General features: G+C 68.6%; 54 protein-coding genes (2 of these 54 only partly in view). 23 read left to right on the top strand and 31 right to left on the bottom strand.

Going from position 1 to position 57,200, the window contains the following annotated elements:
• The 9 genes from K3769_RS03360 to K3769_RS03320 all read right to left on the bottom strand — a co-directional run.
• Window positions 1–936: the 5' portion of a DNA primase family protein gene (locus tag K3769_RS03360; RefSeq protein ID WP_267024943.1), read on the bottom strand. It extends 609 nt beyond the left edge of the window; only the first 936 of its 1,545 coding nucleotides appear in the window; the start codon lies at window positions 934–936; its stop codon lies off the left edge, out of view.
• On the bottom strand, window positions 933–2,045 hold the full coding sequence (locus tag K3769_RS03355; RefSeq protein WP_267024942.1) for a bifunctional DNA primase/polymerase: 1,113 nt from the start codon (window positions 2,043–2,045) through the stop codon (window positions 933–935). Before K3769_RS03355 ends, K3769_RS03360 begins: the two co-directional genes overlap by 4 nt.
• Before the next feature lie 607 nt (window positions 2,046–2,652).
• Window positions 2,653–3,420, bottom strand: a complete 768-nt coding sequence (locus K3769_RS03350; protein WP_267024941.1) for a hypothetical protein — start codon at window positions 3,418–3,420, stop codon at window positions 2,653–2,655.
• A gap of 731 nt (window positions 3,421–4,151) precedes the next feature.
• On the bottom strand, window positions 4,152–4,331 hold the full coding sequence (locus K3769_RS03345; protein ID WP_267024940.1) for a hypothetical protein: 180 nt from the start codon (window positions 4,329–4,331) through the stop codon (window positions 4,152–4,154).
• Between the two features lie 107 nt (window positions 4,332–4,438).
• Window positions 4,439–5,101, bottom strand: coding sequence for a hypothetical protein (locus K3769_RS03340; RefSeq protein ID WP_267031229.1), 663 nt, complete (start codon window positions 5,099–5,101; stop codon window positions 4,439–4,441).
• A 2-nt stretch (window positions 5,102–5,103) separates the two neighbouring features.
• The gene (locus K3769_RS03335) at window positions 5,104–5,706 is read right to left on the bottom strand and encodes a sigma-70 family RNA polymerase sigma factor (protein ID WP_267024939.1); all 603 of its coding nucleotides are present in this window, start codon (window positions 5,704–5,706) and stop codon (window positions 5,104–5,106) included.
• A 618-nt stretch (window positions 5,707–6,324) separates the two neighbouring features.
• The gene (locus K3769_RS03330) at window positions 6,325–6,990 is read right to left on the bottom strand and encodes an HNH endonuclease family protein (protein WP_267024938.1); all 666 of its coding nucleotides are present in this window, start codon (window positions 6,988–6,990) and stop codon (window positions 6,325–6,327) included.
• Between the two features lie 423 nt (window positions 6,991–7,413).
• Window positions 7,414–9,624 carry a trypsin-like serine protease gene (locus K3769_RS03325; RefSeq protein ID WP_267024937.1) on the bottom strand — a complete coding sequence of 737 codons (2,211 nt, stop codon included), beginning with the start codon at window positions 9,622–9,624 and terminating at the stop codon, window positions 7,414–7,416.
• Between the two features lie 91 nt (window positions 9,625–9,715).
• Entirely contained in the window at window positions 9,716–10,165 is a 450-nt protein-coding gene (locus K3769_RS03320) for a hypothetical protein (RefSeq protein WP_267024936.1), read from the bottom strand.
• A 535-nt stretch (window positions 10,166–10,700) separates the two neighbouring features.
• On the opposite strand from K3769_RS03320, the gene K3769_RS03315 reads away from it, so the two are divergent.
• The 9 genes from K3769_RS03315 (at window position 10,701) to K3769_RS03275 (ending at window position 21,646) form a co-directional block, all read left to right on the top strand.
• Window positions 10,701–14,081: an ALF repeat-containing protein gene (locus K3769_RS03315; RefSeq protein WP_267024935.1), complete on the top strand. Its 3,381-nt coding sequence runs from the start codon at window positions 10,701–10,703 to the stop codon at window positions 14,079–14,081.
• A 57-nt stretch (window positions 14,082–14,138) separates the two neighbouring features.
• Window positions 14,139–15,530, top strand: coding sequence for a NucA/NucB deoxyribonuclease domain-containing protein (locus tag K3769_RS03310; protein ID WP_267024934.1), 1,392 nt, complete (start codon window positions 14,139–14,141; stop codon window positions 15,528–15,530).
• Between the two features lie 89 nt (window positions 15,531–15,619).
• A complete protein-coding gene (locus K3769_RS03305; protein ID WP_267024933.1) occupies window positions 15,620–16,255 on the top strand; it encodes a DUF6461 domain-containing protein in 636 nt (211 codons plus the stop codon).
• A 689-nt stretch (window positions 16,256–16,944) separates the two neighbouring features.
• A complete protein-coding gene (locus K3769_RS03300) occupies window positions 16,945–17,523 on the top strand; it encodes a hypothetical protein (RefSeq protein ID WP_267024932.1) in 579 nt (192 codons plus the stop codon).
• An 894-nt stretch (window positions 17,524–18,417) separates the two neighbouring features.
• Window positions 18,418–18,666, top strand: coding sequence for an antitoxin MazE7 (locus K3769_RS03295; protein ID WP_267024931.1), 249 nt, complete (start codon window positions 18,418–18,420; stop codon window positions 18,664–18,666).
• 3 nt (window positions 18,667–18,669) lie between these two features.
• Window positions 18,670–19,053 (top strand): toxin Doc, encoded by a 384-nt coding sequence (locus K3769_RS03290; RefSeq protein ID WP_267024930.1) that lies wholly within the window; start codon window positions 18,670–18,672, stop codon window positions 19,051–19,053.
• 163 nt (window positions 19,054–19,216) lie between these two features.
• Window positions 19,217–20,239 carry an LLM class flavin-dependent oxidoreductase gene (locus K3769_RS03285; RefSeq protein ID WP_267024929.1) on the top strand — a complete coding sequence of 341 codons (1,023 nt, stop codon included), beginning with the start codon at window positions 19,217–19,219 and terminating at the stop codon, window positions 20,237–20,239.
• Window positions 20,240–20,553: 314 nt separating this feature from the next.
• Window positions 20,554–21,090, top strand: a complete 537-nt coding sequence (locus K3769_RS03280; protein ID WP_267024928.1) for a hypothetical protein — start codon at window positions 20,554–20,556, stop codon at window positions 21,088–21,090.
• A gap of 352 nt (window positions 21,091–21,442) precedes the next feature.
• Window positions 21,443–21,646, top strand: coding sequence for a DUF397 domain-containing protein (locus K3769_RS03275; protein ID WP_267024927.1), 204 nt, complete (start codon window positions 21,443–21,445; stop codon window positions 21,644–21,646).
• A 77-nt stretch (window positions 21,647–21,723) separates the two neighbouring features.
• On the opposite strand, the gene K3769_RS03270 is transcribed toward K3769_RS03275, so the two are convergent.
• Window positions 21,724–21,948 (bottom strand): hypothetical protein, encoded by a 225-nt coding sequence (locus K3769_RS03270; RefSeq protein ID WP_267024926.1) that lies wholly within the window; start codon window positions 21,946–21,948, stop codon window positions 21,724–21,726.
• A gap of 584 nt (window positions 21,949–22,532) precedes the next feature.
• The gene (locus tag K3769_RS03265; RefSeq protein ID WP_267024925.1) at window positions 22,533–23,441 is read right to left on the bottom strand and encodes a helix-turn-helix domain-containing protein; all 909 of its coding nucleotides are present in this window, start codon (window positions 23,439–23,441) and stop codon (window positions 22,533–22,535) included.
• Window positions 23,442–24,235: 794 nt separating this feature from the next.
• Here K3769_RS03265 and K3769_RS40855 point away from each other — a divergent pair.
• Window positions 24,236–24,898 (top strand): pentapeptide repeat-containing protein, encoded by a 663-nt coding sequence (locus tag K3769_RS40855; protein WP_308216463.1) that lies wholly within the window; start codon window positions 24,236–24,238, stop codon window positions 24,896–24,898.
• Window positions 24,899–25,033: 135 nt separating this feature from the next.
• Here K3769_RS40855 and K3769_RS03255 read toward each other — a convergent pair whose 3' ends face one another.
• From K3769_RS03255 to K3769_RS03240, 4 genes are all read right to left on the bottom strand, one after another.
• Window positions 25,034–25,381: a hypothetical protein gene (locus tag K3769_RS03255; RefSeq protein ID WP_267024924.1), complete on the bottom strand. Its 348-nt coding sequence runs from the start codon at window positions 25,379–25,381 to the stop codon at window positions 25,034–25,036.
• A 166-nt stretch (window positions 25,382–25,547) separates the two neighbouring features.
• Complete coding sequence (locus K3769_RS03250; RefSeq protein ID WP_267024923.1) at window positions 25,548–25,991, bottom strand: hypothetical protein; 444 nt, start codon at window positions 25,989–25,991, stop codon at window positions 25,548–25,550.
• A 378-nt stretch (window positions 25,992–26,369) separates the two neighbouring features.
• A complete protein-coding gene (locus K3769_RS03245; protein ID WP_267024922.1) occupies window positions 26,370–27,506 on the bottom strand; it encodes a site-specific integrase in 1,137 nt (378 codons plus the stop codon).
• A gap of 58 nt (window positions 27,507–27,564) precedes the next feature.
• A complete protein-coding gene (locus K3769_RS03240; protein WP_267024921.1) occupies window positions 27,565–28,455 on the bottom strand; it encodes a hypothetical protein in 891 nt (296 codons plus the stop codon).
• Between K3769_RS03240 and K3769_RS03235 the strand changes: the two genes are divergently transcribed.
• Window positions 28,442–28,597 (top strand): hypothetical protein, encoded by a 156-nt coding sequence (locus K3769_RS03235; protein ID WP_267024920.1) that lies wholly within the window; start codon window positions 28,442–28,444, stop codon window positions 28,595–28,597. The genes K3769_RS03240 and K3769_RS03235 overlap by 14 nt on opposite strands.
• 296 nt (window positions 28,598–28,893) lie before the next feature.
• On the opposite strand, the gene K3769_RS03230 is transcribed toward K3769_RS03235, so the two are convergent.
• The gene (locus K3769_RS03230) at window positions 28,894–29,925 is read right to left on the bottom strand and encodes an acyl carrier protein (protein WP_267024919.1); all 1,032 of its coding nucleotides are present in this window, start codon (window positions 29,923–29,925) and stop codon (window positions 28,894–28,896) included.
• 107 nt (window positions 29,926–30,032) lie between these two features.
• Here K3769_RS03230 and K3769_RS03225 point away from each other — a divergent pair, with 107 nt between their 5' ends.
• Window positions 30,033–30,281, top strand: coding sequence for a hypothetical protein (locus tag K3769_RS03225; RefSeq protein WP_267024918.1), 249 nt, complete (start codon window positions 30,033–30,035; stop codon window positions 30,279–30,281).
• 104 nt (window positions 30,282–30,385) lie between these two features.
• Here K3769_RS03225 and K3769_RS03220 read toward each other — a convergent pair whose 3' ends face one another.
• Window positions 30,386–31,090, bottom strand: coding sequence for a hypothetical protein (locus tag K3769_RS03220; protein WP_267024917.1), 705 nt, complete (start codon window positions 31,088–31,090; stop codon window positions 30,386–30,388).
• A 445-nt stretch (window positions 31,091–31,535) separates the two neighbouring features.
• Between K3769_RS03220 and K3769_RS03215 the strand changes: the two genes are divergently transcribed.
• The 7 genes from K3769_RS03215 to K3769_RS03185 all read left to right on the top strand — a co-directional run bounded on the left by K3769_RS03215 (window position 31,536) and on the right by K3769_RS03185 (window position 37,583).
• Window positions 31,536–32,324: a hypothetical protein gene (locus tag K3769_RS03215; protein WP_267024916.1), complete on the top strand. Its 789-nt coding sequence runs from the start codon at window positions 31,536–31,538 to the stop codon at window positions 32,322–32,324.
• A gap of 386 nt (window positions 32,325–32,710) precedes the next feature.
• Entirely contained in the window at window positions 32,711–33,232 is a 522-nt protein-coding gene (locus K3769_RS03210) for a hypothetical protein (protein WP_267024915.1), read from the top strand.
• Between the two features lie 1,011 nt (window positions 33,233–34,243).
• Window positions 34,244–35,482, top strand: a complete 1,239-nt coding sequence (locus K3769_RS03205) for a DUF6884 domain-containing protein (RefSeq protein WP_267024914.1) — start codon at window positions 34,244–34,246, stop codon at window positions 35,480–35,482.
• Between the two features lie 32 nt (window positions 35,483–35,514).
• Window positions 35,515–36,066 carry a hypothetical protein gene (locus K3769_RS03200; protein ID WP_267024913.1) on the top strand — a complete coding sequence of 184 codons (552 nt, stop codon included), beginning with the start codon at window positions 35,515–35,517 and terminating at the stop codon, window positions 36,064–36,066.
• A 104-nt stretch (window positions 36,067–36,170) separates the two neighbouring features.
• Entirely contained in the window at window positions 36,171–36,503 is a 333-nt protein-coding gene (locus K3769_RS03195) for a hypothetical protein (RefSeq protein ID WP_267024912.1), read from the top strand.
• A 31-nt stretch (window positions 36,504–36,534) separates the two neighbouring features.
• Window positions 36,535–36,975 carry a hypothetical protein gene (locus K3769_RS03190; protein WP_267024911.1) on the top strand — a complete coding sequence of 147 codons (441 nt, stop codon included), beginning with the start codon at window positions 36,535–36,537 and terminating at the stop codon, window positions 36,973–36,975.
• Window positions 36,972–37,583: an NUDIX hydrolase gene (locus K3769_RS03185; RefSeq protein ID WP_282566099.1), complete on the top strand. Its 612-nt coding sequence runs from the start codon at window positions 36,972–36,974 to the stop codon at window positions 37,581–37,583. Before K3769_RS03190 ends, K3769_RS03185 begins: the two co-directional genes overlap by 4 nt.
• Window positions 37,584–37,890: 307 nt before the next feature.
• Here the strand turns inward: K3769_RS03185 and K3769_RS03180 are convergent, their stop codons facing one another.
• The gene (locus tag K3769_RS03180; RefSeq protein ID WP_267024910.1) at window positions 37,891–38,730 is read right to left on the bottom strand and encodes a hypothetical protein; all 840 of its coding nucleotides are present in this window, start codon (window positions 38,728–38,730) and stop codon (window positions 37,891–37,893) included.
• Window positions 38,731–38,925: 195 nt separating this feature from the next.
• On the bottom strand, window positions 38,926–39,234 hold the full coding sequence (locus K3769_RS03175) for a hypothetical protein (protein WP_267024909.1): 309 nt from the start codon (window positions 39,232–39,234) through the stop codon (window positions 38,926–38,928).
• Between the two features lie 234 nt (window positions 39,235–39,468).
• Here K3769_RS03175 and K3769_RS03170 point away from each other — a divergent pair, with 234 nt between their 5' ends.
• Window positions 39,469–40,140, top strand: a complete 672-nt coding sequence (locus tag K3769_RS03170) for a helix-turn-helix domain-containing protein (RefSeq protein ID WP_267024908.1) — start codon at window positions 39,469–39,471, stop codon at window positions 40,138–40,140.
• A 177-nt stretch (window positions 40,141–40,317) separates the two neighbouring features.
• Here K3769_RS03170 and K3769_RS03165 read toward each other — a convergent pair whose 3' ends face one another.
• The 7 genes from K3769_RS03165 to K3769_RS03135 all read right to left on the bottom strand — a co-directional run bounded on the left by K3769_RS03165 (window position 40,318) and on the right by K3769_RS03135 (window position 48,174).
• On the bottom strand, window positions 40,318–40,482 hold the full coding sequence (locus K3769_RS03165; protein WP_267024907.1) for a hypothetical protein: 165 nt from the start codon (window positions 40,480–40,482) through the stop codon (window positions 40,318–40,320).
• A gap of 60 nt (window positions 40,483–40,542) precedes the next feature.
• Window positions 40,543–40,719 (bottom strand): hypothetical protein, encoded by a 177-nt coding sequence (locus K3769_RS03160; protein ID WP_267024906.1) that lies wholly within the window; start codon window positions 40,717–40,719, stop codon window positions 40,543–40,545.
• A 185-nt stretch (window positions 40,720–40,904) separates the two neighbouring features.
• Window positions 40,905–41,270 (bottom strand): hypothetical protein, encoded by a 366-nt coding sequence (locus tag K3769_RS03155; protein ID WP_267024905.1) that lies wholly within the window; start codon window positions 41,268–41,270, stop codon window positions 40,905–40,907.
• Window positions 41,271–41,319: 49 nt separating this feature from the next.
• Window positions 41,320–41,583 carry a hypothetical protein gene (locus K3769_RS03150; protein ID WP_267024904.1) on the bottom strand — a complete coding sequence of 88 codons (264 nt, stop codon included), beginning with the start codon at window positions 41,581–41,583 and terminating at the stop codon, window positions 41,320–41,322.
• A gap of 120 nt (window positions 41,584–41,703) precedes the next feature.
• Window positions 41,704–46,569 carry an RICIN domain-containing protein gene (locus K3769_RS03145; RefSeq protein ID WP_267024903.1) on the bottom strand — a complete coding sequence of 1,622 codons (4,866 nt, stop codon included), beginning with the start codon at window positions 46,567–46,569 and terminating at the stop codon, window positions 41,704–41,706.
• Between the two features lie 843 nt (window positions 46,570–47,412).
• Window positions 47,413–47,748, bottom strand: a complete 336-nt coding sequence (locus K3769_RS03140) for a hypothetical protein (RefSeq protein ID WP_267024902.1) — start codon at window positions 47,746–47,748, stop codon at window positions 47,413–47,415.
• Window positions 47,749–47,889: 141 nt separating this feature from the next.
• Window positions 47,890–48,174, bottom strand: coding sequence for a hypothetical protein (locus K3769_RS03135; protein ID WP_267024901.1), 285 nt, complete (start codon window positions 48,172–48,174; stop codon window positions 47,890–47,892).
• Between the two features lie 104 nt (window positions 48,175–48,278).
• On the opposite strand from K3769_RS03135, the gene K3769_RS03130 reads away from it, so the two are divergent.
• On the top strand, window positions 48,279–48,551 hold the full coding sequence (locus K3769_RS03130) for a hypothetical protein (RefSeq protein WP_267024900.1): 273 nt from the start codon (window positions 48,279–48,281) through the stop codon (window positions 48,549–48,551).
• Window positions 48,552–48,720: 169 nt separating this feature from the next.
• On the opposite strand, the gene K3769_RS03125 is transcribed toward K3769_RS03130, so the two are convergent.
• The 3 genes from K3769_RS03125 to K3769_RS03115 all read right to left on the bottom strand — a co-directional run bounded on the left by K3769_RS03125 (window position 48,721) and on the right by K3769_RS03115 (window position 53,392).
• The gene (locus K3769_RS03125) at window positions 48,721–50,403 is read right to left on the bottom strand and encodes a hypothetical protein (RefSeq protein ID WP_267024899.1); all 1,683 of its coding nucleotides are present in this window, start codon (window positions 50,401–50,403) and stop codon (window positions 48,721–48,723) included.
• Window positions 50,404–50,486: 83 nt separating this feature from the next.
• Window positions 50,487–50,963 carry a DciA family protein gene (locus K3769_RS03120; RefSeq protein ID WP_267024898.1) on the bottom strand — a complete coding sequence of 159 codons (477 nt, stop codon included), beginning with the start codon at window positions 50,961–50,963 and terminating at the stop codon, window positions 50,487–50,489.
• A complete protein-coding gene (locus tag K3769_RS03115) occupies window positions 50,960–53,392 on the bottom strand; it encodes a hypothetical protein (RefSeq protein ID WP_267024897.1) in 2,433 nt (810 codons plus the stop codon). The genes K3769_RS03120 and K3769_RS03115 overlap by 4 nt, the downstream gene beginning before the upstream one ends.
• Before the next feature lie 1,163 nt (window positions 53,393–54,555).
• On the opposite strand from K3769_RS03115, the gene K3769_RS03110 reads away from it, so the two are divergent.
• Complete coding sequence (locus tag K3769_RS03110; protein ID WP_267024896.1) at window positions 54,556–55,203, top strand: HAD family hydrolase; 648 nt, start codon at window positions 54,556–54,558, stop codon at window positions 55,201–55,203.
• Window positions 55,204–55,207: 4 nt separating this feature from the next.
• Complete coding sequence (locus tag K3769_RS03105; RefSeq protein ID WP_267024895.1) at window positions 55,208–56,047, top strand: NAD(P)-dependent oxidoreductase; 840 nt, start codon at window positions 55,208–55,210, stop codon at window positions 56,045–56,047.
• A 7-nt stretch (window positions 56,048–56,054) separates the two neighbouring features.
• Here K3769_RS03105 and K3769_RS03100 read toward each other — a convergent pair whose 3' ends face one another.
• Both K3769_RS03100 and K3769_RS03095 read right to left on the bottom strand, forming a co-directional pair.
• Window positions 56,055–56,624 carry a phosphotransferase-like protein gene (locus K3769_RS03100; protein WP_267024894.1) on the bottom strand — a complete coding sequence of 190 codons (570 nt, stop codon included), beginning with the start codon at window positions 56,622–56,624 and terminating at the stop codon, window positions 56,055–56,057.
• Window positions 56,621–57,200, bottom strand: partial view of a P-loop nucleotide/nucleoside kinase family protein gene (locus tag K3769_RS03095; RefSeq protein ID WP_267024893.1) — the 3' portion only. It continues 455 nt past the right edge of the window; only the last 580 of its 1,035 coding nucleotides appear in the window; its start codon lies beyond the right edge, outside the window; it ends in the stop codon at window positions 56,621–56,623. Before K3769_RS03095 ends, K3769_RS03100 begins: the two co-directional genes overlap by 4 nt.

Raw genomic sequence — 57,200 nt, 5'->3', positions numbered from 1 at the left:
GAACTTGTCGCCCGGCTTGACCTCGGAGCAGACGATGACGCGTCGGCCGTGGAGTTCGGCGAGGTCGGTGGGGTGGCCTTCGTAGGGGCGTGCCATGAGGAATCCGGGAGGGGCCGCGTCGGCGTAGTCGCCCAGGAGCTTCATGAGGACGTCCAGGAGGACGGACTTGCCGTTCTTGCCGGAGCCGAAGAGGAAGGGCAGGACTTGGCCGCCGACGTCGCCGGTGACGGAGTAGCCGAGGAGCAGCTGCAGGTAGGCGATCATGTGCCGGTCTTCGGTGTCGGCGCCGAAGGTGTCGGTCAGGAAGCGTTCCCAGCGGGGGGTGGGAGTCGGCTGCGGTCCGACGGCGGTGGAACGGGAGTGGAAGTCCTTGTTGGGGTCGGGGGTTTTGACCAGGCCGGTACGCAGGTCGACGATGCCGTCCGGGGTGCACAGGGCGTAGGGGTCGGCGTCCAGGCGGGCGGCGTTGAGGACCATGCCGGGGGCGGATTTGGCCTGGGTGAGCATGGCGTTCATGCCGGTGGTGGACAGTGCGCGGCGGCGGTGTTTGTGCAGGGCGTGGGTGGTGAACATGCCGCGCGGGTCGTGGGTGGCGATGGCTTCGGCGAGGTCGCCGGCTGCCCACAGGACGGTGTCGTCCTCGTCGACCTGCCAGCGGGTGGTGTCCCATCGGTACCAGCCCATGCCGGGGACGTGGCGGTAGTCGTTGGCGTAGAGCTTGACGAAGAGTTTGGCGTTGCCGCGGTCGGTGAGGGTGTCCGGCAGGAGCCCGGCGGCGGTTGCTTCGCCGGCGGCTGTGCGGGAGGTGTCGCTTTGAGCGGGCAGCGCGACGGTGGTCGTTGGGGCGGGGCGGGTCTGGCTGCGGATCTGGGCAGCGACGAGTTCGGGGTCGAACTCGAAGAGGGCTTCGGTCTCGTTGCCGGATGAGGAGGTCATCGGGGGCCCCTTCGCGTATGGAGGGGGTGCTGGCGGCCGGCGGCCAGGCCGCTGCGGATGATCTGGGCGGCGCGGCGTTCCTGGCCGGGACGGGCAGCGGCCGCAGCTTGGGTGAGTGCCCGTTCGGCTTCTTCCTCGGTGAGGCGGCCTGCGGCCACCAAGCCTCCGAGGGTGTAGGCGGCACGGTTGAGGGTGTCGGAGAATCCGGCGCCTTCGGTGACCTGACCGCAGGCTTCGACGGGGGCGAGGATTGTTGCAAGCATGCGCTCGGTTCGGTCGCGGCCGCCGCCCGCGGCCAGAACGGCCTGCTGAGCGCGGGGCGGGACCGGACGGGGCGCGGGAACGCTGGGAGCCGGCAGGTGGCCGGTGCGTTCGAGTTCCTGTGCCAGCCAGACAGGCAACGAGGCAGGTTCGCGGACATCGTCGAGGGGGGTGTACGTGCCGTGCCTGGTGATGGTGCCAGGGGCGATGATGTAACCGCCGTGGGCACGGACATCGACTTGCCAGGCCAGGGCTGCGCCCTGGCTGGAGCCGGAGGAGCAGCGCCAGCGGCGGTTGTCCGTGGCCCGGTACCAGACGTGCAGGCCGCCCGAAGGGGTGCGTACGCGCAGGGTCGTGTCGTCATCTGCGGGATTTCGCTGGCTTCTAAGGGCGGCGAGGATGCCGACGGTGTGGAAGCCGTTGGCGAGGCCGGTGAGGTCGATGTGGTCGCCGATGGGAATGCCGGGCAGGATCCGGTCCCGGGTCGGTGGCTGGGTGGCATGGGCGTCGATGTCGATGACGATCAGGCCTGCGGGTCCGCAGGCGATGCCGACGCCGAATTCCGGATGGGCTCCCCACCAGTTGCTGATGCGGCGCTGGTCCAACGTGGCGGCGTGGAAGCCATGGCACCAGCGTCCTGCGGGCAGGCACGGGCACTCGCCGGGCGAGTGTGGAGTTGCGCGGCACTGGCTGCAGTTTGCGGCCGGCGTCTTGCGGCCTGCAGCGAGGGGGTGCACGGGCCAGCCGCGGCGCGCACACCAGCTGGCGGTCGCCAGGGAGACAGCGACCGAAGACTCTAGGGCGGGCTGCCGTGCGTCGTTGCTAGAAAAGTGCAGCTCAGCAGGCATTCACACCCCCAATCAGCGACCGAAGCGACTCAACGACGGACACAGCGTAGCGAACGTGGTGCGTGAAGTTGTGGAACACGTGCGAAAGAACCCTGCTCCTGTGTCGATGACGCGGTCGAGAGGTACCGGGAGCGACCCAGCTGATGCGGCAGCGACCGAGACTCGTTCAGTCGCTCTCGCTGGTTTCACGCAAATCTGCAGGTCAAAGCATGCACACCACCCAAAGCAGCGACTGAAGCGACTGAAGCTCCCTATATGTAACGCACACGCGCACATAGGTTCGACTTCATATACTCCGGCCTTCGGTCGCTTCAGTCGCTAACTACACGCCACCCTCGCTGTGACCTGCGTATTCCAAATGTCTGGGCGCAGCGACCGAACGGCGGCTGAGTCGCTGCGCTTCCAGTCGCTGCGACCGTGTGTTCCAGCAGCGACCCCAGCGACTGGAGCGACTGATCACCAAACAACTAGGCCGCAAGCAGGTTCTGGCCAAGGCGAGTTCCAGCAAGAATCGCTTCAGCTGTCCGGAGCGCGCGGACGACCGTACAGCCCGCTGTGGCGTTGATCCCTTTTGTGAAGCGTGGGTGCTTCTGGTAACGGGACTTGGTCATTGGCGTGGCTGGGTCCCGGGGCGCAGTTCGACCCGGATGCTTTCGTCGTCGTCGATGACGTAGGTGGGATCCGTGTTGTGGTTCCAGCCCAGCGGCAGCAGGTAGTAGCGGTGATCGCGCTCGACCAGCAGTCGCAGGCCGCTGTAGCGGTACCGGTAGTGAAAGCCTTCGCCCAGGTCTTCCGCTTTCAGTCCGGCAGGTCCGGTGATGCTCAGCTGCTCGGTGCTGTGGATGAGGACGGCGACGCGCTGCTCGATCCGTTCAGCGTCTCGCTCCGCGTCCTGACGGCCGAGCTGACCGGCTGCCAGGGCCACCACCCACATCAGGAACAGCGCCGCTCCGGCCACCGGCAGCACACGTGTCCACGGACGACCGCGTCTGGTCGGTGCGGGCGCTGCGGCGCTGGTCTGCCCAAGGACCAGCCCGCACGCCACGAGCAGGGGAGCGGTCCAGACGAAGGGATGGATGTAGCGCCACAGCAACATCAGAACGATGCCGGCGGCGACGAAGGCGAGATACGCCCGTGCTACCGCCCGTCCGGCGCGAAGGATGTGATGAATGAGGTGGGCGGGGACACCGAGCATGGGAAGCAGTTCGGGAAGGCGGGGCAGGACGACCGCCAGGGCCAGGGTGATGAGGACGGGAAATGTGACGAGTCGCAGGCTGCGCAGTGCCAGCTCGACGGAGTCGAAGCCGATGGCGGAGCTCTCCAGGTGGAAATATCCGTAGTAGACACTGCTGTGGACGAAGCCGGCGAAGAGCATCAGTGCCACGATGAACGAGCCGGCGCCAAAAGCCGAGTTGGCCAGCTCAACTGGACTGCCGCCCCACACGGCCACCGGCGCCCGGGGGCTTGACCCGGAGAGTCTGCGGGCCCCATGACGCACTCTGCGGGGTGCCGCAGCACGCGCGGCCGTCCTATGTCGCACCGCACGGCGTCGACTGCGGGACGACGGTTCCGGAGAGCCGCCCGCGGGAGCCGGTGTTCCTGCGGAGACCATCGGCTGCGGCCTCAGGATCCATCCGGTTCAGGCAGTGGTCCGGAGCCGTCCATTGAGGGCGCTGGACATGACATTGAGAAGGTCGGATTGGGCAGGTCGCTGCACGACGGCGAAGACTGAGTCGGGTCGTCGCTCGGAATCGGCGGCTGGTCTGTTGAGAAAGTGTCAGTTAGCGGAGGAGAAGGGAGAGGCACATCGTCACCTCCGCCAGAACTGCCGCTGGTTGCTGCCGAACCAGTGAAGGCAGAAGACCCGCTGTTCCCGCCGCTTTCAGGACCAGGGCCGGTGTCCCCAGGGGGAGCTGCAGTGCCTCCGCACGCGACAGCACCCCAGCACAGCGCGGTCGCCGCGACGGTAACCCCGCACCTGGTCACTACTCGCCGGATCAACATGAATCCCCCATGCGCCAACGCGGGCGCTGTCCTCAGCTTCCCACCAGGAGGCGGCCCGGCCCATGCCCTCAACGAGGACCTATGAGGAAGCCGGCCGTCGCTTTACAGGCGGCTCTGCACCCAGAACGTGGCGAGGCCGGCTGCGCCGGAGCCCAGGCCGTAGCAGGCGCCGCGCAGCAGGAGGCCGACGGCGGCCCGCCGCCGCGGGCGGGCCCATCGCACGAAGCGGTGAAGGATCGTCGGGTCCTTGCGTGCGGGGCGGCTCTCGGGGCTATCGTGCATAGCAGGTGTTCCTTTCATCGGGTGCATCGTTGCGAGGAGCCCTTTTCGACCGTGGCCTAGGAACCGTGGGGTCGGAGCGGGGCTCCTTTGCTTTGTGCCTGGGCTGGTCAGCGGTTGGTGAAGTCGTGCAGCCGGTCGGCCAGGCGCCGGTCGGGGCGGCTGACGATGATGCAGGAGCCCGTGCCGAGCGTGGCCAGGCGGTCGACTTCCATCTCCAGGCCGCCGGTCGGGCCGCTGGCTGCGGAGCCGTTCTTGCGGACGTAGTGCGCCACCACTTCCAGGCAGGCCAGGAAGTGTTCGTCGGGGGCCTCGGTGTCGAGGACGGTGTGGGTGACTTCGTGGAGCCAGTGCCGGGCTTCCCGGCGCTCGCCCAGCGCGAGGTGGTGCAGGTGGAGGCAGTACGCGGCTGCCCGGTTGCCAGCTCCGGCGGCCAGCTGCCACCAGAACTGGGCGCTTTCCGGGTGATCGGTCAGATACAGCAGGCAGGCGAAGACCAGGGCGCCGTCGACGTCCAGGTGGTCATCGGGTGTGTGCCTGGGATCCTGGGCGAGACGGTCGACGTGATCAGCGGCATCGGGTGTGTTCAACACCCAGCGGCAGATGACGGACAGGCGCTGGCCGGCCTGCGCCGCCCGGGCGATGTCCGGGGCCGGGGCGGCCAGCGCCGCGTCGGCGGCGAGGCGGCGCAGCGCGGCGCCGACGTCGAATCCGTCTGGTGGGGAGGTGGGCAGACGGGCGTCGGCCAGGAGTTCGTCGATGGTGGTGCTCACGGTCACGACCCCTTCTTGGTCTTGCGCTTGCTGGGCGCGGCGGGCAGCTTCAGCTGCACACGGAGGCGTTCCTTGCCCTTGCGGCCGTGGTAGTCGACGGTGCGCACGTCCAGGCCCATGTAGCGGGCGATCTGGCTGGTCTTGTAGCCGAGCAGGTGGCGCAGGACGACGACGGTGAACTGCCGGGAGGGCAGTTCGAGGATCGCCTCGTACAGTCCGCCGGTGCTGCCGGTGAGCTCCAGCTGGTTCCTGACGGCGTGCAGGTTCTTGGCTATCGGCCCGTTGATGACGAAGGCCGGAGGCCGGCCGTCGCGCCGCAGCCGGTCGAAGACGCGCCGGTGCAGCACGGCCAGGGTCTGCTGTTCAAGGTCGCCTTCCTGCAGCAGCTGGTTCCAGCCGCCGAGGATCTCCAGGAGCACTTCGTGGACCACCTGCTCGGCCACCCGGCGGCTGCCGAGGTGGATCTCCGCGAAGCCGTGGAAGAACTCCTGGTGCCCCAGGTAGAAGGCCTCGTAGTCCAGGGGCAGGTCCGGCGGTTCGTGCACGATCTCGCCGTGTCCGCCGTCCTGGGGCGATACGTCTGTGTCGACGTCGCCATCGCTCACTCGGGCCTCCGGTGCTGTGATCACCGGGTCCTCGCCCTTGAGGCCGGTGATGATCGAATGCGGACAACTCGCCCGCACCAGGCCCGTGTTGGACCCTCACCACCACCCTGTCGATTTCCGGGACCCCACACTCACGCACCCCTCAGAAAAATGACTCAGCGATCATGGGAGGTCGACGGAACGTGAGTGTCGTCGTGGTTCAGGTGTTCCATGTACCTCCATGAACAGGCGTTATGTCCCGCACGCGGGCCCTCAGAAGACGAATGCCGCCCACGCAGTGGCATATGTCACACAAGGGCCGATCAGCGTCGGGCGTTTGTCGAACAACGCCCGCCACCACTGGCCCACCCCCGCCGCAAAAGTGGTCGCATCACTCGTCTGGATGAGCTGCCGCACCGAACGGGCAGGCCACGTCGGACAGGAGAGCCCGCTTCTGCCCGGCCTTCTACTCAGGGGAGCTGGAGAACCCGGGGACCGGGCACTGTCCGTCCCAGCCGGTTCTCCGGCCGAAGCCCCGCCGAACCTTCCGCGGCGAAACGGCTGTGGTCCGTACGCCACCGCCCACGGCCCCGGCCAGCCCTCGCCTCAGCCGGCACTTCGCACTCTGCGCGCCGGACGCTACCCGGCGGGCTCGTACGCCACGGACTCCAGCGGACAGCCGCCGGCGACGTCCCGCAGGGCCGCGAGTTCACCGTCGTCGACGGTGAGATTCCAGCGCAGCTTCGTACCCACCCACTGTGCGGCGTACGTGCAACGCACCGCGGCGTCGGGGGCGGGCGGCATCCAGTCGGCCGGGTCCTTGTCGCTCTTGCTGCGGTTGGATCTGCCAGTGACGGCCACCAGGGACGTCTCCGCGCCCTGGTCGTTCGCGTAGGCCTCGCGGCGCTGCGCCGTCCAGGCGGAGGCACCCGAGTCCCAGGCTTCCGCCAGGGGCACCATGTGGTCGATGTCCAGGCCGGACGCGGAGGTCACCCAGGTCGCGTCGTAATAGGACCACCAGCGGCCGCCCGTCAGCCGGCAGGCGGGGCCGATCTCAGGGGCGTCGACGGCCTCGGAGATCAGCACCTCGCTGCGGGTACTGCAGCCGTCGGAAGGATTCCGGCCGGCGTTCCAGTGCTTGAAGGACGTGCGCTGATATCCCTCCCGCGACTCGGTGCCTACAGTCAGGCGCTCGACGGCCGCGGCGAGCGGAACGCTCTGCGCGGCGTGGGCCGGCGGGGCGGCCGCGTACGGCAGGACGATGAGGGCGGCGGCCGCGAGGCCCCGCAGAGCAGACTTGATCAAATGCTGTTGATAGCGACCCACCGACCACTCTGTGCGGTAACTGCCCTGCAGGTCACCCGTGTGAGGAGAACAGTCGTACCGGAGAAACGAACCTGCGCGGAAAGCGGGGTGGTGCCGGGCTCTCGCGGGGTGCATCGCAGTCCGGGTAGAGCACCTCGGATGCGCCGTGCTCCCCCGCCGCCCATGGTCGGCGGTCAGATATGCCAGGAGCGGATCCGGCCGGCCGCGTCGTACCCGTCGGCGTGGCCGGGCGTCGATGTCGCGGGCAAGATCGATCAGTGCACCCGATGGCTGCCGGACGCGTCGTCGACATGGACGACCTCTTCCTCATTCCACCTGTGGCTTTTCGGGAGCCTTGGCCGGTCCCGGCCGACCAGTCGGCCACCAGGAGTGAGTAGCTGGTGGCCGATGGCTGTGTTGGCTTCAGCGCGCGGCGTAGCCGAACGCGGTTCCCGTCGTGGGTAGGCCGCCGGCTCCGGGTTGGTAGGTGGTCACCGTTCCGTCGGTGCCGCCGGGAATGACATTGCCGATCGGCAGGGCATGCAGGGCGCCGTAGGCGCTGGGCCCGTAAGGCATGCCGGCGTACAGGCGAGTGCCGGTGAAGTGGATGCTCTGGCCCACGCGCTGGCCGGCTTTGGGAGTGCCGGGAATGCCGTCGCCGTCTCCGGCTTCGAGCCACAGGTCGCTGTCGCCCGCCGCGCCCAGCATCGAGAAGCTGTGGATCGCCCCGGCCGCGGCCTCCGTACCGATGGCCTCACCAGGGGTTCCGACGGCGAGGAGCAGGGTGGTAGCGGTGGCTACTTCGCGCGGCGCAGTGTTGATCGCTGTCAGGCTCTCTCCCATCCGGTCACCGGTCTCCGAGGTGCCCACGACTGTGTCGTCCGCTTCGCCCTGGCGGAGTTCACGCAGGTAGCTCCAGGTGCTGTCGGCGTTGACCCGTACCAGGATGGCGCGGCCTGCTTCCCCTGCGTCGGCACCGCCAGCGGTGGTGGTCTCGCCCGGTGAACCGATCGCCAGCATGGAGGTGTTGCTACCGGTCGTGGTGGAGGAGCGGTAGGCGGTCATGGCCAGGGCGGCCCCGAACTCGTCGCCCGCCTCGGCGGCACCGGTGACTGCGCTGTTGTCCTGGTCTAGACCGCCGATGGAGGTGGGCCGGCCGTCCGCGTCCAGGGTGTGGCTGAACAGGGCCACCGTGCCGGATTCGGTCGCGGTGCCAATGGCTTCGCCGGGCGCGCCGATGGCGAAGAAGTTTCCGTCGCCCGCGACGGCGGCACCGAACTTGTCGCCGGCCTCGGCCACCCCCGGCACTGAGGTGGGAAGGTCCTGGTGGAGGGTGCGGCTGGTGTCGCCGTAGACGTAGAAGACCATGCCGGCCCCGGCCTCGGTGCCGACGGACTCGCCCGGTACACCGATGAGGATCCACGGGCGGCCTGCGGCTGTGGTGCCGGCCGTGAGGGCCTGGCCCATGCGGTCACCGGCCTCGGAGGTCGAGGCGAGGATCGCGCCGGTGCCCGCGCCCTGCTCCAGGTTCTTGCTCTTGACCGCTCCGGTTCCCAGTCCGCTGGGGCCGCCGAAGAGTACGTGGACCATGCCCGCGTTCGGGACGTCGGCCAGTGCCTCTCCCGGGCTGGCGACCACCAGGTCGGTGTATCCGTCCTGGTTGTAATCGACGGTGGCCAGCGCCTCGCCGAAGCCGTCGTTCGCCTCGGCTCCGCCGGACACCCAGTCCAGGTCCTGGTCGATCTGAGCGGTGCCCTTGCCGCCGTACACGACCCGTACCAGGCCGGCGCCGGCATCCCCGCCGACGCTCGCCTTCGGATCGGCGATGGCGATGTCTTCGACGCCGTCACCGTTGAAGTCGGTGATCGCTGTGGCGCGGACCTTAGTGTCGATCCAGGACTTCAGGTCGTCGACACGGGCGGTGATACCTGCGGTACTGGTCTGAGTGGCGTCGGTGCCGAGACAACCGCCCTGGAATGACTGGCTGTTGAGGGCGATCAGCTGAGCCGTGGAGCCGGTACCGCGAAGGACGGGGCCGCCGGAGTCGCCCAGGCATGCGGCGGCGTCCTTGCCGGTGACGGCCGCCGTGGTAGCGGCGGCCGAGTTGACGGTGTAGGTGCCGGTGTGCAGGCTCAGCGGCGCCCACTCATCAGCGGTACGGCCGTAGCCCGCGAACTTCAGTTCCTCGCCGGCGGTGGGTGCGGTGCTGGCCAGGGTGGCCGGCGCGACGTTGGTGACTGGCTGGTTCAGGCGGGCCAGGACCACATCGCGGTCGGTGCGCGGCACCAGCTCGACTACCTGGCGTACGGCGCCGGAGCTGCTGCTCAGATTGGTGCGGCCGATGGTGGCGGTGACCGGCTTCTTGGGCGCGCCGGCGTCGACGGCAAGGCTGGTCGCCGGGTCCGCGGCGAAACAGCTGGCGGCGGTGAGTAGCCATTCGGTGTCGACCAGAACGCCGGAGCAGCCCTGGTCGTGACTGCCGATGGTCAGCTGTGCGGTGTAGGCGTGGGTGGTGTCGGCGGCGGCGGAAGCCGGGCCGGTTACGGCGGCGGCCGGAACAGCGCTCAGCATGAGCGGTGCGGCGGCCATGGACGCGGCGAGCGCGACGCTGCGGGATCGTCTGGTGAGTCTCATGGGTGTGCGAGGTTCCTTGCTGGACGCGGACTTGGACGATAGGCATGCGGTGCTGAACAGGGCAGTTGCGGGAATCTGCACCCGCACGCGGCTACTTCGTCGTCCGGATCTCCACGAGCATGTGCTCCCGGCCTTCTGTGTCCGCGGCCTCACCCACAGGTGTCCAGGTGTTCTTGTCGATCTCGTAGGTCTTCTCCTCGGCGCCGACGGTCATGTCGACGGTGGTGGAGTAGTCGTTGCCTTTCACCGAGTAGACGGAAGGGATCTCCAGGGTCAGCCAGCCCTCGTTGCCGACGACCTTGAAGCAGATCTTGCTGGTGTTGTTGCGTGCCAGGAGCTCCAGCTGCCCCGTGCCGGCCGCGCAGTCAGCGAGGGTGATGTGTCCGTCGCCGCGCTTGAGGACGAGGTTCTTCTCCGCCAGGATTTTGTCGGCCTGCGGGTAGTTGTAGTCCTCGACGGCGTAGCCGGGAGTGCCGTCCGCGACAAGCCCGGGTGATGCCGATGTCTCATGGGCGGGCGAGCCGAGGAGGCCGGTGGTCATCGCGAGGATTGTGAGAGCGCCGGTTGCCACAGTGCCGAAAATTCTTGCCGCAAGTCCAATTCTTCGCTGTCGCGGTGTCATTGTGCTGCGCTTCCTCATTGCATTCCTCAGCTCGAATAAAATCACAGGCATACAGGACAGGATTGAGTGTTCAAAGGCTCTTATCGTCGTCCTGAAGCGCCCCGCCCGGCCACCCTGGGGACAGGCTTGACGACGCGTCATCACCGTGGGTTCCGTCATGGCAACACGAAGTAGACCCTTGGTCTACCGCTTTTACCTGCCCAAACGGGGCATTGAATACATGCTTGGTGTGACCTTCGCCATCTCGCGAAAAGGTTGTATGGATGATTGTGAGGGTCATGTAAAGGCATGCATTGTGGCCGAGTTGCCCTGCCCGGCCCACAACGCTGGTTTTAAGGCTGCGAGTTGATAGGGTCACTGCAATTCAGTGATGCCCCCGCACGTATTTCCGTGGCTTGCCCTGTCGGCGCGATTGCGGCGGGCCTCACTCCGCTGCCTCGATAAGGAATTTCCCATGCAGACAACGTTCTGGAGCAGACGCCGCGTACTCGGCTCTCTCGCGGCCGCTGCCGCCGTAGCGGCCACACCCTCGGCCCTGATACCGGCCACCGCCGCTGCCACCGAAAGCGCCGTGCCCGAACCGGTGCCGCTGCCGGACACCGAGCGCGCCAAGGTTGTCAGGGCGTGGCTGACCGGAGGCAAGGGCGTCAAAGCCGCCGCCGCCCAGGCCCTCTACGGGACAGATGCCGACATCCAGACGTTCCTCGTTGAGACGCTGCCCAAGCAGACCGTGGAAGACAACCGGGTCGCGATCGTTCGCAGCTTGGACCGTGCGGGCAAGGGCCTGCGCCGGGAGGCCGTCGCCGCCCTCGAGAACGGCGACACCGCGATCGCCGCGTTCCTGAAAGACGGCTTCAAACCCGCCATCATCGAAGACCTCCAGGTCGCCACCACCGTCGTCTCGGCCACCGGCGACAAGGCGGTGGTGCGCGACGCCAACACCGCCCTCGACACCGGCACCGCGCCGACACTCACCGCCTTCCTCACCGACAAGCAGTACGACGCACGCCTGGAGGACACCCAGGTCCAGATCAGCGCCATGCTGCTGACCGCCGGCGCGGAGGTGCGGAAGTACGCGAACCGTGCGCTCAGCGGCACCGCGACCGATGTGGAGTGGTTCATCGAGACCGGTCAGCACATCGCGCGTGCCCGCGACCAGGAGTCGGCGACCATCGAGGAACTGGTGGCCGTCGTCGAGCGCGAGGGCAAGCGCGCCGAACGCGAGACCAACCTGGCCGTGGAGGCCTCCGCACGCGCCGAAACCGCCGCCGGAAAAGCCAAGGAGGCCGCCCAGAAAGCCGCCGCCGAGGCATCCGCCGCCCAGAGCGATGTGCAGAAGTCAGCGGCCGCGGCCCGCAAAGCGTCGAGCGCGGCAAAGGGCGCGGCAGACGCCGCACGCAACGCCATCAACGCCTCCAACGCCGCGGTGAAGGCATCCCGCCGCGCCTCCTGGGCAGCCGCCGGCGCCGCACAGGCCGCCTCGAAGGCAGGCAGCGCCGCAGCCTACGCCTACAGCGCAGCGATAGCCGCCTCCAAGGACGCGAACAAGACACAGATCGCCAAGGACGCTGCGGTCGCCGCGAAGAACGCCGCCGACAAGGCCCGTACCGCTGCCAAGGCCGCCGACAAGGCGGCCATCGCCGGCGACCAGGCGGCGACCGCCGGCAAGGCGGCCGCCTCCGCCGCACGCAACTCGGCCGCCGCCGCCACCGCCGCCGCACAGGCCGCCGCCTCGGCGGGTGCCGCCAAGGCCGAGGCCGACGAGGCGAAGCGCCAGGCCGCCATCGCCACCAGCGCCGCCAACCGCGCTACCAACGCAGCCTCCGCCGCCCAGTCCCTGGCGTCCGCCGCCGCGGCGGCGGCACGCACCGCGCGCGACGCCGCCAACTCCGCAGCCGACCACGCCGACAAGGCGGCAGCCGCCGCCGAGGAGGCCGTGAAGTACGCAGGCCAGGCCATCGACTACGCCAACAAGTCGACCGCACACTCCGATCAGGCCGTGAAAGCCGCGAACGTTGCCACCCAGGCCGTGTCCGACGCCATCGAGGTGGAGAAGAACGCGCGCGCCGCCGAGGCCCAGACCCTGGAGCAGGACAAGCAGCAGGCGATCGAGGAGGCACAGCTACTCGCCTCCATCGAGACGACCGAACTGGCCGACGTCCGCGACAAGCGGCTCCTTGCGGACCGCACCACGCAGGAGACCAAGGACCGGATCGCCCAGGCCGAGCAGGCCCTGTACTCCGGTGATCTGGGTCTCGCTGCGCCCCTGGGGCGCAAGGCCGCTATCGCCCTGCTTGATGCCAGGGGCGCCTGGACCCGGCAGGCCGCCCAGCACGCGCTCGCCGGCTCCGACGACGACGTCTACGCCTGGATCGACATCGACCGGAGCGTCGCCCAGAGCCAGGACGACCGTGAGACCGCACTCCACGTGGCGACCATCGCCGCACCGAAGGTCGCCGAGGCCGCCGCGCTCGCCCTGGAGAGCTCTGACATCGCGGCCGTCGGCGACTTCCTCACCAGCGGGATGAAGAGAGCCTCGGACGAGGAACTGCGGGTGGCAATCAACAAGATCATCGCCGATGAGGGCGCGGGCAAGGCCGTCAAGGCCGCCGGCAACAAGGCGCTCGACATCAACACCACCGAATCGCTCAACTACTTCTTCGACCACGACTACCCGCTGGCGGTCTACGAGGACGACCGGGTCCGCGCCAACGAGCTCCTCACCACCGGCGGCGCCTTCACCAAGGCGTACGCGGAGGTCGCCCTCGAGGGCCCGGCGTGGATGCTCCGCAACTTCATCACCCTGGTCCAGTTCCGTACGGCCCAGTTCGACCACGACACCGCCACCCACGTCGCCGCGATCCGCGGCGCCATCGCGGCAGCAGCGAAGATCGCCGAGAAGGCGCAGGAGGACGCCGCGCTGGCGACCAAGGCCTCCTACGACGCCCGTAACGACGCCGCCAAGGCCCAGGAATGGGCGGACAAGGCGATCGCCTCCGCCGCCAAGGCCGAAAACTTCGCCGACGAGGCGCGCCGGAACGCGGACGCCGCCGACAAGTCGGCCGCCGATGCCCAGGCCTCCGCCAACACCGCGAAGTCGGCCGCCGCGACCGCCCGCGGCGCGGCCCGCTCAGCGAACTACTCCGCCAACAAGGCGATGGACTCGGCGCGCGCCGCTCTCAAGTCCTCCGCCGCGGCCCAGACGTCGGCTGCCGCAGCCCGTGCCGCCAAACTTGCCGCGCAGGCGGACGCCACAGCGGCCGCCGCCGCCTACTCCGAGGCCCAGCGGATCACCGCCGAGAAGCACGCCGCCGAGGTGATCGCCAAAGCCAGGGAGGCCGCAGCCAAGGCCAAGGCCGACCGTGACGCCAAACTCGACCCGGCCGGCAACGGCAAGAACGACCAGGTCAACCCCAACGGCACCAAGGACCCCGCCAACTCCGACGAATGGTGGAACGACGCCCAGTTCTACGCCGACGCGGCCAACGCGGTCAGCATCGGCGCCGCTTTCCTCGCAGCCGGCTGCACCCTCGCCGCCTTCGTCTTCCCGCCGGCCCTCGCCGCAGCCGGCTTCTTCGCCACCCTCGCCACCGGCGCGGGCGCCCTCGGCTCCCTCTTCACCGGCATCGAACACGGCTTCACCAGCGGCGAGTTCTTCACCTCCGCCGCCGGCACCGGCCTGAGCCTGGTCACCTTCGGCCAGTCCAAGTGGCTGGGCGCAGCCGACAAAGCCGCTGGCGGCAAGCTCATCAAGCCCGTCGTAGACAAGATCACGGACGTCGCCGAGGACAAGGTCTCCAGCATCACTAAGAGCCTCGTCGACCTGGTCGCCTGATACGCCCCCCACCCCCATCCCCATGAACAACGTGAAGCTCGAAGCAGGAGACACACTGTGAGAAAACCATCCAGACCGGCGCTGCTGATGGCAGCCCTCCTCGCCGTCACCGCGACCGGCACCACCGGAGCCGGCATCAGCCAGGCCACACCGGCCGCCACCACCATCGCCACACCGGCGGCCACCACCGCGGCGACAACCTCCGCCGAAACACTCACACAGAGCGCCGCCTTTACCGCAGACACAACCTGTACCACGATCCCCACCGAGAACCGCACGGACGCGGGCGGCGCGGTCAAAGCGTGCACACGTGTACAGCCCGTATCCGCTGAGAAGAGCGGCGCCACGAGCCGTCAGCCTGCCGCACCCTCCCCGCCCGCCGCCGGCATCACCGCCGCTGCCGCCGACGACCCGTCCGGTGACGGCACCACCTCGGAGTTCGAGCCGGACGCCGATGATCCGGAGCCGCCCGAGCCCTCCTGCGCAGTCGCCAACGAGGGCCAGTGGACCTGGAGCCGCACCGGCGGCATGTGCCTGCGTGGCGTCATCGTCAAGTACACGCTCTACAACGCGCAAAGCGTCCCCATCGGCACCGGCGACATCGAGGTGAACTCCACCCTCGCCACCTCCTACAAGACCCTCGACCTCAAAGAAACGATCACCGCCAAACTGATCAACGTCTCCGGTGACGTGAAGAGCCTCACGGTGCGCATGAAGGTCAGCTGCGGAGCCGGCTGCAAGACCGTCACCCAGCAGCCCTGGTTCGCCACCACCCTGGTGCCGCAACAGCAGGTCTCGGGTTCCACCAAGTACAGCGGCGACTCCTTCGCCACCGACACGACCCGCTCCTCCTTCCGCACCAGCTACGCGATGTACGTGACGATGCCCGGCGCCACCCCGATCGACGAGAACGCCTCCTGGTCCAGCCCCGCAGACGGCGAGATCCGCTGCGACAAGGAACAGCCCCGGCTACGCGGCTGCGTCATCCCCACCGACGACCTTCCGGTACTGAGCTACTCCCGCTCCCACGAGAAGTACGGGATCGTCGTCCCCATCTACGAAGAGATCATGCAGCGGCGGGGCACCAACATCCTGCACGCCGTCGACCAGGACCAGGCGAACACCAACCGCGCCGCGACCTGCACGCCCTTCACCAACATCCACCCGAACACGAGCGGCGCGGACAGCTGCGACGAGTTCCCGATGGCCAGCACCAAGGAGGGCGGCCAGGACGGAAGCCTGTGCGCCGAACTGACCCCGCAGGTCGTGAACAACGTCTGGTCCGCCCCGGCAACCTGGCCGGACCGTCCGACCACAGGCACCGAAACCTGCCTGCGGCTGCACATCAGCCAGCGGGCCAACAGCTCGGCGGGCGGTGTCCTCGGCTCACTCCGCAAGTACCAGCGCCTGGTGAACAACGACCCCTTCCGTATCGAGTTCACGGCCTGAACAGGCATCATGATCTGGTCTCCGCACCGCCCGTGACGGGCGGTGCGGAGACCAGCGGCACGCAGCGGCACGAATCACGGAGGCGGAACATGCCAGCAAACGATGACGCACCCTCGCTCGACTGGGCGACAGCCTGGATGTGCGTCACCTTTACCCGGGACCTGACCGCCGAGGAGGTGTTCACCCGGTACGGGGCCGACCCGTCCCGCTCCCGTCTCCTCGACGCGGACCAGGCGTCGGAACTGCCCACCGGCCAACTTGCCGACGGAGCGGTCTCACTGCTGCGGTCCGGCAGCCTCGGCGACTGGACCTTCTGCATCGAGGAGGACGGCGTCATCGGCTCCTGGGCCGAACCGCTCGCAGCCCTGTCCCGGGGCACCGAGACGTACAGCGTGCTGACCACCGAAGGCCTTGACGTCTTCCAGCACTGGCGCGACGGCGAATGCGTCGAGAACTTCGAGCCGGGCATGCCAGGCACCGGGCCCACCGGCCCCTGGCGGGACCGTGTCGAGACGGCACTCGCCGCACACGAGGGCGAAAGCGCCGGAATGGCACCAGTGGTGGCTCTCGTACTTGACCACCTCGGCATCAGCCTGGACGACGACGCCGTCGCCGGCCCCTGGCTCAGTCTGACCCTCTCTGAAGACGACGCACCGTCGGCCCCGCGCGGCCACACCTACGCGGGTGAGGGCCCCGTCCCACCCCAGTCTCCAACCGGGAACTGAGCACGATGCAGGCCGCATACAACTGTGTCTCGGAACTCGTATTTGAACCCCTCTCACGGGGCTGCTGAAGCTTGAGGACGAGCATCGGGTGCGCAGTGTGGCCCACATGGCTCCCTACGTGCGCCAACGCATGGCTGACCGTATTGCCGCAGAGACCGACGTTCACTGACACCCGCAGGTCATGAGCGACCTTGGTCCGGTACGGACTCCAGTCAGAACGGGCGGTGGGGCCCGAAGGCAGCCGGGGCCGTTCTTCGCATCGCCGCTCATTCCATAGCCCCTGGGCGGTGAGGATCGTGCGAAGCGCGCGTGGTGTACCTCGCGTCCTGCTGCGTGCGCCACACCTCGCCTACTGCGTCGTTGGAATGGTGCTGGCCAGGTGACCCGAACTGCGGCGCCCGCCGGACCGGGCCCCAGCGCGAGGCGGCACGGCGCGGCTGGGTGACGGTGCCCGACACGCACCAAGTCGGCCAGAGCGAAGGCACTCCTTAGTAGCAGCTCGCGCTGCCTGTCTACAGGTGGGGCCAACCGTGCGGTTCGGAGGTCCTCCTGAAGTCAGGCTGCTTCGGCGCGGGCGTTTCCCAGACGTTGTCCGCGTACTCCGTTGGTTATACGGGCCAGTTGGGCAGACTGCTGAACGGACAGAGCCGTCTCGTACGCCAGACATCTGGCACGGAAGCGGGGAAAACGTGATCGTCAGGCGCTTCGCGGACAAGGACGATGAACTGGCGCGGCACCTTGTCCGGCGCCTCAACGCACCGCTCGACTGGCCGGAGGGCGCAGGACTGAACACCGGACAGGTTGCGGAGATCGCCTCTGCGGCAGCCTGCGACGTCTCCTACAACCAGGCGGCCAACGGCCATCTGGCTAACCTCTTCGCCGCACTTCCCCTGCCAGGTACGCCCGAGGGCCGCGATTTCTGGCATGCCCTGGGACAGGCGGGAGGGGATGCCGCTCTCTACATCGACCCCGCCAACGCGGGTGGTCCATTCTTCGACCGCCTGATCGAAGGCAACGAAGCGGGCATCACCGACCGCGTACTCAGCTTCCTGGGAGAACTCTCCGACCAGCAACGCGAGGCTGTAGCCGACGTGATCGGGAGCGCACTGGCGCGTGGCACGTTCACCCAAGCCAGCCCTCGGTACATCGGGCGGTTGTGGCTGCGCGATGCAGAGACCACCGCCTGGCATGTCCTGCTCGCCAGTCGCCTGACCTACGAGACAGACGACGACCGCCAGCAGTTCCTCGAAGCGTGGGGCAACGCCTGAGCGCACTGATCGTCCTGGGCGCTGCGGGTGCGCCAGTCCAGGACCTGCGCGCGGGTCAGGCCCTCGAGGACCAGCCCCCGGTCGTTGCCGAGGTCGGCGACCTCCTGCTCCGAAGCAGGAACGCCGGCGGCCGTGCGCGGTGAGGGCAGCACGACCGCAGCCGCTGGCGCGGTCACTACATCGTCAGCCGGCTGCGCGGCTGCGGCTTCGACTCGGGCCTGAGCTGCGGCGGCCTGGCGGGCCCGGACCTGCTCCCACTCGTACGCCTTCGCTCACGCCCTGGTGCAGCTGCTTCTCGGTGGCCGCGCGGCGCTCTTCCTGCTTCTCCATGCAGCGCGTGCAATCCTGCCCCGGAGTCGAGCAGCACCCGGTCGTCGCACCACACGTCGCCACACCGCTGACGCTGGGGCAGGGCCAGGCCCATCAGCCACCCCACCGCGGGGCCTTCACAGTTCTCGCTGATCGACGACCGGGACTTCTTCGGCTGTTCCCCGCAAAGCGGGCCGTCCTCGCCGTCGATCAGACGCAGCCTGTCGACAGCAACAGTGTCCACGGCCTGGCCCCCGCACTCACGCGCGGTCCAGCAGACTACCGGACCCACTACGGCTTTCGCGCGTCTCAGCGTCCAACGGCTCACCGCACTCACCGCACTCACCGCACTCACCGCACTCACCGCACTCACCAGAGCAACGAGTTCGAGGCGCGCGGGCGTTACAAGTGCTATTCGACGTAAAGCTCAGCGACCTCCGGCAGGCGAGAGAGGACGCCGGGGGCTGGCTGAGGGAGTTCGACCGTCAGGCGTCAAGGGACGCATGGTGCCGGTGCCAGAACGCCGCTGGTCATGGCCATCCCCACAGGTATTCGTAAAGGTAGTCACATGCGTATACTTGCAGCATGGCTGATACCACCGTGAAGATCGACACAGAGACCCGGGACCGGTTCGCCGCGATCGCCGCCGCCCGCAAGACGAGTGTGCGCGCCCTGCTCGCGGATCTGGCCGTTGAACAGGAGAACCAGCTCAAGCTGGGGGTCGCGACGGACGCGTTCCGTGAAGCCATCTCCCAGCCGGGCCTGGCCGAGGCGTTCGACCGTGACTTCGGCGGTCTGCCGCAGGCCTCGCGTACCACGCACCGGGCGGCCTGACCCGTGGACCTGTACATCGACATCCGCTGGCTCCTGGACCGACAGGAAGAACTGCTCGGCAAGGAGCTCGCCGTCCTGGACTACTCCGCGCTCGTGGCCGCTGTGGCCCGACACCGGGTCAACACCCCCCAACTGACGGAAGGTTCCCCGGACGCGTACTGGCGGGCAGCCGCACTCATGGAACAGCTCGTGCTGCTGCGCCCCCTGCCGGCCCGCAACGAGTTCTTCGCCTACGGCGTGGCCGTCGCCTATCTCAAAGCATCCGGGGAAACGGTGGACACGGCCGCCTACGAGCCCTGGCGCGACCTGATCGCCGACATCCGCGCACTGCGCCTGACCGTGTACGACATCGCCGACCGGCTGCGCTCCCTGAGACCGCCCGCCTGAGCGTCAACCGGTACCTTTCGCCGGCGTCAGCGAAAATCCGGCCTCACGACCCTGGGATCCGCCCCCAGCTAGATCGACAGCAACCCGTGGCCACGCCCTTACGTGCAGGCGCCTCCAACTGGGTTCTGAGGAATGAAACCGATCGCCGATTGTTGAATGTGGCATGAAAAAGATCGGGTTCCTTTCCTTCGGACACTGGACGCCATCGCCGCACTCTCAGACGCGCTCAGCGGCGGACTCCCTGCTCCAAGCGATCGACCTCGCCGTCGCCGCGGAGGAACTGGGCGCCGACGGCGCCTACTTCCGGGTGCACCACTTCGCCCGGCAGCACGCCTCACCGTTCCCACTGCTCGCGGCCATCGGAGCGCGCACCAGCCGGATCGAGATCGGCACCGGTGTGATCGACATGCGCTACGAGAACCCGCTCTACATGGCCGAGGACGCAGGCGCGGCCGACCTCATCTCCGGCGGCCGACTCCAGCTCGGCCTCAGCCGGGGATCCCCGGAGCAGGTCATCGACGGCTGGCGGCACTTCGGCCACACGCCCCCTCAGGACGGGACCGACGCCGACATGGCACGCGAGCACACCGAGCGGCTGCTCGAGGTCCTCACCGGCGAGGGCTTCGCACAGCCCAACCCCAGACCGATGTTCGCCAACCCGCCGGGACTGCTGCGCATCGAGCCGCACTCCGAAGGACTGCGGGAGCGTATCTGGTGGGGATCCGGCTCGAACGCCACCGCAGTCTGGGCAGCCGGACTCGGGATGAACCTGCAGAGCTCCACCCTCAAGGACGACGAGAGCGGCGAGCCCCTTCACGTCCAGCAGCGCAAGCAGATCGAGGCATACCGCGAGGCGTGGCGGGCCGCGGGCCACACCCGTGAGCCGAGGGTCTCGGTCAGTCGCAGCATCTTTGCGCTCACCGACGACCGGGACCGCGCCTACTTCGGCCGGGAGGGCAATTCCAAGGACCAGATCGGCTACATCGACGCCCAGACACGCAGCATCTTCGGCCGTTCCTACGCCGCCGAACCCGATGTCCTCGTCAAACAACTCGTCGAGGACGAGGCCGTCGCCGCCGCCGACACTCTGCTGCTCACCGTGCCCAACCAGCTGGGCGTCGAGTACAACGCACATGTCATCGAAAGCATTCTGACCCATGTCGCTCCCGAACTCGGGTGGCGCTGACAGCGCGGCCTTGAAATGCACCCTTCCTGCGGTGCGACTGGTCGCGACGATAGGCGGTGCTGCAGGCCGATCCAGCCGACGAGATGCACGTCGTCCGACCGTCCCCATTCCGGTGAGCAAGTCCCGTCTCTGACTGCGCAGATCGCACGGGCGAGAACCGGGTGGCGGGACAGCGATATGGGTGCGTAACCGGTTGGACGGGCTGTGGTACGACGACGACTTCGCCGACGGGAAGGTCTCGGCGCGAAGCGCCTCTCGCACGGTGCCTGGATTCGCCTCTTGCCGCTGCTGCGGATCACCGGGAGTGTGGGGGTGTGATCATTCCCTTTGCCCATGATGGTGCGGCGGGAGCCGTAACGGTGGCCGTTGACCTCGTTGATGATCCAAAAATGGTTGGCAAGCTGCCGGGGACGCGTGGGTTCCCCTGCTGCAGCGCCAGTGTCGAGCATCCGGTCCAGGGTTACCGTGCAATGTTCGGCTGGGTCCAGCTGGTCCGGTCAACAGACAGCCCCTCGAACGGGAGGTCCTTCGAGATGGACCCGTTCTTCCTGTTCGAGGACACGTCTTCCCCTTATGCCTTCTTCGGCGTCAAGCCCATGCTGTTCGACGCACCATCACGGGTTGAGCGTAAGCCGCTGGCGTGGCTCGCCCACAGCTTCCTGGCCCGGACTCCATTTGAGGAGACCGAACGGCATGTCGTGCCGTTGACCGGCTTCTCCTGGGGCTTCGACATCGACGACACCGGCCGGATCACCCCACGGGCCGTGCGCGCATTGGCACCCGGCGACTGGGACACGCACCGTCCTCTCCTGCACAAGTGTCATCCCGACTGGTTCTTCGATCGGTGGTAGCCGACCAGGGTCACCGAACGCTGTCCAGCCGGATGCGGTGCACGTACCAGCAGCGGATCAGTGTCTACCGGGCGAGTGGCGGGATCACGAACGCTGGGCCGTCACAGCCGAGGCTGCACCGCCAATCGGCGACCTTTTTTGTCAAGGACCCCGTCAGGACCCTGTGCCTCCCACTAAAGTGGCGCGCCTGCGCGAAGTGTTCCAGGCACCGGAGCTACACACGCTTCGCCTGCTGTGGTCGTGTGTCATTGCAGCCCGGCGAACATGTAAACTTCCCCCCAAAGGGGACATTGCTCTTCTTGTGGACATAGGTGTATGCCCGCCTCGTGCGGGTTCTAGGGATGGGCGCGTAATGAACGGCTCGTGGTCGTGGCAGAGGTCGTCGTTCAGCGACGCCTCAGGCAACCAATGCGTGGAGGTCGCTCGCACTTCACTCGGCGTCATGGTACGTGACTCCAAAGACATCGCCGCGGGTCGACTTGCCTTCGGTGCCGCCGCGTGGAGCCACTTCACTGCCTTGGCCGACGTCTCGGACAACACGCCCACGAGCGGATGACCTCCGCCTGAAACGCTTGTGCAATGCGCCGCGCCCTCACCTTTTTGACCAACAGGTGAGGGCGCGGCGCATTGTGTTCAGTGACCGGGTGTCCCCAGTCGACCGGCGAGAGCCAGCCCTGCTGTGGCGATGGCTCCGGCCGCCGCCTTGCCGGCGTCGTCAGGGACCAGAATCAGTATGAAGATGGCTGCAGCCAGTGACGCGACCGCCACGATCACGGCGACCACAGCATTAGCGCGTGGCAGAACGGGAATGCTTCGCTTCGGTTCTTCCGCCGCAGCGCGTTTGACGTCCTTTGGCATGGTGTACTCCAGATGGCCCGGGGCTTGAAACGTGCTTGGCGCGGTTCGCTTGCAGACGAACGGCCCTTCCGAGATGGCGATTCCCGCGGCTCCGCGTGATCACTCATTGGCCCCTGACCTTCAAAGTCCATGCTCTGTGCAGTCGTTGAGATCTCCAATGCATCGGATCGACATCACACAGTTTGCGATCCGGCCAGACGCTAGCTAGCAGATTGATGGTTTATCCGGACGCCCTGGTGAGCACACCCTGGGTAAGAGCGATTGAATCCGGGCAGTTCTGCATCGCTTCACCAGCGACGATTGCGAACTCGGCTTGGATGCGCAACCGTTCTCCATACGCTGGTGTCCGGTGGCCCGGGCGATCAGCATGGGGCGCATCCCGTTGCAGCGGGCTCGCCCCGCTGTGGCTTCGCCTGTGCGGAGCCACAGTCATGTTTGCGGCAATGTGACTCCGTGCGCCCCACCGTGCTTCTGTGCGCCCCCGCTGGCAGTCAGCCACGAGGGACGGTGCTCAGCCCTTTCCTGCCATGCGCAGCAGAAGCCGGGCGGGCCGACCGCGCTGTGTGAAGAGGCAGCGCCACAGCTCAGTCCTCGGAGGGCGGATCGATGCGGAAGTCGTGAGGTTGCGTCTCAAGGTGTTCAGCTATCTGCAGCAGCATCCGGGGGATCTGCTCGCCCTTGATCGCTCTCTCCTCCAGGCCCCAGAAGAGCTCCAGGTAGCCGACGAAGCTCTCCGTCTCCGTGCTCACGGTGGCCGTGCCTCGAAGATTCTCGAGATACACGAACGGCGGCATCTCCTCTTCCTCGAACTCGAAGAGGGTGAAGGGGCCCTGCGATGCAGCATGCGCGCCACTGCTGAACGGAAAGATCATGATTTTGCGGCGAGGATGGGCAGCCAGCTCGGCAAGTCTGCGCAGCTGCCCCTTCATGGTCCCCGGACCGCCGACCTGCCGGCGGATCACCGACTCGTCCAGAATGAAATACGCCTCCGCCTCGTCCCGTTCGAGCGCTTCCTGGCGCAGCATCCGCGCCTCGAGCATGCGCTGCCGCTGTGGTTCGGAGAAGCGCGTCGGGGTGTAGGCGCGGATGATGGCCATCGCGTACTCCTCCGTCTGGAGGAGCCCGGGCATGACCAGGGGCTGGAAGCTGCGGGTCACGAAAGCAGAGGACTCCATCGCGAGAAAGCCGAGGAAGTCCTTGTCGTAGATGTCCCGATACTCGGTGAAGGGCATCTTCCGGCTCCCCCGAGCCAGGTTCAGCAGCTCCTCCACGGTGTCATCATCTCTCACCCCGAAGAGAGCCAGCAGAGGTCGCAGGTCATTGACGGAGATTCCGACCTCGCCGGCTTCTATGCGCAGCAGCTTGCTCGGGGACCACTCCATGCGCTCCGCAACCTGACGTTGCGTCAGATTTGCAGCAATTCGCAGTTTCCGCAACCACGTGCGAAGCCGCAGCCGCTGTATCGCGGGGCTTCCGCTGCTCGGCGTCGCCATACGTCCCCCAATCTGCAATACAGCCGATTGTCGCATCACCACCTGGCATTAAGCAGACCTGAACAGCGCATAAAGCAAGCCGTCTTTATGCACGTCGCCAACCCGGACCGTAGCGTTTCAGCTGCCCCGCCTTCACCACAGACCTCCTGCGGCTCGCAATCCATCCGCAGGTGTTGGCGGAACCGATGAGAAGGCCGCCCGGGAACCGCCCCGTGATCGAACCCGGAAACCGAGAAACGGCTCACTTCGGACATCATCGTGGGTGGCGTCTGTGCTAGTCGATTGCGCTCGGTTGCGGCGAGGACCGGTGCACTGGAAGGAGAGTCTCCGTAGTTGCTGTGTTTCCGATAGCGATAGGTATACGTCGATCAACAGCCCCGACTGCGATCTCGGCGGCGCTTGGCACATACGAGCTCGCAGCACGATCTTGTTGAAGCGTCCTGGCGGCTCGGCGGACGCCGGCCATGCGCCGCCTGGCATGAAAGGAAGCGACATTAGATGGCGCGCGCGGTGGCAGCCGAAGAATCACAGTTCCCAGTTCTGCGGGGTTTCACATGCGGAACCGGCGATACAACTGTCCCCGCTGCGCGCCGGTTGCACACTGCCTGTTGAGGGGCAACCCCCGCTCGGCTTCGGACGACGACAGGAGAACCTGTGCTGGTACACCCCCCACCGATCGACAGGTTCCTCAGGTCCCTGCTCTCGGCGTCCGAAAGCTGCGGATTTCTCGGTGCCGTAGCACTGCTCGCACGCGCGTCCGAAGCTGAGTCACAGCACCGTAAGTTGACCGACGACTGGACAAGCCTGCACGACATCACCGGCCCAGCGCTGGCACTCCTCTGCCCAGTGCCGACCGACGCGCTGCCCCGAGGCGTGCGCAACCCCAAGGACGCCGGCCGGGGTGTGGTGGCGGAGGGGATGGCGCTCGACGTTCCCTCCGCACAGCATTTGTTCGAAGAGAAGTTCTGGAACGGTCTCCCCTACCGACTCGGGCCCGACGCGTTCGTGATGCCGGAGCGGCCGGCTCCCGCCGAGGTGCACTCGAGCGGCTGGACCCGGACCGTCACTGCCGCAGCGGCGTTCTTCGGACTCCAGGGCGCACACTTCCCCTGCCTCGTCGTACTGAGCATGAGGGAGAAGCGCGGCACGGTGATCCCTGTCGACGAGTCATTCGACGTCTCCGAGTTCCTCAAGGTGCTCACAGACCGCATGGGACTTGCGCCCGCGACCTTGGGGCAACGGCTCGACGAACGCGAACAACTCCGCTGTTTGATCGGCCAGTACCAGACGGGCTTGGAGCCCGCCCAGACGCAGGCCCTGAGCCGGAACTCGCGGGGGCCGACTTGTCCAGGGCGGATCTCGCGGGGGCCAACCTGGTCGAGGCGGATCTCACAGAGGTCGCCCTGGTGGGGACGGATCTCACGGAGGCCCGCCTGTCCTGGGTGGATCTTATTTAGGTTCTCTGGTCAGAGCGGACCTGGTGGCCGTCCGACTATGGGGCCCAGATGCGGGATCGATTGGTACCTCTGGCACGTTGAGCGGCCAGCCAAGGCGCACGCCCTACGGCAGCGGTACCACCCCATCTGGTGCAATTAAGCTCGTTTGAGACAGGTCTGCGGGACCTGCCCGCCGCGGACGACCCGCCACACGTGCCCATCCCTGCCGCATGCCCGGTAGGCCGGGCCGGACGCAGTCCGCCCGATGGCCACCACGCAGGACCGCACGCGGTCGCCCCGGTGGAGATAGTGGTCGACCCGGGTGTGCATCGTCGCCACCGGCCCCTCGGTCGGGGCGGGGCGCCGGACTGCCACCTTCCTGCCCGTCACCTTCCACCAGGTCGAGCACGGCTTTGCAGACACCGGGGCGGCCGGCGAGGCCGCCACGAGCGTGGAGCCTACGAGGGACAGGTCGAGAGCCGTCGTCGTGATCAGTCGCTTCATGCTCCGGCCAACTGACAGCCGCAGGCCGGGTATCGGCCCCGCCGCAAAGATCACCCGCCCGTGAGGAATTCAACCGTCGGCGGACGCCGGTCCGCGGACCGGCGAGACACTGGAACGCCCAGCGGTGTGCCCGCGTCCGGCCCGATGCTGCCGCCGCCGGGCACCGTCAGCGGCTGGCCTGCTCACGCAGAAAGTGCCGCTCCTTGTACCGGCGCACCAGCTGCCACCGCTTCGTGGCATACGACAAGTCCTCCCGGCAGGCGTCGAGGAACACCGCCTGCGCTGCGACCACCGCGTCAGCCCGTTGCTGGAAGCGGGCACTGTCCTTCTCGACCAGCTCCAGGTCGCTGACCGCGGTGACCAGGTTCTCCGCCGCGGCGATGACCGGCACCGTGCCGCACAGCCGCACGCCGTGCAGCGCACCGATGAGTTCGTCACTGACCTCCCAGGCCTGCGGGATCTGGCCCAGCAGCAGCTTGTTCGCCGCCCGGCCCGCCTCACGTTGCAGGTGGGAGAACTGGAACGCGTAGTTGAACACGCGGGTGGAGGCATCGAGCAGCCGCCGGTACGCCGCCTGTCCGGCGTCGTCGTCACCAGCCGGGTCGAGCACGGCCTGCTGCTCGCCAAGACGGTCGCCGCCCGCGCCCGCCGGGTGCTCCGGGCCAAGGTCCGCGAGCTGGAGAAGTCGGACGCGCCTGCCCTCCGGCGAATGGAAGACGGACTCAGGATCATCCCCGTCTGCCCGGCGGGCGATCGAGGAGATCAGGTTCGCCCAGGCCGTCAGGGCGGAGGAGGCGGCAAATACCGCGGCCGGGTTCCTTGCTTCCTACGAGCAGAGGTAGTTCCTGAAGCGGATGGATCGCGCGGCGGACGACACCCCCTGACGTGCGTACCCACGGCGTAGGCCTCCGGGACGTTCCAGGCAGGCCGGTAGGCACGGCTTTCACCGGTGGCGTCCCCTCGTACAGCGTGCCGCCCAGTTCCCTCTTCACAGGCCGATCCCCTCGGTCGCGGCGTCCTCGAACGCCTCGCCTTCGTCCACGTACTCCCAGAACACGGGCGAGTTGGCCGACCAGCCGCCCTGATGGCGCAGCTTCTCGACGCGCTTGCCCTTCTTGCGGCCGGTGGTGACCAGGCCGCGCCGTGCGGAGTGGCCGGTGATTCGGCGTCCGGTCAGGCCCGCGTACTGCGCGCAGCGGGCGAGCGCGCGGCCGACCGCGTCCGGCGACAGGCGCACGGTGCCTTGGTTGCCCCACTGGTCGACGGGCAGGAACGCCGGGCCGCCCGGTGTGGCGCCGGCCGTGAGCTTGGCTTGCAGGTACGCACGCCAGCAGCGCACCGGGCAGGTGTCGATGTCCTCGCCGTAGGTGACGGGCACGGGGCGGGGCGGGCGTCCTTTCACCGAGGGCACGTGCACCATCAGGCCCTCGTCCACGGCCTCGATGTCCGGGTCGTCCAGCACGGACATCTCCTCGTTGCGGCCCGCGACCGCGAACTTGAGGGAGTGGAGCGCCTTGTCCCGCAGCCGGGTCAGCTCCGGGACCACGATGGTGTGCTGCCGCCGGGCGTCCGGCCGCGGGCCGCGCTCGCGCGGCGCGTTGGCCATCTTGCGCAGGTCGGCCGGGGTGATGGCGGACGCTTTGCCGCGGCCTCGCTGCTGGCGCCGCTTGTCCAGGCGCAGCGGCTTCAACGCGCGCCGGGCCGCCTCGGTGGCCTCCTTGGGCACGGTGTGACCGCGTCTGCGGGCCTCCGAGGTGACGCCGGTGATCCGGCGCTCGATCGTGTTCGGTGGCGCCTGGATTACCTGGTCCAGGTACGTCACGAACGACACGAAGGTGCCCACGGTGACCTTGCTGAGCGGCAGCAGGGCGCCGGTCCGCGCGGCGAGCCAGTCGTGGAACTCCCCCCAGATCTGCCAGTCCCGCGCGTAGCCGTCCTTCGTCTTCTTCGGCCGGATGTCGTTCAGGTGCTCCTCGGCGTCCGCGTCCAGGGCCTTGAGGACGGCGTCCACCGGGTCGTGCACGGCCACCTCGCCGACGCCGGGGACGTGATCGTCCTCGACCAGCTCGGCGTCGACCACCTCCACCGGCTCCAGCTCGCTTCCGCACTCCTGGGCGGTCGTCACTTGGCGGCCTCCACCTCGTCGGCGAGCTTGCCGCCCCGGGCGGTGGCGTCGGACCTACTCATCGTCCGTCACTTCCCGTCCGCGGTGAGCCAGCGCAGCAAGAGGGTGGTGTCGCTCTGCACGGCCTTCTCCTCGCCGGTGCGGATGTGCTCCAGCAGCGCGAGGCCCGGGGTGGGCTCGCGGTAGACCAGGACCACGGTGTCGTCCTCGTCGTCCGGCAGGATGTCGGGCAGCGTGCGCCACGACCAGTCCCGTCGGGCACCCGCCCGTGCGGCGCGGACCTCGCCGACACGTACGGCAAGGGGCCGGTAGCCGATGCGGTGCAGCAGGGCGAGCCCGGGGTCCTCGTCCTGCTCGCAGTCGGCGGGGCACGGCGGGCTCGTTCCGCGTTGCAGCGGCGTGCCACCTCGCGGACCAGCTCTGCGAGCTGCATCACGTCCGCCTTCGGAGCGTCGCCCACGGCGACGGTGCGGGCCAGCTCCAGCGTCTGGCGCACCAAATGCTCGGGCGTCAGCTCGGTGGCGTTCTCCCGCTGCAGGTACTCCAGCGCCTCGTCGGTCGTGACCATCGGCACGGACCCGCGCGCCGGGCCCATCCACGTCGGGAGGTTGTCGGCACCGTCCAGGTCCGAGAGGCGGTGGGCCTGGAGCCGGACGGTGCCCCGGCTCGTCTCGCCCGCGAAGGCCTCGCCGGCGGTCTCGGTCGGGTACGGCTTGCGGCCGGTACGGATCAGGCGTTCGATCTCCGTCCGCACGCCCTCCGGGGTCCGGCCGGGGAACAGCCCGGACTCCCGGAACAGGTCGGCGGCCTCGTCGAGCCGCAGCACGACACGGTCGGCCTGGCCGCCGGTGCGCTCCTGCTGGACGGCCAGTACGGCGGCGAGCATGTCCGCGGCCGACTTGCCCGGAGTGGTCTTCTCCAACTCGCTGCGGAGCTTGAGGAGTTCCACAGACTGGTCCTGGAGCTGGGAGGCGGCCCACGCCACGGGCGGCCTCCGCCTCGACGTCCTCCTCGGCGTCACGGCGGTAGCGCTCGTCGACGGCGGCGCATACGTCCTCGGTGCACAGCATCCGGGCCACGGCCTCGGCTGATCCGTCGGGGTACTGGAAGGTGGCGACGTCGGCGTCGGCCAGTTCGGCGGCGATGCACTCGGAGACCATCCGCAGGCCCTCACGGGCGTTGGCCTTCAGCGGCGCAAGGTGGTCGTCGGTGAGCAGCGCCATGGGTCCGGTGTCGGCATCCCAGCGGAGGCGGTGGACGTGGACGGTGTAGTGGCGGTCCGGCTCTCCCGGTACGAGGAGCAGCGGTACGGACAACGGCATGGGGGAGAGATCCTCTCGGGTCGGAAACCGTGCGCGTGAGGTGGCCGAAGTCGATGTGTCGTGTGTCAATGAGCCGCCCGTACCGCGAGCAGCTCGCGCACGTATGCGGCAACCGCGGACGGGGTCGGATGATCAAAAATCAGCGTCGCGGGCAGTTCGAGGCCGAAGTCGTGGTTGAGCCTGTTCCGCAGGTCAATCGCGGTCAGCGAATCGAAACCGGCGTCCTCGAACGTGCCCGACTCCCGCAGACCTTGGATGCTGGTGCGATCCAGGGCTGCGGCGGCGTGTTCCAGCACCAGGTATGCCAGCACTTCCTCTTGTTGTGCCACGGGCAACAACGCGAGCTGCTGGGCGAGAGCTTCGGGGTCTCCAACGTCCTTCCGCAGCAAGATCGGGAGAGCCCGAGCGGCGTCGTGGACGGCCCCCTGCTGGCCGGGGGCTTCGGCACCCTCCAGATCCCCGCCCTCCTGCAGCAGCTCGGCTAGGACGTCGTCGTACTGTGCTGCGGAGTCCTGCGGTGTCTTTGTCGTGGAGCGCGCGACCGCGGTCGCCCTCGCCAGTACGGCCCGTGCGCGTGTGACGTCGCGGGTGGCCTGCTTCAGGTTGAGCAGAGCCTGGTCCAGGGACGCGACGGCGTCGGCAACCGGGTCGTTCTCGGTCCTGGGCTCGTGGGTCCGCTCGTAATAGACCGGGTCGACGCCCATTGCGGACCGTGCAACGGTGGCGGAGGTGCCGGAGTCGAACGGGGGCTTCTCCACGGACTCGCCGGAACCGGCCGGGCCGAGCAGCGTCATGGCGCGCTTCCACTTGAGCGTCCATTTCCCGGACAGCTCGCGCCGCTCCTCATGCGACAGTTGGCGGACCCTGACGACGATGTCGACGATGGCCTGCACGGTCTGCATGGTGGGCAGCCGCTGGCCGCCGAGCGCGTGCATCAGCGTGGACCGCCCGATCCTGGGGGGAGAGACGCTCGACAGGCTGGACACGGCCTCGCCCGGCGCGACGGCGGTGTCGACGAACGCGCGCAGGTCGGTGACGAAGGCGCGGAGCACCGGATCGGCGTCCTCGGGGATGGGTTTCATGGGGCGTCCGGCCATCACACACCCCTCTCTAGCTGCGAAACTCGTTGTCTCGCATTGTCTGCGATATTGTCCAGGCTACTGGAAAAGTCGTTCGCGGCTCTGTATGACCCTCGGGGGTTCACGTGTTCACGCTCCTGTTCTTCGCCGCCCCGGCGCCACCCACCTCCACCGCCTCGGCCAGTGTCGCGTGGCTCGTGACCGACGTCCTGGCGTCCCTGCTGGTCGGTGCGGTCGCCTTCTACGGCTCCCAGAGGCCCGCGCCGGTCGGTCTCGGTCTCGGCTTCTACCCGGCGCTGTTCCTCGGCGCGGGCGGCGCCGCGGTAACCTTCTTCGGCCTCTTCGGGGTGTTCCGGGACCTCGGGCTGATCTGAGCCCCGCACCCCGCCGGTCCCCGCCGTCCGTCCGTCGCGCCGCCGCATCCTCACATCGGATGCGGCGGCCGTCGGCTGTCCGGCCCGTGCCACGGCGAAGTGCTTCACCGGTCTTCCCCCCGGCGGGTGAGCCGGTAGGTGTCCACGGCCGTCTCGCCGGCGCCGAACGTGGCCTCGCCCGGGTCGGCGACCGTGGTACCGGTCCGGGTGCCGGGGACCTGCTCGTCCAGGGCCGCGACGCGGCGGGCCAGGCGCTGGTGCGCGGCCTGCCTGCTCACGCCGAGCGCACCGCCGATGTCGGCCCACGAGCCGCCGCCATGCTGGACGGCACCGGCCGCCCGGACGGCCGCCGCCGCGGCGATGCCCTCCAGCCGGGCGACCGCGGTGAGCGCGGCCAGCGGCCGCTGTTCGCCGAGTCCGGCGAGCCGGACTCGGACGGTGTCGAGCAGATCCGCGATCTCGCCGGGCACCGCGGTCGACGTGGCCGGGGCGACGTGGACGGTCCACCACTCCGCGTACGGACCGCTCATCTCCTCGCCGTCGGTGCCGTCGGTCCGGTCGTCGTCGCCGAAGTAGACCGGGTGCACCGTGCTGCCGCGCCAGGTCCGCACCACCTCGTCGACGCTCTCGGCGTAGCAGTCGCATCCGGCCCGCACGCCGGTGGCGCGCGGGCGGCCGTCGGTGCCGTCGAAGCACCACCACGCGGTGTTGTCGCCGTGGGGATTGTCGGCGGCGGTGGCGTCGCGGCCGTCGGCGAGCACCGCGACGAGGTGACCCTCGTGCAGTCCGTCGTCGGTGACCCAGCCCATGAGTGACTCCCCTTCTCGCAGGTTTTCGTCAAGGATCCTTGACAAGCCCCGACCCTCCCACCAGGCACACGCTCCTGTCAAGGTTCCTTGACACGTATCGTCCGCCCGGTTTGTCGCCTCGGATATGGCACATTCTCCGAGCCGAGACGCCCCGGCCCGGCACTTCGCCGAATCCGTCAGGAATAGACTGACGCGGGCTCACAGTAGATGTTTCCTGACGTGAAACAGCCGTCAGGACCGGCCGTGCGAACAGCACCGTCAGGCACGATCGTCCCATCGCGCGAGATATGGGAAACCCTGACGCATGAAGGGCGTCAGGGAGTACGGGACGCATCGCATGCGCGTGCCCTGCCTGACGGAGTGCCGACGTCAGGATGTACGGGACGGTGCGGCCGGGCGGGTCCGGCCTGACGGGCGCGGGGGCGTCAGTTGTAGCCTGACGGGCATGAGTGACACTGCCGCCGCCCCGTCCGAGCCGCTCTCCCCCCGGGACGAGGCGCACGTTGCGTACGGGCTGCGCGCCCGCGCCCTCGGCGACCTCGCCTACGGCCTGCTCGCCCACGACCCCGACGCCCCGCCCGGCGACCGGGTGCGCCGCGCCCTCGCCCTGCGCGAGCGCCTGGACGCCCTGATCGCCCAGGCCGGGGTCGCCGACAAGGAGGACGGCGCCACCTGGAGCGAGATCGGCACGGCCGCCGGGATCACCCGCCAGTCCGCCCAGGGACGGTGGTCCCCTCACGTCACCGCCTGGGCCGCGACCGGCCGCCGCGCACTGCGCGACCACCACGGGCTGACCGCCCTGGGCGCCGCCGCCGGCCTGGACGCCGCGCACGCCCGCGCCGCCGACGACGACGACCAGCAGCACGTCTTCAGCCGCGCCCTGGACGCGGTGCGCTTCCCCGGCGCCGAGGCCGCCGAGCGGGCCCGCCGCGAACGCGCCGTCACCGTCCGCGCCCGCCTCGCCGTCCTCGCCGACACCGACGGCCGCCACCAGGACGAACTGCACCGCCTGGCCCGCACCGGCGCCGCACCCGCCGACCGCGCCGCAGCCCTGCACCACCTCGCCGCGCTGCGCGAGGAAACCGCCGAACGCCACGCCGAACTCGCCCGCCTCGAACCCGACACCGCCGACACCCACCACACCGCCGCCGCGCAGGCCCGCGACCGCGCCGCCCACGACCGCGAGTTCGCCGCTCTGCTCACCTCGCAGGACACTCCCACCCCTACACCGTGACCCAGATCACCCCGGCGTGCGCAAGATTCATTGCCGGTGGCCCCGCTCCCCGGGACCGAGGGAGGAAGGCACCAACACCCGAAGGAGCACACCACCTTGTCTCCCTTTAGCCCCTCCACCAGCTGGTATCACGGCACCCCTCCCGAGGGACTCCCGCTGGCCACTCGTCCGTCGATGTTGAAGGTCACGATCGCCGATGACGGGGTGCGCCTGTGTGACGACCCTGCGACCCCGCTTCAAGCACGCGAACCGGGGAGCCGTCCCGACCTGGTAGGCGTTGTGGCAACGAGCGTCAGGGCATTGAAGGACAGCACCGATGACGACACGTTGGACGGAGTCGCCATGCGAGCCCTCACGCTGCCGGGGGCCCTGAGTGGCGGGAGGCGGTGGGGACGGCCCTGATCGGGAACTGGCACAGGGCCCTGTGGGAGACCGGATACCTGCCGGTGACCGCACTAGGCGCGCTGAAGGCGGAGGTCCGCACGATCCACCGGCAGCTGGTGCCGCTCTGGCGGAGGCGGACCCGCCACGGCCGGGTGCTGTCCCTGGACGCGGCGCTCGGCGACGGTCTGTCGCTGTACGACCTGGTTGCCGCCGACGTCGACGTGCTGGACCAGGTGACGGCCACGGACTTCACGGACCAGCGCATCCAGGCGATGCTGCACAACCTCAATGTCGCCGAGCGGCAGGTCGTGCTCGCGTACGCATACGGCGAGGGCGGCACCTGGACCGAAGCTGCGGCCGTCGCCGGCATCACCGAGCCCGAGGCCTTCGGCGAACGGATGCGGCGCAAGACCCCGACGGCTCGCCGCCGAACAGGCCCGCCGTGCCGCACAGCAACGCCCCGTACCGTCTGCACCTCGTTCCTGCGCCGGTCTGTGTCTGAGCTGGCAGATCTGTCGCTGTAGCGGTCTCGCCGACCCGCAGCCCCGCGGCCACAGCGAGGAAAGTTGCCAACCAACTTTGCTTAACTTATCCCTGGTTGGTTCCTTCTCATAAACAACTTCCTGGCCACCCGTAGTTGTGCAGACTATTTCCGGATAAATGCCTGCTTATCATGCGGCGTGTTACCGAGAGTGACTGGATTCTCGCCAAGTGGCGACACGAGGTGATTCCGGTAATCGGCATGTGGTTAAGTACCGGCATTCCGTCACGCCGGGCGGGAAGCAAGCTCGGCAAGCTTGCGACGGTTTCACGCAGGCTCTTCTTCAACACGGAATTTCTAAGCTGCTTTCCCCTGCTCAAAAATGGGCTTTCGGGGGCGGAATCTAAGGGGTTTTCAATGGCGTTTTCGTGTGCGGACCCGAATTGCCCGTACAGCCGTACAGCGCGGGGCGGGGCATGGGGAGTCGCGGGCGTACTGGGCCTGGGGACCGGAGGGGCGGGGACCGTCATGGTCTGGGAATTGATCCAGTTCAACGGCCCGATGCTGGGAGGTGCAGCCGCGGCGACCGGGCTCCTGGGTGCGGCGTGCGCGGGGCTGATCAAATTGCTCCGGAAGCCGAGCAGTACGAACGAGTAGGAAAAATATCACTGCGACACAAAATCCTCTGACCTTCGGGCAGGGGATTTTTTATTTCTCCCGAAGGCCTGCCCTGCGTTTCCGCCGAGCCTCAGTGGCGCAAGCATGGGCGGTGTCAGTAAGTCCCAGATCGCCGTGGAATACGTCGCCCCTCTCAAGCTCAAGTAGCGGTTATGGCGCGGAGCCAGGGGCCATCCGCCTGCCTGGGGTGCCGGTACGAAACCTCGACGCCCTCGCGGTACCGCTTCCCCTCCGCGCGGGCCGATGCCCGTCGACCTCGCCGTCGTCGGCCGTCCGAGCCGACGGCGGGACACCGCATCACTCGTACGGTGCAAGATTCCGCCACGATTCTCCGGGAGCTAGACGGAGCCCCCTTCCTTCCGGCATGCTCGGGTTCATGCAGAACAAGGAGAACCGGGGCAGAATCCGTCGGGACGCCGCTCTGCGGAACGAGGGCTTCTCGATGCGCCGCCCGGACGGCACCCGGGCCCGCCGCCCGCTGTGGGACACCGGGTGGGGTCCGGAGCGGGCCGTCCGCTATGCCGATCGCTGCGCGCGGCACGTCGACGCGGACCGCCTCCAGCTGCGCGTCCGTGGCCGCGCCGCGGTCCGTCTCGACTTCCCGTACGCCGCGGGCCGGGGACCCCAGCGCGCCGTCGCCGCTCTCGCCGTCGCCGCGCACTTCGGTCTGCGGGCCCGCCGCCTCGACCGGGCCGGGCGGGCGCTGCGGGTGACCGGCGACGCCGAGGAGGTGGCCCGCTACACCGCCGCACTGCCCAGGGTCCTGGAACACGCCGAGGAACTGGCCTCCTGGGCGGCCCGGATGTACGGGAGCTGGACCCGGCACAGTGCGCACGCCGCGTTCTTCGGCGCGCTGACGGCGCACGGGCGCCGCTGCCACGCCCGTACCTGGCGCTTCGCCGTGTTCCGCGCGATCGTGGCCGTACTGACCGGCCCGGAAAACACCTCCGTGCCCGAACCGGACCCCGCTCAGCTGCCCTGGGAGCAGGCCGACGCGATCGCCGGAGGTCTCGGCCGCTACGGCTGGGTCGACATCCGTCACGCCTACAACCCGGCCGACGCCGTCCGGCTGCTGGACCAGGCCGCCCCCGTACCCACCCCGGCCGCCGGACGGTGGCCGGTCGACGAGGCCCGCGGTGAGCAGCTGAGCCTCTTCGACGTGCCGGCCGCGGCGCCGCTCCCGGGCGGGCCCGTCGTCGTCATCCCCTGCTCGGGGCCCAAATTGGACCACGCCGCCCTGGCCTGTGAGCTGTACACCGGCACGACGCACACGCACGCACGCCGGACCGCCGACGCCCTCACCGCCCGCGGCGGGACCGTCCTGGTGCTCAGCGCGCTGCACGGCGTCCTGCCCCTGGACCGGGTCATCGAGCCGTACGACCACACCTGGGAGGACCCCGGCAGCGTCACCGCAGAGGAACTGCGCGCCCAGGTCGCCGAGCTGGGGCTGACCGACGCCGACGTCGTGCTGCTCACCCCGAGCCGGTACACCCGCCGCGCCCTCGACGTCTGGCCGCACGCCGACACCCCGCTCGCCCACCTCGGCATCGGACAGCAGCGCGGCCGCCTCACCGCCCTGCGCGCCCGCCCCGAGCGCTACGCCACCGCAGCCTGACCCGCACCACCCGACCCGCCCACAGGAGCATCATGAAGATCACCATCGAAGGCGCCTCCGAGGCCTTCGAGCGCAAGCTGCTCGCCCTCCTCGCCGAGCACCGCCACGAACTGCTCGTCACCGCGGACACCGAGTGGACGGTCGAGCGCGCCGAACGCTACCTCCGCTCGCTCCCCGCCGGCGCCCGCCGCTTCGCCGAGATCGTCGTGATCGACGGCGACGGCTACGCCGACGCCGACGCCCTGCGCAGCGTCATCGGCAAGCTCAACGGGCCCACCATCGCCCTGTCCCGTGCCATCCCGCGCGGGGTGCGCGAGGGCTGGTGGCCGGAGGGCACCTCGGCGCCCATCACCGTGGTGTACGACCCGGAGAACCCCTCCTGGCAGAAGGCCAAGGGATACGAGATGACCGGGGAGAACGTGCCCGTCTTCCGTGAAGCGCTGAGGAACCTGCTCCTGTCCTCGGCGCGCCCCTGGTCCGGTGAGGCGCCGTCAGGCCTCGACGTGCCGCCGGGCTGGGCGACGGCGGACGACGTCCCCCGCGCCCTGGACCCCGGCAGCAGCGATTTCGAGCAGGGCAGTTGATGCAGCTCAGACGGGAGTTGCGCGGCTAGCCCCCCGATCCCTGAGAGTCGGCCCGGTCCGTCAGCCCGGCGGACCCATCCGTCATCTCGCAGGAGTGAACCGTCATGCCCGTCCTCGTCTCCCTCGCCCTCGACAAGGGCCTGGACCTGCTCGGCACCGCTGTGGGCCAGGGACTGCTGGTAGTGCTGCTGATCGCGGCCGCGGCAATCACCTGGCTGTGGAGCCGCCGCCCGGCCGACGCCGTACCGCCGCGCGTACGGCAGTTCACGCTCCTGCGCACCGAAAACTCCGACGGCTCGCCGGTCCAGTACGAGACCACCCTGCCGACCGGCACCACGATCACGCCCTGGGTCAACGGCCATCAGCGCCGCTACACCCTCACCGACGGCCAGTTGGCCGACAACAGCTTCGCCGCCGAGCCGCTCGACCACCTCTGACGATCGCCCACTACACCCCCAAGGAGACGACATGTCGTTACCGCCCGACGCACTGACCACGGCGGACACCCTGTGGCAGCGCCTTGCCGAGCATCAGCCCGCCGTGGCGGCCGCGCTCGCCATGCAGGTGCGCGCGCTGCCCGAGGACTGGTCCCAGCGCGTCCTCGGCGTGGCCCGGCCGCACGCCGCGCTGGAGCTGCCCGCCACCGCCGTACCCATGGAGATCGAGCCGTACGACGCCGCCGACTGGGAGAACTGCCCGGCCTGCAGCGAACTCGACCGGCCCTGCCGCTACCACGAGGGCTACACCACCGGCTACGAAGCGCTGAACCAGCCGCTCACCGAGGCCGCCCGCGTCGACCCGAAGGTCACCGTCGTGGACGCCCTGCGACGGCTGACCGAGGCGAACGAGGCCGCCGAGCGCGGCGAACTCGCCGCCGCCGTGGAACGGCTGACCGGGGAGCAGGGATGACGGCGACCGCGGGCTTCCTGGTCGTCCCACCCCTCGACCTGACCCCCGGCACGCTGCTGGTCGCGGTCGGCCCCGGAGCCTCCGGCAAGTCGACGTACGCCGTCACCACCGCGGCGGTCGACGTCGTGGTCGAGCAGCCGCCCGCCGACGGAGCGAACGCCTGGCACTACACGGCCGACGTGGTGGCGGTCGACCCGGACGGCCGGGTGCTGCTCATCGAGCGCCGCTGGGAGCCGTTCACTGGCTGCTGGGCCCTGCCGGGCGGGCACCTGGACGAAGGCGAGGACTCCCGGCACGCCGCCGCCAGGGAGCTGGCCGAAGAGGCCGGGGTCCGGGTCGACGCCGCCGACCTGACGCTGATCGGCACCTACGACGCTCCCGGCCGCGACCCGCGCGGGCGGTACAGCACGGACGCTTACCTCGCCCGGGTGCCCGCCGACACCGTCGCGGTGGCCGACGACGACGCGGCGAACGTGCGGTGGGTGGAACTGAGTAGCGCCGAGGAGGATGGCACCCTGGCGTTCGACCACGCCGACATCCTGCGCGTCGCCGGCCGCATGCTGACCGGCGGAGACGCCGGGGGAGGTCACCTGACCCCCCTGACGTAGGTGCTGCACTTGGTGCACCACGGCGGTGCAATCGCATAACCCGCGGGCCCCGGCTCCCTTGCCGGGGCCCGCGGGTTATCTGGCCAGATAGACCATTCGGAGGGCGCCGCCGGGCTCCAGCATGCGGGTGACCATTCTCAAGGAAGTCAGTCGACCTCGATCTGCTGTACAGGGAGGGACTAACTTCGTTGAGACGGCCATCCTGGCCGCGTTCTCGTGTGGCTACGGTCAGGTGGCGTGTAGGGCTGACAGGACCTGCGGCGACCACTCTGTCCGTCGAGTCCACGATCATCGTCGTGAGCTGCACCTACCTGCCTGTCCCCGACAATGACGCTGGGCCGGAGCTATCTACTGACGCTAGAGGCATCGGCGACGGAGACGGCCCGGCGATCATCGCCTGCACCATCGCCGCGACGACTTCCGCCCGCTGTTCCGGCGATAGGTCAACCGATGCCACCAGGCGCTCCGCTGCGAGATACCGCGAAAACTCCAAAGGCTGGTCAAAGTACGCACGGAGATGCCCCGCCGCTGTCTCCTGCGACCTCACGAACGTGCGGCTCACGAACCCTGCCAACCCTGCCGACACCGTACCGAGTCCGCCCGCGACAATCGCCCCGGCCGTTGAACTCGCATACAACGCCACCAGCGCAAACGTCACCAACAACGCGAATCCGAGCGCCATCGCCAACTGCGCGTTGTGGAACGACCGCGTCGCCTGCCCCTGCGCAATTCGGTGATAGTCGTCCAGCCGGGCATGAGTCACCGCCCACAACGTGGCCAACGAGCGCCCCGGCTCCTTCCCCCGCTCCTCACTCCGCAACGACTCCTCGAACGACTCCTCCGCCTCACGCACACGCGCACGGCTCTCGGAAGCCTCCGGCGGCGCAGGACGAACAACCTTCGACAGCACGCCGATGAAGCCGAATAGGGCGACCAACGGCCCGCCTATGGCCAGGACCCCATAGAGGTCAGAAGCTGTCAGCTTCGGCCCGGACCAGGCCCATAGGTTCACAGAAGGATCCGCTGGTGGCACCTTCGTCCACGCCCATACGCCCGCCGCCAAGACAGCGGTGGATATCAAGGACGTCATGTACAGCCGCCACTTGCGGGGTGTTGGCTCGCTGGCAGGGGTCCCATCGCTCGTCATACCAGGCAGCATGGCGACTGCACCACAAGTATGTTGCAGAACCCCGGCATTGCCTGGCCAGCGGACCCCTTCCGGATGAGCACGACGACTGGGTTGGATGAGAACGGACAGCGGGCGGCACTGGAAGGCCCCGGGGTCGTCGCGACCGTCGGGCCCTTCCTCGGTGCGGTGGCGTCCGGTGACACCGGCGGCCGCTCACTGGCGGTTCCGGCGGGTCCCCCTGCGTTTCCGGCGGCGTTCCAGGAACCGGATGAGAGCCAGCCAGAGGTCGCGCTTGTGCTCGGAGTCCTGGGGGACGACGGCCTGGACGAAGAGGATCGCGCCGGGCGTCACGATCGCGAGCACCACGGCGATGGCGACCACCCACCAGGGGGCGCCCACGAAGGTGAGCGCGCCGATCGCGGCGCCTCCGCCGAGTACGGTGGCGCCCTTCACCCGCGTCGCGCCCGACTGGGGCGTCGGCGGTACCGGGGACGGCCCCGGCTGCTGCGTCGGGGTGCCCATCAGGCGGCCTTCTTCCTGGTCTTGGCCTGCGCGCGGGCACGGGCCCACTCGGCTTCGATCCCCGGCGGGACGTGTAGCTCGCCGCGGCAATGTCAACGAAACCGTGTCCGGCTGGTGTCCGGACAGGACTTCGGCACGGTTGCGGCACTGTCCGGACGGATGCCGGACACGGCCGGACAGCGGTACCGGACGCCTCTACGCTGGGCGGGCACAACCGCACCATCGGAGGTAGCCGTGACCGCAGTTGAGGCCTTCGCCCACCAGCTCCGCCAGTTGCACGCCGCGGCGGGCGCGCCCTCCATGCGGCACATGGCGGCACGGACCGGGTACGGCAAGAGCACGATCAGCGAGGCCTTCGCGGGGCGGCGCCTGCCCACCTGGCCAGTGGTGGAACAGCTCGCCGCCGCACTCGGCGCAGACGCAGACGATCTGCGTGATCGGTGGGTGGCGGCCCGCGGGCGGCCGGACACAACGCAGCCGGTGCCCGAGTGGCTCACCTCCGTGCGCACCAGTGCCGACATCCCCGAGATCACCACCAGCCCGAGCCTTGAGGATGCGGTCGCGGTCGCGCCGACCGATCCGAAGCAGGCCATCGCGTCAAGCTGGGAGGTCCTGCGTGTGGGCGCCTTGCAGCTGGCGCACTGCTACTACGGCGACATCCCGGGGAGCTGGTCGTCGAACGTCGTGGAGACCTACCAGCGGGCCGAGAAGGACGGACTGCTGCCCGCCGGCGTCGCCGCTGTCGCCAACACAGTCCACTACCGGCACGTCGGAGCTCAGTTCCCCGACGAGGACCTGCCGAGCACGGCTGAAATCCTCCAGGTCGTCGTCCTCGCTTACCGGCTGGCCTGGGAGGCACGCGACGTTGTCGAGATCTACGCGGCGGCCAACAAACCCCGGTCGTAGTCCGCTGTTCTCCTACGGCACTGCGGATGTTCGCCCAACACCGCGGGCCCCAGCCCCCCGTGAAGGGGATGACCGGGGCTTGCGCAACCACCAAACGCTGGAGGCCGCGCGAGGAACCGCAGAGAACGCAGTGAGGCCCCCACGGAATCGTGGGGGCCTCACTATGGGCTTGCGAGATCAGCCGCTGACCATGCGGCTGTGCTGGCTGCCGGGCTCGTTGGGGAGCTTCTTGGCGATCTGCTGCTCCGCCGCGGTCTTGCTGGTGGCCACCGCGAATCGGCTGTACGTCTCGCCGGTCGGCTTGTACTCGACCTTCACCTGGTACGCCTGCTGATCAGCCATTTCTTTTCCTCCTTCACGCCTACGGGACTAACCGCAACTTACGAGCAATGCGCTCGCAAGTCAAGAGTCCTTGCGGAGGTCGGTCCGCGCGCCCTGACGCAACCGCACCTGACGGATCTCCTCGGCCGGATAGCCCGAGACGCGCCGGATGTGCCGGCTAGCCAGGATTGCCCGCGCCCGCGACTCGGACACGCCCCAGTGGGCCGCCGCCTGCTCCACCGTCCACAACTCGCCCATAACCGCCTCCCTGACATACGAGCGTAACGCTCGTAACGATAGCCCTGACCGGGCCATTCCCTGCCCCGATCAGGCAGAGCAAGACGCGCATGGACACCAGAAGTCCGGAGCACTCCATGACGACTCGTTCAGGTCGACGGCGAACGCGAAGCCGGGCCCCGGGTCGTACTGCTGACAGATCATCATCAGGCGGACTCCTCCGGCGCGAAGTTCTCCATGCAGTCGCCGCACATGATGTTGCGACGTTCCAGCGTCTTCGGGGAAACCCGGATGACCGCGGGCGGGGTGCACTTGCACACCGCCTTGACGTAGTTGCGGTCCTCCTTCTCCTTCTTCCCGGTCGGCACCTCGTCGTCCCCGCCGGCGTCGGCGGTGTCCACGTCGCCGGTCGTCCCACCCTTGCTGCCGCCGCCGCGGGTACGGGTGGCAAAGATGTCGGGGGTACGGGTGGCGTGCATCGCCTTGTCGAGCGTGGCGATCTCCTTGGCGTAGGTCTTCGCCGCCTCCTCCCCCAGCTCCGTGCGTGACCGACGGCGCAGTCCGTCGCGCACCGTGTGTCACATTGGCTACTGTGAGGAAGTGGCCAATGTTGCGGCTGTGTTACTTCATGAGCCAGGGAGCTAGAATGGTGGAAAACTCATCGTCGGAGATTCTTCCCTCTCCGAATTCGAACCCATGCCATGCCTGAGCACGCTGAAGTGCAGGCAGTGGAATGTCGAAGGCGATACGAAATGTCGCAATGAACGAGATTACGCCGAATCCTGAACCGAGTTTTTCGCGGCAGAGATTCGCCAGTTCCACTGCATCCTTTCCTTCCAGGTGTGCTCTCTGCAGCTCGCTTGCGATTCCTTCTAGATCTTTCATCTAATGCAATCCTTTTTTCCGGCACTATCGACTAACCATGGCGGGGTGGCCTCTCCTGTTTTCTCCAGAAGAGACCACCCCGTCAATACTATTATCTCGTTAGGCGGGCGAGATTCTCATTCATCGGAAAACAGCTCCTACCTCTGTGTAGCTGCCAGGTAGGCCTCTGAGCTCGATTATCTCTACATGCGTGAATCCTGCCCTCGAAGACATTTTCCCAGTGAATGTGGCCAGTGACGCCTCTTCCAGAGAGGCGCCACCTCTAATAGCCGCATTGAAGGAGTTGAGGTTGTCGCTGAGCGCTCCGCCGTTTTGCCAGTACGCCTTGACGCCCTTGACGTCGTCGCCGAAGTGGGCGAGCGCGGCGTTGAACATCTCGCTACCCTTGGGGGTGTCTTTACCTGCGGTTATGACAAACGAGACGAGTCCGTCCTTATTGATGTCGGCGATGATTCCGAGACCGCTCGGGTAGACGTCAATGTAAGAGGCGCAGTTGACGTTGTGAACGAGCACCGGAGTGCTGCCTGCGAGCACGTAAAAACTGTGCAAGTCTGCAACACTCAGGTCCCATACCCGTTGCGGTGCGATCACTGGAAGAATTCCCGTGACGGCGTTCAGCGTACCGGTCGCAGAGCGGAGTGAATCGCCTGCCCGCAGGTCGGATGCCTTTACCCAGCCGCGGCCCGGAACATAGATCCGGTGCCCGGGTGTGGTGAGGATCTTCCCCCCACCGGCGACGCTGATCTGACGGAGTTGGTCAGCCGGGTGGGAAAACGTCGCCGTCACAGATGCCGGGCGAGTGCTGCTGGCATCCGGGTCGGTAGCAAGTACCTTGTCGCCGACGTTGATTTCGTCGATCGGTTTGGACCGGCCATCAGACAGAAGAACTCGTGTGCCAGCGGGGAAGCTGTCCTTCAGGCAGAGGCTCTCCAGTTTCTGGAACGCCACCCTGGTGATTCCCGCGACGGCCTCGTCCGACAAGCTGAGTGCGCGCAGCCCCCTGATTGCGTCGGTAAACGCAATGCCGGTCCTGGCGGAGGCATCCACCGCCTTGACCGCGTCGGCGATGGGCCTGAGAATCTTTCCTGCGAACAGGCTCGCGACGTCCACGGCTGCCCAGCCGCATCCGCTCAGGCTTCCGTTCGCGCCGCCGGGGGCGATCTTCTGGACGCACTTGATCCAGCTGCCGAACAGGATGTCGACCGGGTCGACGCCCCTTTGGTACTCGGCAATCGTGATGGTGTGTGTGACCTTGGTGGACAGCTCCTTGGTCGGGTGTGTTCCCAGGTACACCGTGGCGCTGGCGGGGCACACGTAGCGTGTCTCGTTGAGGTCGTCGGAGGACAGGCCTTCGGCCTCGCACAGGTACAGGTCCAGAGTGGCTTTGAACCGGATCTCTGTGGTGATCGTGCAGTCGCCCTTGTAGAACAGTTTGTCGATGAAGCCGTCGCAGCCGGCAGACTTCTCCACGACCTTCGGATCGCCGACCGGGTCGGTGTGGTCGGTGACGTAGAACATGTTGCCGATGGAGGTGCCGACCTCGTCGACGACGGTTCCGGTCTCGATCTGCTGGGCGTTCTTCTTGCGTTCGGCCTCCTCGGCCGCCTGCTGGGCTGAGTCGGCGTACTTCTGGGCGTCCTTGGCTGCCTCTTCGGCTGCCGCTGCTTCGATGGCGGCATGGTCGGCGGCTTTGCGGGCGTCCGTGGCCGCCTGCTCTGCCTCGGTTGCGGCTTTGCGGGCGGCTTCGGCATCGAGGGCGGCTTCGTCCGCGGAGTCGCGGGCGTCGTCGGCGTAGCCCTCGGCCCGGCCCGCCGCCCGGTCTGCTGCTGCGGCGTCTTCGGTGGCCTGTTGGTCGTATTCGATGGTGCGCGCGAGGGACTGGGTGGCCTGCGCCGCATACGTGGCGGCTTCTGCGGCGTATCCGAGGGCTTCCTTAGCTGAGGCGCGGGCTGCCGCGGAGAAGGCGGCGGCCTCTGCGGCCAGCGTGTAGGCCGCTTTGGAGTCGCCGGATGCCGCGTTGGCCGTGCTCTGTGCCTGGGCGGCGGCCTCCGACGCGTTCTTCGCGTGGGCGTCGGCGACGGCTTGTTGCTGTTCGGCGATCGTCTTGGAGGACTGGCCGGTCAGGACGGCGAGTCCGGCGGCCGAGTCGCTGGTGATGTACGGGGAGCCGAGCTGGATGGCGTCGTTGGCCGGTGCGGCGACCTGGGCTGCGGAGTTGCCGGCGTCCACTGCGGCCTGGGCGGTGGTGTAGGCGTATCCGGCGGCTTTGGTCGCGCCGGCCAGTGCGGTGGCGGCGTCCTTCTTGGATGCGTCGGCCTGTGTCTTGGCGTCGGCGGCGGCCTTTTCGGCGTCGTCGGCGAGTTCGTCGGCGGTGCGGGCGGCGGTGGCTGCACTCCGGGAGGCCTTGATGGCGTCCGCGGCCGCGCTGGTCGCGGTGCGCACGGCTGCGTCGGCCTTCAGTTTCGCGGCCCGGGCGTCGTCGGAGTCGGAGCGGGCGCGCTTGGCGGCGGCTTCGGCCCGTGTCGCCGCCGCGTCGGCGTCGGCCGCGGCCTGGGTGGCCAGGTCAGCTTCCGAGCGTGCACTGGCTGCGGCGGTTTCCGCGGTGTCGGCGGCGGCATCGGCTTCATTGGCCGCCTGCCGGGCTTCGTGTGCGTTGTCCTCGGATTCGCTGGCCTGCGCGTAGGCCTCCTTTGCATCGGCCTTGGCCCGGCTGGCGTTGGCCTTGCTCTCCGCTTCCCAGGCGTCGTCCCGCAGGTCTCTGGCCTTGTCGCGGGCGGTTTCGGCTCCCTGCCGTTTTTCGGTGGCGGTGGTGTCGGCGGTGTCGGCCTTGTCCTTGGCCGTCTGTGCCTTGGACGCCTGTGCCTGGGCGTTGGTCTTGTGCTGGGCGGCTTCCGCCTGCTTCTGGGCGGCGGTCGCCTTCTCGGCCTTCGCGGTGGCTTCCTCGGTTTCCGCGGCGAGCCGTTTGGCGTGCGCGGTGGCCGCGGCGGCCTTGGCGTCCGCTTCAGCAGCCTTTGTCTCGGCGAGTTTGGTCTTAGCGGCGTCGCGGGAGTCCTTGGCGTTCTTGGCCTGCACCGCGGCGGCGTCGGCCGAGGCCTTGGCCTGTTCCCTGGAGGCCTTGGCGGCGGCGTTGCGGAACGCGGCCTGGGTGGCGGCGGCCTGGGTCACCGCCCGGGCGGTGATGGTGGCGCTGTCGCCGGCCGAGGCGCGGGTGGCGGCCTCGGCGGTCTGGCCGGCCTGCATCATGGCGGTCAGCGCCGCGGCCGACGCCTTGGTCACCTGGGCTTTTTGCTGTCCCACCAGCAGGGCCCGGCCGCGGGGAGCGCCGTCGCGGTCGGCGATGGCGTAGGCGGCCTTGAGGTGCTCGTCGGTCTCGACGGCGGCGATGCCTGCGCTCTGCGCCTGCTTGCTCAGCACCTCCAGCTGGGTCTTGGCGGCGGCCCGGGCGTCGGTGATGCCCTTGGCGGCCTGGGTGAACTGGGCCTGGGTGGGGTAGAAGACGTCGCTGGTGCCGTTGTGCCCGGAGGGCACGATGTCGAACTTCTGCGGGTCACTGCCGTTGCAGGTCCAGGTCCAGGCGTCCTGGCTGTTGGCGTAGGTGTGCATGTCCAGGCATTTGCCGGTGCCGGTGTTGTACAGCCGGGTGGTGCCGCGGGTGGTGTACTCCCACTTCTGGGCGCCGCTCTGGTTGCACGTCCACTGCTGGATGACGGTGCCATCAGCGGTGCCGGAGCTCTTCACGTCCAGGCACTTGCCGGAGCTGACGTTCACCAGGGCGTTGTTGGCGATCTGCCACTTCTGGTTGGCGCCGCTGTTGCACGTGTACATCTGGACGACCGCGCCGTCGGCCTTCGAGTTGCCGCCCACTTCCAGGCACTTGTCGGACGCGGCGTGGATGTGGACGACCATCGGGCTGTCACCGACCCAGCCGGGGCCGCCGGCCGACCAGTAGTCCTGCCAGCGGGTGAGGCGGTCGGCGATCCAGGACTGACCGAGCAACTCGCCCAGCGCCTTCGCGCCGGTGGCCAGCGCCGTGGTCGCCTGACGGTTGTCGGAGAAGATCTTCCCGCGCTCGGTGGCCTGCGCGGTGATCTCCTGCTGCCACTCGGCGGAGGCAGTGGCGACGACCTGGCCCAGCACCTTGCTCGGGTCGACGGGGTTGCGCCAACTGCAGGCCGCGAACCGAGTCTTCAAGTCCTCCACGGCGAGCCGGAATTCAAGGCTGCCCGGCATGGGGGCGCTGCGCATGAAGCCGCCCGCGGCCAGGAAGAGCCGGGCGTCGTCGGCACTCATCGGGTCGTAGCCGTCGACCAGCTCCTCGAACGCCTGACTCTCGGCGTACGCCTGCTGCCACTGATCGCTCGGCAGGTTCGGATCCACGTCCGAGTACAGCGGGGTGCCCAGGTCCTTGACCGCCTTGACCGTCGCCGCGTCGGCCTGCGGGGTGGGGTCCTGGTAGAAGAGACTCTCGTCCTTCCAGTACTGCTCCCCGAGCCACTTGGAGTAGCCGACCTGGTCGAAGAAGTCCGCCCCGCTGCCGCTGGGCACACCGGGAGGCCAGGCGAACCCGGTGTCGGTGAAGCCCGCGGGCGTCGACAGACCGGCCAGCGGCGCCTTCCATGCCGTCAGTCGTGCGTTCAAGGCCGCGCTGTTCTGGCCGGTCGCGTCCCTGTCCTGCTGGAATGCCGCGGCCAGCGGAGTGTGGTTCCAGTACTCGCGGGCAGCCGTGACGCGCAACTGCTCAGGCGTCTGATTCAAGCCGCCCTGCGCGAGGGCGCCCATCGCGGGCCCGCCCAGCCGCAGGGAATCGCCCATGAGGCACTGGTCCTGACGCAGCTGCTCGGCGGCACCGGCGTCGAAGCCGTCGTAGCTGTCGCCGACCAGGCTGCCGGGCACCGTGTTGCCGGCCGGAGGCTGGGGGCCGAGCAGCCCGGCCAGCACCGCGCCGATGGCGACCAGCGGAATGAGAGGCCCGGACGCGGCACGCACCCTTCGCGTACGCGCACCGAGTCGGGAACGGCCGCCCTGGGCACGGGGCTGTCTGAACGGTCTGCCGGACGGTGCGTCAGGCGATCTGGAGGAGCGTCTAAGACGCACGAGAACATCCTTCGTCGGAAACGGAGACGGCAAGGAGTGCCCTCGACGAAGAACCGGGCAACGGATCGCTGCTCGCTGCCATGACGTGCCGAACAGACCCTGTTTGCGGCATGACGAAGCCCCCTCCCCCGTGACAACGGCGCTCCCCTGCCGCACACAACTGGCGCATCGGCTAAACGGGTTGCTCTGCCGCGCGACGGACCATTCAGGCATGCAACAAGATCGCCATACAAGATGCCGATCATGACGTGACCGAGAAACGACCGTGCACAGAGAGTGAAGGAATGATGTGCACCCCGTGGCGCATCCGTGACGGCCCGGCCGAGCACCCCGCTCTGGCCGTGCAACATTGACCGAAAGTTGCCACCTGCATGCAATCAGTGGCGACGGGCCTCTGCACACCAGCAACCACGGACGGCAGCGCATCCGACGGCTGGTCGTTGAGCGGCCCATGGGGCTGAAAAAGGCGAACAAGCCTCACGGCGACCTCCCAGGACAGCTCGCAAGCACAGGTACAAGGGAGGCCGGTGGAAACGGACCAGACAACCGGAATTGCTGTCCGAAGTTTTGACACCGCCTGATCTCAGGTGTCAGCCCCGAGCGGAGCGACGCGGTTTGCGTACTCGCGGCGGGTCATGCGCTGCGCCGTGGTCGGCTGGCCATCCTCGCCGTCGACCAGGTGCAGCCCGTCGCCGGTGTTAGCCCCGACGGGCTGGTCCTCCCGCGCACGCGCGGTCAGGAAACCTCGGTGATCCACAGCCAGGAGGGGTCGTGCACGCCGGCCAGGTCGCTGAAGCCGAGCGCGGTCGCCGCCCTCGCGATCTGTGCATCCCACACCGAGCGGTGCTCGGGCGTGGCGTCGGCGCTGACGTGCGTGCCGGGCGGAACGTACTGGCGGTAGGTGACGAGGAACAGCTGCTCCTGCGTGTCGTCGCCGCCGGCCATATAGCTGACGTCGGGGCAGTCGGTGAGCGCGGCGAGTTCTTGTTCGACGCGTTCCGTTTCCTGCCAGGCGGAGCCTTGGACGGGGATGTGGACGCCGTAGGCGGCGAAAGTCGACTTGGTGTCCATAGTGCCCCCTTTGTGATGGAGGAGCAGGTCTGCAGTCGTCCGGTCGGTTCCGGACTGCTGGGTTCTCCTGGCCTGTGAGGGTGCGTGTCATACAGTGAGTGGGGTTCCTCCCGCTTGCCTCGGGAGGAACCCCACTCACTGTCATGCCTCGCGTACCTGCCGTTCGACTTCCTTCTTTGCCATCTCCAGCGCAGTGTCGTGATCGAACAGGTGGGCGGCGACCCACTCGTCGTCACGCTCGGACGCGGGTGGTACGTAGGACCATTCGTGTGCGGCGTCCATCATGTCGTTGTCCATCTTGATGGCCCAGCGTCCGCTGCCGCGCTGCTGCTCTACGTTGATCGATGCGAACACTCCGCCCTCTCCGTGGAGGGATACCGCGTAGCGGGTGATCTCGACGGTCACGGCGGGGATCTCGTTCGTCATTCCCGGCTCCTCTGTTGAGTTCTCAAGGTGTCTTTCCTTCTTGCGATACTTCTAATTTATAGGGCCCCTAGAAAAGGATCTTCGATTGCCTCTACAGTCGTCTTATGACCATCAAGCCGACCGACCTGATCAGCACCTCCGCCGTCACTGAGGCGCTCGCCGCCATCACGGCCATCGCCGATCCCGTCGCCCGGGAGAAGGCCGCACGCGATCTCCAGGACGCCCTCACCAAGGCCATCGCCGAACCCATGACGCAGGCCAAGGCCGTCCGGCAGCAGGCCGTACTCGAACTCCGGCAGACCCTCACCCTCGCCAAGGTCTCCGAGAAGACCGGCCTGTCCGTCCCACGCGTCGACCAGCTCGCCAAGGGCAAATAGCCAGGCGCCTCTCACGACCGCTCCCACGGGCTGCAGCCGAGGTCCTGGTCCTCCAGGCGCCGGGCGACCTGGTCGGCCAGGACACGCTCGCCGGTATCGCCGCCCTGGCTCCACGCCGCCCATAGCCGCGCGTAGGGCTGCTCCCTTTTCCCCGCGCCTTCGAGACCGCCTACTGCTGACGGAGCCGGGCGCAGTCTGCGGTCGTTTGGGCCAGCAGTTCGGTGTCGTCGTCGGGCACAGAGCGCCGAAGATGTACGGCGAGGTCGCGGTACAGGTTCAGCGCTTCCGGCGTGCCCGTCGCGGCGAGGATGGCTGACCACAGGGGAGCACCAGGCTTGGTCTTCTTCTCCACGGCCTGCAGAACGCTGAGCCGGTCCTCGTAGCTGAGGCGGACCAGGTCACGCTGGCCGGTCCGCTCACGTATCTCCAGCCAGGTGGTGACGCGTCCTTCGCGGGCCGCCTTCTTCAGCGCGCCCAACACGAACGGGGCCAGGTAGGCAATCTTCTCGGCGTGCTCCCTCTCCGCCTGCAGCGCCGCGGCCTGCAGGCGGGCCTTCTCCCGCTCGGCGCGTTCACGGCGCTCAGCTTCCTCCCGCTCACGGGCCGCCTCACGCTGCTCCCACAACGCACGCTGCTCCGCTTCCTCCTGCTGGTGGGCCAGCACGCGCTGCTCTCGCCACGCGTGCTGCTCTCGCCACGCGCGTTGCTCCGCCTCCCGCTGCCGGCGTAGTGCCGCGCTCTGCTCCTGCTGCTGGCGGCGCCGGGCTGCCTGTTCGGCATTGACCTTTTCGCGGGCGAGGCGATGCACTTCGCGCTCTGCCGCTGACACGTTCGTGTCGTTCATCAGTTTGGAGACCTGGGCCAACAGCGCATAGGTGGGCGTCTGCTGCAGCTGCTGCAAAAGCGACTCGCGCTCCTGAGCGCGCTGGTCCAGTTCCTCTTGACCGCGCTTGAGAGCCAGCCGGAGGCGGGCGACGTTTTCCGGGAGGTGGTCCTTCTCCAGGAGCCGCTTGAGGGCGCCCACCCGGGTGTAGAGGAGCTCGGGCTGCTCGCGCAGGGCCCGGTCGAGGTGCATCACGGCGAGCTTGACGGCATCGTCCTGACGCCCGGTGCTGGCCCCGTTCGGGCGCGGAGCCATGTCGGTGATGGCGCGCCGGGCGGGAGCGGGCGGTTGCTGCGGGCGCGGGGCGTCGGTCAAGGGTGCGCGTACCGCGTCAGGCCGGGTGGTGGTATTCAGACCTCTGGGCGTCAGCGTGACGTTGTCGAGACTGTCCCAGGTGGTGCCCTGGCCGGGGTGTTCGGTGCCGAACCGCATGACACGGCCGCCGCCGGGCCGGTCCTCGAAGCGGAGGCGTTGCACGTAGCCGCGCTCGTTGAGGATATTCGTCGGCACCCGGACGCCCGGCCCGAGAATGATCTCCCAGGAGTCACCGTTCCAGTCCGCGGGCTGGTTGCGGTCGAGATGGACCAGGAGGGTGCGCCCGTCCTCGAGCTGGATGAGGACGGCGGAGCCGAGCGGCTCCGGGTAGGTGAACTGGGCTGTCAGGCCCTGGGCGTGGAGCCAGGCCGCGAGGTGGGCCTTGGCATACAGGTGGTCGGCGCTGTCCTTGCCGCGTCCGGTCCGCGTGCAGCGCACCGATTCGTCGCTGGTGCCGTAATGGGCGAAGTGGCAGATCTTGTCCGTGCATCGCCGGGTGGTAAGCCGCCGGCCGCAGCCGCCTTCGAACATCGTGCCGCACCAGATGGTGACATCGGCGTGCTCAAGACGGAACGCGTCCAGTTCATCAGGCGTCTCCGGGCAGAGAGCCGGATCGTCAGAATCCGGACTGCCGAACACCGCGGTGCGAATCAAGCGCCTGTCCACAGCACCCCCTGAGAACAACTACCAGGTAACACGTTGTCATTGTGTACGACGGCACTGACAACCAAGCCTGCCTACGCTGTGTTTGAGGCTGGCCGTTTCTGCGTCTCCCGGAGCGAGCTGGCTGCGCCTGCGGCCAGCTCGTAAGAGCGGTGGCGTAGGCAGACATCACGTTCTGGCAGAAGCGGGCGGATGCCGGGGTCGTGGTCGTCTCCGTCGTACCGCCTGCCGCCCGGCTCACCCGGATCGGTGCAGTTCTGGCCAGCCTTCGCGTCACAGACGGAGCAGCGGCGGCGGATCCAGAACCGGCGGGCGAGGATGGTGTCGAACTGAGCGAGGACGCTGCCGCCGGCGGCCGGAGCGACCATGCCGCGCTCGGTCATCATCTTGCCGATCGCCGCGCCGAGACCGAGCGGCTCGCGGCCGTCGCGGCGTACGACTGTGCCGGTGCGCCGCTTCGGCTTCTTGGTGGTGGCGCCGTTCTTCTTCGCCGCCTTCCGGGCCGCGACCAGGGCCTGGCGCGCGAGGTCGATGCCGCTCAGACCGGTCATGCGATCACCGCCCCGGCCGTGCGCGGGGCGAGCCCGCGCAGCTGCTCCAGTCGCGTCGCGAGCAGGTACTTGGCCACGCGCTCGCGGGCCGTGTCGGCGGCCCTGGTCGCGGCCGCGATGGCGTCGGCGCCATTGGGGTTGTGCTTGAACCAGTGGCGGCCCTGTTCGGTCTTGTACGCCCGCCGGGCCTCCGCTTCGGCTTCCTCGGTCCGTCCCAGCATCGCCAGGGCCGTGTCCTGGTGATCCTGAACGGCCTGCTGCGCGGTCTGGAGCGCGGCGAAGGCGTACGCGTCCTGCGCTGCCTCCGGATCGGCCTCCAGGACGGCGATGTCGGTGATCTCCAGGAACTCCTGCCACACGGTGGCGACGCTATGGCCGATCGTCGTGCGGGCCCCGGCGGCGACGGCCGCGACGTTGCCCGGGTCGGCCAGGTCGGCAGACCAGACCGCCGTGAGGAGACCGGCCTCACCGATCAGGGCCTCGGTCTGACGACGGTGGTCGCACACTTCGCACAGCCCGGCTGCTTGAGCCCGCCCGCAGTCCCCGCACGGCAGGGCCTGACGCACCGCGTCGGCGGCGGCCGCGGTCGCACGTTCGGCCTCCGCCCGCTGTGCCGCTGCCGCACGGGCAGCATCCCGGCGGGCCTGCTGCGCGCGGGCCTGCTCCCGCCGCCACACCAGATCCTCCGCCTCAATGGCCGCTTGCTCACCCAGCCGCTCCTCAAGGACGCGCCGCCGCTCGCCGTCGGACAGGCCGGGCAGCTCCCGGTCGATGTCTGCGCAGATCCGCGCACGGCGGGCACGACGGAGGTGGATGACGTTGCCACAGTTCTCGCAGTCCTCCCCGGTGTCCAGCCGGACTCCGTCGTCGCACTTGTGGTGCGAGCAAGCGCGCCGCTGGGGCAGACCCCGCCGGATCAGCCAGGGGAACGGCTTGTGGACCCGGGCCTCGCCGCCGGTCTCCTCCAAGCGGTCGGTGAGCCGGTCGGCCAGCAGCCGCGGTGCACCCTCCGGCGCCACACCAAGGCCCGCCAGCTGCGCCAGCTCCGCCTTCACAGCCGCCTCCACCTGGTCCTGCTGCCACCCGGACAGCCGTTCCCACAGCCACGCCACCGGCCCCAGGGCTACCCGCAGACGAAGATCAGCAGGCAGGCTCACCCTCCGCTGCTGCTGCGCTTTTTCCCACCCTGGGCCCTTCGGCCGGCCACCGGCGCCGGCAGCACGCTGCCCATCACGCTCGTCGACCGGGAACTCCTTCGGCTGTTCCCCGCGGAGCGGGCCGCCGTCCTCGCGCAGGCACGCGCGGTCCGGCAGACCGTGGTTCCCACGACGGCCTTCGCCGGAAAAACCACCAGCGAGAACGAGAGAACCAGCAGAAGTAACCACAGAAGCGTGGAGAGCGTGGTGCTGTGCAGTAGTGGCGAGGTCTGCCAATCCTGCGATCCCGTCCTGCCCGGCACCCTCCATCCCAGTCGCTACAAGGGTCTCGCCCGTCTCGCCGGACTCAAGATCTCTGGATGCAGTACCGGCGAGGTCTGAAAACACGGCGTCCGCGACCCGACGGGCCTCCCGCACGGCCACACCGTGGGCCTTGGCGACCGGCACCAAGCGCACCCGCGACTGCGCGTTCAGGCCCGAGCCGGTCTCCTTGCGCACCACGTCCGCGACGCCGTGCTCCTGGAGCCGCTTGAGGACCTTCGCCCCGGCCGCCGCCGTGCAGCCCAGCAGCCGCGCCACCGTTGCGGCCGGACGCCCCCGGGACGTGTCTACCGAACCGGGGCACAGCTGCAGCCAGCCCGCCGAACCTGTCGTCAGCACCATCAGCAGCAGCCCGAGCCGGTCCGTCGCAGCTCCCCGACCCGTACGCCCGGCGAGCAGCCCGGCCGGGACCGGTTCCTTGTCCTTTGGCGCCCACCCCGGACCGAACAGCACCTCGATCAGGCTCAGCAGCACCGCCAGCTCCGAGCGGGACAGCGCCAGCGCATGCCGCCGGTCGCCGGCCTTTTGCGCCCGGTACATCGGGATCACCCAGCACTCCAGCCCCGTCGCGTGCCCGAAGGCGTTCGTCGCGACGTTCGAGCCGAGGAACCCGGCAGTGCGCAGCTCGGGCAGCACCGTGTGCGCGACCGTCGACTGGGAGACTCCCAGCCACCGACCGAGCTCCGCCGCCCAGATCTTCGCCTGGTAGTCGTTGCGGACTTTCGCCTTCGCCGTCAGCACGACCGAGGCCAGCCGTGCACCGTCCGACGCCCCGGCCAGCGCCGGAGACGTCACCAGCGCCCGCACCGCGGCGAGCAGTCGGGCCCGCATCGTCTTCGACAGCTGGAGTGGCTTCCCCAGCTCCAGCGGCACGACCGGACAGGCCTGCGTCGGGACCGACCGCAGCCGACGCCGCGAGAGCACAGCGGACGACGCCGCCACGGCACTCACCGGCCCACCCGGAAAAATGCCAGAACATGATTCATCCGGTGACCCTGGACCAGGTCACCTGTGGACAGATTCCGGAGAGCGGCAGCAGGCCTGTGGACAACAGGATCGCCCGCGGGGCCGACGGGAGGCGGGATGAAGGGGTGCACACCTGCTACAGGTGTCGCGATCGAGTCCGGTGTGACAGTGGACAGGCGCCAGATCGGCAGGACGTTCCGAACAGCGGGACGTACCAGGCAAAACGGGCTGTGACATTGCGCGAGACGGGTGGTCACGGACGTGCAAAAGCGCATGAAACAGGCATAAGCGGGCTGGCGAAAGCCCGGATGGTCGTGCAGAATGACGACGTCCTCCTTCTTTGAAGGTGGTCGTGCAGAAGCCCCACTTCGGGGTGTTTTAGGTTCAGGCAGAACCGAGAGTTGAACCGCTCGCAGCCGGTTGGCGCCGGGGCGGGCAGCTCCTCCAAGAGGTCGGCAAACCTCACGGAGAGCAGATGGGCGCTGGACCTGGTGACGGGCAATCACCAAGGGCCAGTCGGCCCGGGGCGGCCAGAAGTCCTGCGATGCAGGCGCCGCCCCCGAAGACCTACGTCATCCCGACCCCTTCAGCCGAGGGGCGGACCAGGATGCGCGCGGACATCACGAACGCCCCGTCGAAGGACCAGCAACCGGCATGGCTGCTGCCCCCACGGCGGGGTGCTGTGTGTCGGGTGACGGGTACGGGTACCCTCATCACGTCGGCACCTTCCTTCTCGCGAAAAGGGTGCTCGGCAGGCCCCAGGACCCCTCTCACAAGGTCCTTCGGCCACGTGGCCCCTCCCGGCTTGTCCAAGGCCGGTCGACGGGGCCACTTTTCTTTTTGATCAACGCTGGGGGTCACTGTACCGGCCCCGCCGAACCCAACACGGCCCCGGGCGAAACGTGTCGCAAAGCTGGACAACCACTGACGGCCCCTCACGACCCGCACCTCCCGCCGAATTCGCACCCCACACGCATCAACTGCGCCACACGTACCATTGATCCGAGCAGGAATCGGCCCGTGATCCAAGCGATTTGCGCGAAAATCTCCGCGAATTCCACCGGGCGGGAAACAACCTGATCGCGACGCCCGCCTGGCGGAACGTGCCAGCGATCACCCGTCCGGAAAACCCGGTACGGTTCCTGCCCGTGACCCGACTTGCCCTCTTCGACCTGGACGGCACACTCGTCGACCGGCAGACCGCTGTCGAAGACGCTCTTACTGAACTTTGCCGCGCGCACGACTTCAACACCCCCACCGAGCAGTGGCTGCGCGCAGCGCTGGTCGACCGAGCGAATCCCGAAGACTTCGTCCGGCTGCGCGACGTCTTCGACATTGCCGAGTCCGCCCCGCAGTTGTGGCAGGAGTACGTCGACCTCATAGCGGCCGCCGTCACCTGCCGCCCGGAGGTACTCACGGGCTTGGCACGCCTTCGCGCGGCCGCATGGACGATCGGCGTCATCACCAACGGGGCCGGCGACATCCAGCGCACCAAACTCGCCAGGACCGGCCTTGCCGGAATGGTCGACGGCATCGCGGTCTCCGGCGACCTGGAGATCCGAAAGCCAGACCGGCGCCTCTTCGAACTCGCGGCCACCCGATGCGGCGTCAGCCTCGCAGACGGTGGCTGGATGGTCGGCGACAACCCGGCCGGGGACATCGGCGGTGGCCAGCGGGCTGGCCTGGGCACCATCTGGCTGCGCGGCCGCCCCTGGCCCGACGAACTCGCCGCCCCGCACCACGTCGTCGACGACGTCAACGACGCCATCACCATTCTGCTCAACGAGACGGAGTAGCACCGTGGACCAGCCGACCGTCGGCATCCTCCACCCGGGCAGCATGGGCGCCGCCGTCGCCGCCTGCGCCGCAGCCAACGCGACCGCGGTCCTGTGGTGTGAGAACGGGCGCAGCACCGCGTCCGCGGAGCGCGCCGCAAAGTTCGGCCTGACGCCCGTGGCGACGCTGTCCGAGCTGCTGGACCGCAGCGACATCGTCATCAGCCTCTGCCCGCCGGCCGCTGCTGAGGACCTGGCCCGTGACGTCTCGGAGCACCGCTTCGCCGGAGTGTACGTAGAGGCGAACGCCATCAATCCCGAGCGAGCGAAGCGGATCGTTGCGCTGCTCGAACACGGCACGACCGTCGTGGACGGCGGTGTCGTCGGCTCCCCGCCGATCCGCGGCAAGACGCCCACCTTGTACCTGTCCGGCCCGGCCGTCGCGTCCGAGCGCATCGAGGCGCTGTTCGCGGGCACCGCCGTACGAACAGCGGTGCTAGGCACGGAGGTCGGGAAGGCGTCCGCACTGAAGCTGTCGTACGCCAGTTTCCAGAAGACATCGCGGGTGCTGGTGGCGCTCGCGGTCGGCATGGCTCGAGAGCACGGCGTCGACCAGGAGCTCATAGAGATCGCATCGAGGCGCACCGACTCGTACCTGTCCGAGTCGCAGTACGTCGCCAAGGCCGCGGCCCGGGCATGGCGCTGGGGCCCCGAGCTGGAGGAAGCCGCCGACACCCTTGCGGCCGCCGGCCTTCCACCGGAGATGCTGCGCGCGGCCGCGTCCACGCTGGCACGATGGAACGACGTCAAGGACGACAGCGAGCTCACGCTCACCGGCGCCTTGGACCGACTCGCCCAGCCGTAGCCCGCGCTCATCCCGTCGCCGCTCCTGCCCGCTGCGCCAGCAGCTGGTTGATGAGCCGTGCCGCGTCGGGCGGCGCCGACACCGTGGTGTCCACGGTCAGGTCCCAGACCGCGCCTGGGTGCGCGTCCAGGTCCTCGCGAGTCGTGTCCCACGCCGCCAGACGTGCCGCGGTGTCGCTGTCGCCTCGCCCCGCCGATCGCTGCTCGGTCACCTCACGCGGGCACCACAGCAGCACCACCGACCAGTCGGCCTGATAGCCGTCGATCAGCGCTCGGATGCCGTCGACCTGCCCAAGGTGCACCACGGGCACCCCGGCCGCGAACGCGGCGTCGACGCCGGGCCGGTCGATCGCGTACGTGTTGCCGTACCGCGCGTTCGCGTAGACGACGTCGCCTGCGGCCTCCAGCTTCCGCAGCTGCTCCGCCGTGCCCATCCGGTAGCCGTCAGACTTGCCCGTCCCGACCTTGAGCCGCGCAAACTGCACGTACCTGGAGTCGAGTCCGCTGAGCGCGGCAGTGACGGTGTCCTTGCCCGAGGCTGGCGGACCGTACAGGACCACGCCCGGCTTCGGGTTCACGCGTACATCGCCCCCATCGCCTGCCGGGCCTGGTCCGCGAGGCTCACGGCGGTCCCCAGCCGGTTGTCCACGACCAGATGCGGGACTGCCGGGCGGAGCTCCAGGTCGATCGTGGCCATGTACTCGTCCCAGCGCTGGAGCTTCCACGCGTCCCGGGCCGCGGAGCGGAAGGTGATGTACTCCCGCATCGACTCCTCATCGCAGCGGACCCACACCGGGAAGACGTCCACACCCATCGCGCCCGCACGGTTGGCCAGGCGCTGCATCCAGTCCGAGTCAGTCATCTCGGAGATGAACGGGGCGCTCAATACCGTGGAGATGCCGCACTTGATGTTGGCCATGGCCGACTGCATCAGGCAGTCGTACTCCACGGGCCGGACCTTTTCCCGGTAGAGCGCGGTGTGCCGATCGTTCGGGTCGCCGCCAAGCGCGACCAGGAGCTGTTCCACCAGTGGCCTGGTGAGCGGGTCCTTATCGAGCAGCGGCCAGCCGGTGAGCTGGACGAAGAACCTCGCTAGCTCGGTTTTGCCGCTCCCGGCGTAGCCGCCAACCAGGATCAGTACGGGGCGGTGCGGA

The sequence above is a fragment of the Streptomyces ortus genome (assembly GCF_026341275.1).
In the GTDB taxonomy this organism is placed as follows: Bacteria; Actinomycetota; Actinomycetes; order Streptomycetales; family Streptomycetaceae; genus Streptomyces; species Streptomyces ortus.
Note: the sequence above shows the minus strand (reverse complement) of the source record. Positions and strands in the feature narration are given on the sequence as shown.

What these genes read in the sequence shown, in the direction of transcription:
- K3769_RS03320 (WP_267024936.1), bottom strand. Translation starts at nt 10,165, where the DNA reads ATGACCACCGGCCTCCTCGGCTCGCCCGCCCATGAGACATCGGCATCA.
- K3769_RS03150 (WP_267024904.1), bottom strand. Translation starts at nt 41,583, where the DNA reads ATGAAAGATCTAGAAGGAATCGCAAGCGAGCTGCAGAGAGCACACCTG.
- K3769_RS03275 (WP_267024927.1), top strand. Translation starts at nt 21,443, where the DNA reads ATGAACGGCTCGTGGTCGTGGCAGAGGTCGTCGTTCAGCGACGCCTCA.
- K3769_RS03315 (WP_267024935.1), top strand. Translation starts at nt 10,701, where the DNA reads ATGCAGACAACGTTCTGGAGCAGACGCCGCGTACTCGGCTCTCTCGCG.
- K3769_RS03215 (WP_267024916.1), top strand. Translation starts at nt 31,536, where the DNA reads ATGAGTGACACTGCCGCCGCCCCGTCCGAGCCGCTCTCCCCCCGGGAC.
- K3769_RS03180 (WP_267024910.1), bottom strand. Translation starts at nt 38,730, where the DNA reads ATGACGAGCGATGGGACCCCTGCCAGCGAGCCAACACCCCGCAAGTGG.
- K3769_RS03195 (WP_267024912.1), top strand. Translation starts at nt 36,171, where the DNA reads ATGCCCGTCCTCGTCTCCCTCGCCCTCGACAAGGGCCTGGACCTGCTC.
- K3769_RS03200 (WP_267024913.1), top strand. Translation starts at nt 35,515, where the DNA reads ATGAAGATCACCATCGAAGGCGCCTCCGAGGCCTTCGAGCGCAAGCTG.
- K3769_RS03175 (WP_267024909.1), bottom strand. Translation starts at nt 39,234, where the DNA reads ATGGGCACCCCGACGCAGCAGCCGGGGCCGTCCCCGGTACCGCCGACG.
- K3769_RS03185 (WP_282566099.1), top strand. Translation starts at nt 36,972, where the DNA reads ATGACGGCGACCGCGGGCTTCCTGGTCGTCCCACCCCTCGACCTGACC.
- K3769_RS03355 (WP_267024942.1), bottom strand. Translation starts at nt 2,045, where the DNA reads ATGCCTGCTGAGCTGCACTTTTCTAGCAACGACGCACGGCAGCCCGCC.
- K3769_RS03120 (WP_267024898.1), bottom strand. Translation starts at nt 50,963, where the DNA reads ATGACCGGTCTGAGCGGCATCGACCTCGCGCGCCAGGCCCTGGTCGCG.
- K3769_RS03345 (WP_267024940.1), bottom strand. Translation starts at nt 4,331, where the DNA reads ATGCACGATAGCCCCGAGAGCCGCCCCGCACGCAAGGACCCGACGATC.
- K3769_RS03135 (WP_267024901.1), bottom strand. Translation starts at nt 48,174, where the DNA reads ATGACGAACGAGATCCCCGCCGTGACCGTCGAGATCACCCGCTACGCG.
- K3769_RS03285 (WP_267024929.1), top strand. Translation starts at nt 19,217, where the DNA reads ATGAAAAAGATCGGGTTCCTTTCCTTCGGACACTGGACGCCATCGCCG.
- K3769_RS03205 (WP_267024914.1), top strand. Translation starts at nt 34,244, where the DNA reads ATGCAGAACAAGGAGAACCGGGGCAGAATCCGTCGGGACGCCGCTCTG.
- K3769_RS03270 (WP_267024926.1), bottom strand. Translation starts at nt 21,948, where the DNA reads ATGCCAAAGGACGTCAAACGCGCTGCGGCGGAAGAACCGAAGCGAAGC.
- K3769_RS03265 (WP_267024925.1), bottom strand. Translation starts at nt 23,441, where the DNA reads ATGGCGACGCCGAGCAGCGGAAGCCCCGCGATACAGCGGCTGCGGCTT.
- K3769_RS03325 (WP_267024937.1), bottom strand. Translation starts at nt 9,624, where the DNA reads ATGAGACTCACCAGACGATCCCGCAGCGTCGCGCTCGCCGCGTCCATG.
- K3769_RS03305 (WP_267024933.1), top strand. Translation starts at nt 15,620, where the DNA reads ATGCCAGCAAACGATGACGCACCCTCGCTCGACTGGGCGACAGCCTGG.
- K3769_RS03230 (WP_267024919.1), bottom strand. Translation starts at nt 29,925, where the DNA reads ATGGCCGGACGCCCCATGAAACCCATCCCCGAGGACGCCGATCCGGTG.
- K3769_RS03220 (WP_267024917.1), bottom strand. Translation starts at nt 31,090, where the DNA reads ATGGGCTGGGTCACCGACGACGGACTGCACGAGGGTCACCTCGTCGCG.
- K3769_RS03160 (WP_267024906.1), bottom strand. Translation starts at nt 40,719, where the DNA reads ATGGGCGAGTTGTGGACGGTGGAGCAGGCGGCGGCCCACTGGGGCGTG.
- K3769_RS03190 (WP_267024911.1), top strand. Translation starts at nt 36,535, where the DNA reads ATGTCGTTACCGCCCGACGCACTGACCACGGCGGACACCCTGTGGCAG.
- K3769_RS03165 (WP_267024907.1), bottom strand. Translation starts at nt 40,482, where the DNA reads ATGGCTGATCAGCAGGCGTACCAGGTGAAGGTCGAGTACAAGCCGACC.
- K3769_RS03255 (WP_267024924.1), bottom strand. Translation starts at nt 25,381, where the DNA reads ATGAAGCGACTGATCACGACGACGGCTCTCGACCTGTCCCTCGTAGGC.
- K3769_RS03130 (WP_267024900.1), top strand. Translation starts at nt 48,279, where the DNA reads ATGACCATCAAGCCGACCGACCTGATCAGCACCTCCGCCGTCACTGAG.
- K3769_RS03295 (WP_267024931.1), top strand. Translation starts at nt 18,418, where the DNA reads ATGGCTGATACCACCGTGAAGATCGACACAGAGACCCGGGACCGGTTC.
- K3769_RS03350 (WP_267024941.1), bottom strand. Translation starts at nt 3,420, where the DNA reads ATGCTCTTCGCCGGCTTCGTCCACAGCAGTGTCTACTACGGATATTTC.
- K3769_RS03140 (WP_267024902.1), bottom strand. Translation starts at nt 47,748, where the DNA reads ATGGACACCAAGTCGACTTTCGCCGCCTACGGCGTCCACATCCCCGTC.